This window comes from Thiosulfatihalobacter marinus (assembly GCF_016019955.1).
Lineage (GTDB): Bacteria > Pseudomonadota > Alphaproteobacteria > Rhodobacterales > Rhodobacteraceae > Shimia > Shimia marinus_A.
The window spans coordinates 1-55677 of record NZ_JAECRZ010000004.1 but is presented as its reverse complement, the minus strand read 5'-3'; the positions used below and the strand labels follow the sequence as shown (position 1 = coordinate 55677).

56 protein-coding genes (1 of these 56 only partly in view) are annotated in these 55677 nt (G+C 63.7%); 20 read left to right on the top strand and 36 right to left on the bottom strand.

The genetic code is table 11. The features are described from left to right. A protein-coding gene (locus I3253_RS07410; protein ID WP_197917022.1) for a serine hydroxymethyltransferase crosses the window boundary here: on the bottom strand, positions 1-232 show its 5' end (the start). Its footprint begins 1109 nt before the window's first position; 232 of the gene's 1341 nt are visible here — the first part of the coding sequence; the start codon lies at positions 230-232; its stop codon lies beyond the left edge, outside the window. A 140-nt stretch (positions 233-372) separates the two neighbouring features. Here I3253_RS07410 and I3253_RS07405 point away from each other — a divergent pair, with 140 nt between their 5' ends. Then, a complete protein-coding gene (locus I3253_RS07405) occupies positions 373-1206 on the top strand; it encodes a LysR family transcriptional regulator (protein ID WP_232236861.1) in 834 nt (277 codons plus the stop codon). Here I3253_RS07405 and deoD read toward each other — a convergent pair. The 5 genes from deoD to I3253_RS07380 all read right to left on the bottom strand — a co-directional run bounded on the left by deoD (position 1180) and on the right by I3253_RS07380 (position 5536). Then, on the bottom strand, positions 1180-1890 hold the full coding sequence (gene deoD / locus I3253_RS07400; RefSeq protein ID WP_197917020.1) for a purine-nucleoside phosphorylase: 711 nt from the start codon (positions 1888-1890) through the stop codon (positions 1180-1182). The two genes, I3253_RS07405 and deoD, sit on opposite strands and share 27 nt — an antisense overlap. Positions 1891-1970: 80 nt before the next feature. Continuing rightward, the gene (locus I3253_RS07395) at positions 1971-2249 is read right to left on the bottom strand and encodes an acylphosphatase (RefSeq protein ID WP_197917019.1); all 279 of its coding nucleotides are present in this window, start codon (positions 2247-2249) and stop codon (positions 1971-1973) included. Positions 2250-2303: 54 nt separating this feature from the next. Then, entirely contained in the window at positions 2304-2618 is a 315-nt protein-coding gene (locus I3253_RS07390) for an H-NS histone family protein (protein ID WP_197917018.1), read from the bottom strand. A 164-nt stretch (positions 2619-2782) separates the two neighbouring features. Next, the gene (locus tag I3253_RS07385) at positions 2783-4849 is read right to left on the bottom strand and encodes a protein meaA (RefSeq protein ID WP_197917017.1); all 2067 of its coding nucleotides are present in this window, start codon (positions 4847-4849) and stop codon (positions 2783-2785) included. A gap of 72 nt (positions 4850-4921) precedes the next feature. Further along, positions 4922-5536, bottom strand: a complete 615-nt coding sequence (locus I3253_RS07380) for a GNAT family N-acetyltransferase (RefSeq protein ID WP_197917016.1) — start codon at positions 5534-5536, stop codon at positions 4922-4924. A 62-nt stretch (positions 5537-5598) separates the two neighbouring features. On the opposite strand from I3253_RS07380, the gene I3253_RS07375 reads away from it, so the two are divergent. The 7 genes from I3253_RS07375 to I3253_RS07345 all read left to right on the top strand — a co-directional run bounded on the left by I3253_RS07375 (position 5599) and on the right by I3253_RS07345 (position 12532). Continuing rightward, positions 5599-6957, top strand: a complete 1359-nt coding sequence (locus tag I3253_RS07375; RefSeq protein ID WP_197917015.1) for a 1-acyl-sn-glycerol-3-phosphate acyltransferase — start codon at positions 5599-5601, stop codon at positions 6955-6957. 157 nt (positions 6958-7114) lie between these two features. Then, on the top strand, positions 7115-8401 hold the full coding sequence (gene ccrA / locus I3253_RS07370; protein ID WP_197917014.1) for a crotonyl-CoA carboxylase/reductase: 1287 nt from the start codon (positions 7115-7117) through the stop codon (positions 8399-8401). 226 nt (positions 8402-8627) lie between these two features. Beyond that, a complete protein-coding gene (locus tag I3253_RS07365) occupies positions 8628-8843 on the top strand; it encodes a hypothetical protein (protein WP_197917013.1) in 216 nt (71 codons plus the stop codon). After that, positions 8782-9501: a helix-turn-helix transcriptional regulator gene (locus tag I3253_RS07360; RefSeq protein ID WP_408647783.1), complete on the top strand. Its 720-nt coding sequence runs from the start codon at positions 8782-8784 to the stop codon at positions 9499-9501. The genes I3253_RS07365 and I3253_RS07360 overlap by 62 nt, the downstream gene beginning before the upstream one ends. A 90-nt stretch (positions 9502-9591) precedes the next feature. Then, entirely contained in the window at positions 9592-10230 is a 639-nt protein-coding gene (locus I3253_RS07355; RefSeq protein ID WP_197917012.1) for an acyl-homoserine-lactone synthase, read from the top strand. Positions 10231-10280: 50 nt separating this feature from the next. Further along, positions 10281-11807 (top strand): ATP-dependent DNA helicase, encoded by a 1527-nt coding sequence (locus tag I3253_RS07350; protein WP_197917011.1) that lies wholly within the window; start codon positions 10281-10283, stop codon positions 11805-11807. Continuing rightward, positions 11804-12532: an SDR family oxidoreductase gene (locus tag I3253_RS07345; RefSeq protein ID WP_197917010.1), complete on the top strand. Its 729-nt coding sequence runs from the start codon at positions 11804-11806 to the stop codon at positions 12530-12532. The genes I3253_RS07350 and I3253_RS07345 overlap by 4 nt, the downstream gene beginning before the upstream one ends. A 39-nt stretch (positions 12533-12571) precedes the next feature. Here I3253_RS07345 and I3253_RS07340 read toward each other — a convergent pair whose 3' ends face one another. The 10 genes from I3253_RS07340 to I3253_RS07295 form a co-directional block, all read right to left on the bottom strand. Further along, a complete protein-coding gene (locus I3253_RS07340) occupies positions 12572-13330 on the bottom strand; it encodes a TIGR02186 family protein (RefSeq protein WP_197917009.1) in 759 nt (252 codons plus the stop codon). A 3-nt stretch (positions 13331-13333) separates the two neighbouring features. Further along, complete coding sequence (locus I3253_RS07335; protein ID WP_197917008.1) at positions 13334-14251, bottom strand: sulfite exporter TauE/SafE family protein; 918 nt, start codon at positions 14249-14251, stop codon at positions 13334-13336. Positions 14252-14347: 96 nt separating this feature from the next. Next, positions 14348-15313 (bottom strand): ABC transporter permease, encoded by a 966-nt coding sequence (locus tag I3253_RS07330; protein ID WP_197917007.1) that lies wholly within the window; start codon positions 15311-15313, stop codon positions 14348-14350. Further along, on the bottom strand, positions 15313-16407 hold the full coding sequence (locus I3253_RS07325) for an ABC transporter permease (protein ID WP_197917006.1): 1095 nt from the start codon (positions 16405-16407) through the stop codon (positions 15313-15315). Before I3253_RS07325 ends, I3253_RS07330 begins: the two co-directional genes overlap by 1 nt. Then, positions 16400-18001: an ABC transporter ATP-binding protein gene (locus I3253_RS07320; RefSeq protein ID WP_197917005.1), complete on the bottom strand. Its 1602-nt coding sequence runs from the start codon at positions 17999-18001 to the stop codon at positions 16400-16402. Before I3253_RS07320 ends, I3253_RS07325 begins: the two co-directional genes overlap by 8 nt. Continuing rightward, complete coding sequence (locus tag I3253_RS07315) at positions 17998-18354, bottom strand: hypothetical protein (protein WP_197917004.1); 357 nt, start codon at positions 18352-18354, stop codon at positions 17998-18000. Before I3253_RS07315 ends, I3253_RS07320 begins: the two co-directional genes overlap by 4 nt. Before the next feature lie 70 nt (positions 18355-18424). Further along, entirely contained in the window at positions 18425-19429 is a 1005-nt protein-coding gene (locus tag I3253_RS07310) for a BMP family lipoprotein (protein WP_197917003.1), read from the bottom strand. Between the two features lie 158 nt (positions 19430-19587). Continuing rightward, the gene (gene rimI / locus I3253_RS07305; RefSeq protein ID WP_197917002.1) at positions 19588-20001 is read right to left on the bottom strand and encodes a ribosomal protein S18-alanine N-acetyltransferase; all 414 of its coding nucleotides are present in this window, start codon (positions 19999-20001) and stop codon (positions 19588-19590) included. Further along, entirely contained in the window at positions 19998-20588 is a 591-nt protein-coding gene (gene tsaB / locus I3253_RS07300; protein ID WP_197917001.1) for a tRNA (adenosine(37)-N6)-threonylcarbamoyltransferase complex dimerization subunit type 1 TsaB, read from the bottom strand. Before tsaB ends, rimI begins: the two co-directional genes overlap by 4 nt. 21 nt (positions 20589-20609) lie before the next feature. Then, positions 20610-21173 carry a NifU family protein gene (locus tag I3253_RS07295; RefSeq protein ID WP_197917000.1) on the bottom strand — a complete coding sequence of 188 codons (564 nt, stop codon included), beginning with the start codon at positions 21171-21173 and terminating at the stop codon, positions 20610-20612. A gap of 484 nt (positions 21174-21657) precedes the next feature. On the opposite strand from I3253_RS07295, the gene I3253_RS07290 reads away from it, so the two are divergent. Next, positions 21658-22455 carry an alpha/beta fold hydrolase gene (locus I3253_RS07290; RefSeq protein ID WP_197916999.1) on the top strand — a complete coding sequence of 266 codons (798 nt, stop codon included), beginning with the start codon at positions 21658-21660 and terminating at the stop codon, positions 22453-22455. A gap of 147 nt (positions 22456-22602) precedes the next feature. Here the strand turns inward: I3253_RS07290 and I3253_RS07285 are convergent, their stop codons facing one another. From I3253_RS07285 to trpS, 3 genes are all read right to left on the bottom strand, one after another. Further along, complete coding sequence (locus I3253_RS07285; protein ID WP_197916998.1) at positions 22603-23058, bottom strand: universal stress protein; 456 nt, start codon at positions 23056-23058, stop codon at positions 22603-22605. Between the two features lie 65 nt (positions 23059-23123). Next, complete coding sequence (locus I3253_RS07280; protein WP_197916997.1) at positions 23124-23987, bottom strand: branched-chain amino acid aminotransferase; 864 nt, start codon at positions 23985-23987, stop codon at positions 23124-23126. 355 nt (positions 23988-24342) lie between these two features. After that, entirely contained in the window at positions 24343-25383 is a 1041-nt protein-coding gene (gene trpS / locus I3253_RS07275; protein ID WP_197916996.1) for a tryptophan--tRNA ligase, read from the bottom strand. Between the two features lie 74 nt (positions 25384-25457). Here trpS and I3253_RS07270 point away from each other — a divergent pair, with 74 nt between their 5' ends. Then, positions 25458-26144 (top strand): rhomboid family intramembrane serine protease, encoded by a 687-nt coding sequence (locus tag I3253_RS07270; RefSeq protein WP_197916995.1) that lies wholly within the window; start codon positions 25458-25460, stop codon positions 26142-26144. 3 nt (positions 26145-26147) lie between these two features. On the opposite strand, the gene I3253_RS07265 is transcribed toward I3253_RS07270, so the two are convergent. The 4 genes from I3253_RS07265 to I3253_RS07250 form a co-directional block, all read right to left on the bottom strand. Beyond that, the gene (locus I3253_RS07265; protein ID WP_197916994.1) at positions 26148-26666 is read right to left on the bottom strand and encodes an HdeD family acid-resistance protein; all 519 of its coding nucleotides are present in this window, start codon (positions 26664-26666) and stop codon (positions 26148-26150) included. Positions 26667-26740: 74 nt separating this feature from the next. Further along, positions 26741-28285, bottom strand: a complete 1545-nt coding sequence (gene murJ / locus I3253_RS07260) for a murein biosynthesis integral membrane protein MurJ (protein WP_197916993.1) — start codon at positions 28283-28285, stop codon at positions 26741-26743. Further along, a complete protein-coding gene (locus tag I3253_RS07255) occupies positions 28282-31092 on the bottom strand; it encodes a [protein-PII] uridylyltransferase (RefSeq protein ID WP_197916992.1) in 2811 nt (936 codons plus the stop codon). Before I3253_RS07255 ends, murJ begins: the two co-directional genes overlap by 4 nt. Next, entirely contained in the window at positions 31052-32224 is a 1173-nt protein-coding gene (locus I3253_RS07250) for a penicillin-binding protein activator (protein WP_197916991.1), read from the bottom strand. The genes I3253_RS07255 and I3253_RS07250 overlap by 41 nt, the downstream gene beginning before the upstream one ends. Before the next feature lie 96 nt (positions 32225-32320). Here I3253_RS07250 and rsmI point away from each other — a divergent pair, with 96 nt between their 5' ends. From rsmI to gshB, 3 genes are all read left to right on the top strand, one after another. Continuing rightward, the gene (gene rsmI / locus I3253_RS07245) at positions 32321-33181 is read left to right on the top strand and encodes a 16S rRNA (cytidine(1402)-2'-O)-methyltransferase (RefSeq protein WP_332255671.1); all 861 of its coding nucleotides are present in this window, start codon (positions 32321-32323) and stop codon (positions 33179-33181) included. Between the two features lie 12 nt (positions 33182-33193). Then, positions 33194-33568, top strand: a complete 375-nt coding sequence (locus I3253_RS07240) for a YraN family protein (RefSeq protein ID WP_197916990.1) — start codon at positions 33194-33196, stop codon at positions 33566-33568. 64 nt (positions 33569-33632) lie between these two features. Then, complete coding sequence (gene gshB, locus I3253_RS07235) at positions 33633-34568, top strand: glutathione synthase (RefSeq protein WP_197916989.1); 936 nt, start codon at positions 33633-33635, stop codon at positions 34566-34568. Here gshB and I3253_RS07230 read toward each other — a convergent pair whose 3' ends face one another. The 4 genes from I3253_RS07230 to cobU all read right to left on the bottom strand — a co-directional run bounded on the left by I3253_RS07230 (position 34569) and on the right by cobU (position 38174). After that, positions 34569-36083, bottom strand: coding sequence for a YifB family Mg chelatase-like AAA ATPase (locus I3253_RS07230; RefSeq protein ID WP_197916988.1), 1515 nt, complete (start codon positions 36081-36083; stop codon positions 34569-34571). A gap of 69 nt (positions 36084-36152) precedes the next feature. Next, positions 36153-37019 (bottom strand): glutathione S-transferase, encoded by an 867-nt coding sequence (locus tag I3253_RS07225; RefSeq protein ID WP_197916987.1) that lies wholly within the window; start codon positions 37017-37019, stop codon positions 36153-36155. A 58-nt stretch (positions 37020-37077) separates the two neighbouring features. Beyond that, on the bottom strand, positions 37078-37656 hold the full coding sequence (locus I3253_RS07220; RefSeq protein WP_197916986.1) for a histidine phosphatase family protein: 579 nt from the start codon (positions 37654-37656) through the stop codon (positions 37078-37080). Continuing rightward, positions 37653-38174, bottom strand: coding sequence for a bifunctional adenosylcobinamide kinase/adenosylcobinamide-phosphate guanylyltransferase (gene cobU / locus I3253_RS07215; protein WP_197916985.1), 522 nt, complete (start codon positions 38172-38174; stop codon positions 37653-37655). Before cobU ends, I3253_RS07220 begins: the two co-directional genes overlap by 4 nt. Before the next feature lie 104 nt (positions 38175-38278). Here cobU and I3253_RS07210 point away from each other — a divergent pair, with 104 nt between their 5' ends. From I3253_RS07210 to I3253_RS07195, 4 genes are all read left to right on the top strand, one after another. Continuing rightward, on the top strand, positions 38279-39082 hold the full coding sequence (locus I3253_RS07210; protein WP_197916984.1) for a ChaN family lipoprotein: 804 nt from the start codon (positions 38279-38281) through the stop codon (positions 39080-39082). Between the two features lie 70 nt (positions 39083-39152). Further along, the gene (gene coaBC, locus I3253_RS07205) at positions 39153-40349 is read left to right on the top strand and encodes a bifunctional phosphopantothenoylcysteine decarboxylase/phosphopantothenate--cysteine ligase CoaBC (RefSeq protein ID WP_197916983.1); all 1197 of its coding nucleotides are present in this window, start codon (positions 39153-39155) and stop codon (positions 40347-40349) included. Beyond that, positions 40346-40816, top strand: coding sequence for a dUTP diphosphatase (gene dut / locus I3253_RS07200; RefSeq protein ID WP_197916982.1), 471 nt, complete (start codon positions 40346-40348; stop codon positions 40814-40816). Before coaBC ends, dut begins: the two co-directional genes overlap by 4 nt. Further along, positions 40816-41868, top strand: a complete 1053-nt coding sequence (locus tag I3253_RS07195; RefSeq protein ID WP_197916981.1) for a HesA/MoeB/ThiF family protein — start codon at positions 40816-40818, stop codon at positions 41866-41868. Before dut ends, I3253_RS07195 begins: the two co-directional genes overlap by 1 nt. Here I3253_RS07195 and I3253_RS07190 read toward each other — a convergent pair. Then, entirely contained in the window at positions 41865-43073 is a 1209-nt protein-coding gene (locus I3253_RS07190) for a trans-sulfuration enzyme family protein (protein WP_197916980.1), read from the bottom strand. The two genes, I3253_RS07195 and I3253_RS07190, sit on opposite strands and share 4 nt — an antisense overlap. Positions 43074-43183: 110 nt before the next feature. On the opposite strand from I3253_RS07190, the gene I3253_RS07185 reads away from it, so the two are divergent. Beyond that, complete coding sequence (locus I3253_RS07185; protein WP_197916979.1) at positions 43184-45196, top strand: M3 family metallopeptidase; 2013 nt, start codon at positions 43184-43186, stop codon at positions 45194-45196. Positions 45197-45436: 240 nt separating this feature from the next. Here the strand turns inward: I3253_RS07185 and I3253_RS07180 are convergent, their stop codons facing one another. The 7 genes from I3253_RS07180 to I3253_RS07150 form a co-directional block, all read right to left on the bottom strand. Then, positions 45437-46933, bottom strand: coding sequence for a phosphomannomutase/phosphoglucomutase (locus I3253_RS07180; protein ID WP_197916978.1), 1497 nt, complete (start codon positions 46931-46933; stop codon positions 45437-45439). Positions 46934-46956: 23 nt separating this feature from the next. Then, positions 46957-47790, bottom strand: coding sequence for a 3-deoxy-8-phosphooctulonate synthase (gene kdsA, locus I3253_RS07175; protein WP_197916977.1), 834 nt, complete (start codon positions 47788-47790; stop codon positions 46957-46959). Then, the gene (locus tag I3253_RS07170) at positions 47791-49446 is read right to left on the bottom strand and encodes a capsule biosynthesis protein (RefSeq protein WP_197916976.1); all 1656 of its coding nucleotides are present in this window, start codon (positions 49444-49446) and stop codon (positions 47791-47793) included. Next, positions 49424-50083, bottom strand: a complete 660-nt coding sequence (locus I3253_RS07165) for an ABC transporter ATP-binding protein (RefSeq protein WP_197916975.1) — start codon at positions 50081-50083, stop codon at positions 49424-49426. The genes I3253_RS07170 and I3253_RS07165 overlap by 23 nt, the downstream gene beginning before the upstream one ends. A gap of 185 nt (positions 50084-50268) precedes the next feature. Continuing rightward, positions 50269-51516 carry a Na+/H+ antiporter NhaA gene (locus I3253_RS07160; protein ID WP_197917311.1) on the bottom strand — a complete coding sequence of 416 codons (1248 nt, stop codon included), beginning with the start codon at positions 51514-51516 and terminating at the stop codon, positions 50269-50271. Between the two features lie 141 nt (positions 51517-51657). Then, positions 51658-52692: a permease gene (locus I3253_RS07155; RefSeq protein ID WP_197916974.1), complete on the bottom strand. Its 1035-nt coding sequence runs from the start codon at positions 52690-52692 to the stop codon at positions 51658-51660. Positions 52693-52694: 2 nt separating this feature from the next. After that, on the bottom strand, positions 52695-53024 hold the full coding sequence (locus I3253_RS07150; protein ID WP_197916973.1) for an ArsR/SmtB family transcription factor: 330 nt from the start codon (positions 53022-53024) through the stop codon (positions 52695-52697). 85 nt (positions 53025-53109) lie between these two features. Between I3253_RS07150 and I3253_RS07145 the strand changes: the two genes are divergently transcribed. After that, on the top strand, positions 53110-53691 hold the full coding sequence (locus I3253_RS07145) for a uracil-DNA glycosylase family protein (RefSeq protein ID WP_197916972.1): 582 nt from the start codon (positions 53110-53112) through the stop codon (positions 53689-53691). Further along, positions 53688-54479: an SseB family protein gene (locus I3253_RS07140; protein WP_197916971.1), complete on the top strand. Its 792-nt coding sequence runs from the start codon at positions 53688-53690 to the stop codon at positions 54477-54479. Before I3253_RS07145 ends, I3253_RS07140 begins: the two co-directional genes overlap by 4 nt. Before the next feature lie 73 nt (positions 54480-54552). On the opposite strand, the gene I3253_RS07135 is transcribed toward I3253_RS07140, so the two are convergent. Then, on the bottom strand, positions 54553-55482 hold the full coding sequence (locus I3253_RS07135) for a 2-hydroxyacid dehydrogenase (RefSeq protein ID WP_197916970.1): 930 nt from the start codon (positions 55480-55482) through the stop codon (positions 54553-54555). Between the last annotated feature and the right edge of the window lie 195 nt (positions 55483-55677).

Genomic DNA, 55677 nt, shown 5'->3' with positions numbered 1-55677 from the left:
GGCGTGACCCGAGACCAGAGGCCAGCAGCGCCTCGGCGGCCGGATTCATCACATTGGTCGCCGGGTTGAGATTGAAACAGTCGCGTTCATGGATCTGGCGGTTTTGCGCTGTCAGGTCGGTGATCCGGGCCGCGATGGCACCGCTCTGGTCGCGGGCGGTCTGCTTCGCGACGCTCTGGATCAGGGTTTCGCTGGGTGCGGGCACCCAGGGACGGGGGGCGAGGTGGGGCATTTCGATCTCCGTTGAGGCATTCGCGTGCATTGGACCCGAGAATGGATCCGGGACGCAAACCAGAATAGGTGATATACAGGCATAGAATTACTGGGGGTATTCCGATGGCGATACATCCTCCCCGGCCCAAGGGGCCGCCGATGACGGCCTTGCGCGCCTTTGAAGCGGCGGCGCGGCTGGGTGGTTTTGCGCGCGCGGCTGACGAGCTTTGCGTCACACCCGGGGCGGTTGCGCAACAGGTCAAGGCGCTGGAGGAATGGTGTGGTGCCGCCTTGTTTGAGAGGCGCGCGCAGGGCGTGGTGCTGAGCTGGGTCGGGGTCCGGGTACTTCCGGGGCTGACCGGGGCGTTTGACGCGCTTGGCGCCGCGGTGGGCGAGTTGCGCCAGGCTGCGCTGCCCGGGCGGCTGCACGTGGCGGCGTTGCCGGCGGTGGCGCAATTGTGGCTCTCCCCCAGACTGCCGGCCATTCGCGCCGCGCTGCCGGATTTGGAAATATCGGTTTCGGCCCTGGAGCAGCCTCCGAACATGGCGCGCGAGCCGTTTGACATGACGGTTTTTTATGGGGATGGGGCGGGGCTTGGGATCGCACGGGACGTGATTTTCCCGGTCTGTGCGCCACAACTGGCCGGGCAGCTTGAGACAGTGGAGGATCTGGCGGCGGTCCCGTGCCTGTCGGATGCGGTCTGGGCGCAGGACTGGCCGATCTGGCTTGCAGAGGCAGGCGCGGAGGTTCAGGTGTCCGGGCCGGTCTATTCGCTATACGCGTTGGCCGTGGAAGAGGCTTTGCACGGCGCGGGCGTGTTGATCGGGCATGGCGCGCTTGTGTCGCGGCATCTGGACAGCGGAGCGTTGGTCGCGCCTTTTGGCACGCGCGCCGAATTGCCACGTTGGCTGGAGATCGGCGTGAGGGACGGCGCGCTGTCGCCGCCCCTGAGAGCGCTGTCGCGGCTACTGGCCGGAAAAAGCAGCCTCTAGGGCGATTTCGACCATGTCGCCAAAGGTTTTCTCGCGATCTTCGGCTGGCAGGGCCTCGTGCGTGATCAGGTGGTCGGAGACCGTGAGCACCGCCAATGCGCGCCGGCCATGGCGGGCGGCGAGATTGTAAAGCTCGGCCGCCTCCATTTCCACGCCCAGGATACCGTGGCGGATCATCTGTTCGTTCAGGTCCGGGCGTTCGTCATAGAACACGTCCGAGGAATAGATGCCGCCCACATGGGTAGGGGTGCCGCGCGCGGTGGCGGCATCGGCGGCGGCGCGCAAGAGGTTGTAATCGGCGCAGGGCGCAAAGTTGATGTCCCTGAAGATACCGCGCGACGGGGTTGACAGCGACGTGGCGGTCATGGCGATGATCACGTCGCGCACGTTCACGCTGGTCTGCATTCCGCCGCAGGATCCGATGCGGATCAGGGTCTGGGCGTTATATGAGGTAATCAACTCGTTTACGTAGATCGACAGCGACGGCATGCCCATGCCCGAGCCATGGATGGTGACGCGGTGGCCGTTCCAGGTGCCGGTAAAACCCAGCATCCCGCGCACCTTGTTGACGCATTCCACGTCCTTGAGAAAAGTTTGCGCGGCCCATTTCGCCCGGTAGGGATCGCCGGGCAAGAGGACGGTTTCGGCGATCTGGCCCGGTTCGGCCCCGATATGGATGGTCATGGCTATTCCCTCGTGCAACAGGCTGTGAATTGGCGGTTAGATGACGCCAATGGGGGGCGGGGCGCAAGGGGGTAGCGGCGTCAGGGACGGATTTCGAAGGATGTGAGGGCCGGATCCGGCGCGGCCTTGCGGGCCTGTACATCGCGCACCGAGGCGGCAGCAGGGCCGGACCACAGATCGCCCAGCATGGTTTCCACCTGCGCCTGTTCGCCCTGCACATGGGCCGAGACAGAGCCGGTGGCGTCGTTCTGCACCCAGCCGGTCAGGCCGAGCGTGCGGGCGCGCGACCGTGTCCAGGCGCGAAAGGCCACGCCCTGGACGCGGCCGGTGATCTTGGCGGTAAAGGCGGTTTGGGGCATCGGATGTGTCTCCTGCCCCAACTGTGACGCAAGCCCCGAGTCGGGGCAAGCGGATCAGATTTCCATCTGGTCGGGGGCGATTCCGGCGGCCAGAGCCTCGTCAAACCATTTCGGTTTGCGCCCTTTGCCCGTCCAGGTTTTGGAGGCATCGTCCGGATGGGCGTATTTGGGCAAACCCTTGACCAGCGCACCGCGGCGTTTGCCGGCAACCTGTGCAATCTCGTCAATCGAAAAGCCGAATTTCCCGGCGGCTTCTTTTACCGCCTTCAGCGCGTTTTCCCTGCGCTCTGTTTCCAGCTTGGCCAGTTGCACATCAATCCTGGCTTTCAATTCGACCAATTCCTTTTCGGTCAATCCTTTCAGGTCCATCGTCTATTCCTTTTGTCGCGCCTTCAATTCAATAGGTGTTTTCAATAATTGCGGGCTGCAAAACAAGGTTGATTTTGTGTCAGCTTTATTCCGGGCGGCGCAAAAAAACCCCTCTTGCAGGCAAGAGAGGCTTTTTGCGGGTGTTGCGATGCCAGTTGGCGTTTTTATTGGGCGGCGACGGCGCGTGGATCGGCAAGGGCAACGATATCGCGCATGATGGTATTCAGTTCGAAATCCTTGGGTGTATAAACGCGGGCCACGCCCATGGCGCGCAGGCGTTCGGCATCGTCGTCGGGGATAATGCCGCCGACGATGACGGGTGTGTCGGTCAGGCCCGCCGCCCGCATGCGCTGCATCAGGTCTTCGATCAGGGGAATGTGGCTGCCTGACAGGATCGACAGGCCGACCACATGCGCCTGGTCCCGGATGGCCTTGGCGACGATTTCCTCGGGGGTGAGGCGGATGCCGTCATAGGTGATGTCCATGCCGCAATCGCGCGCGCGAAAGGCGATCTGTTCGGCGCCGTTGGAATGGCCGTCAAGACCGGGCTTGCCGATCACGAATTTCAGGCGGCGGCCCAGCGTATCGGACACCGCATCCACCGCGTCGCGGATGTCGTCCAGCCCTTCGGTCTTGTTGGAGGGCGCTGCGGATACGCCGGTGGGACCACGGTATTCGCCATGCACGGCGCGCATCTGTGCGGCCCATTCGCCGGTGGTGACGCCCGCCCTTGCGGCGGCTATCGAGGCGGGCATGACGTTTTGCCCCGACTGGGCGGCGGCGCGCAGATCGGCCAGGGCCTTTTGCACGGCGGCGTTGTCGCGTGCGGCGCGCCAGGCGTTCAGGCGATCGATCTGTTCCTGTTCCACGGCCGGGTCCACCACCATGATGCCGCCATCACCGGTCATCAGTGGCGAAACCTCGCCCTGTTGGTATTTGTTCACCCCCACCACCACGGTTTCCCCGGCTTCGATCCGGTTGAGCCGCGCGGCGTTGGATTCCACAAGACGGGATTTCATATAGTCGATGGCCGAAATGGCGCCCCCCATGCTGTCAAGATTGGCCAGTTCGTGGCGCGCGCCCTCTTTCAGTTCGGCCACTTTGCGGTCAACGGCGGGATTGCCGTCAAACAGGTCGTCATATTCCAGAAGATCGGTTTCATAGGCCATGATCTGTTGCATCCGCATCGACCATTGCTGGTCCCAGGGGCGGGGCAGGCCAAGCGCCTCGTTCCAGGCGGGCAATTGCACGGCGCGGGCGCGGGCCTTTTTCGAAAGGGTCACGGCCAGCATTTCGATCAGGATGCGGTAGACGTTGTTTTCGGGCTGCTGTTCGGTCAGGCCCAGCGAATTGACCTGAACGCCATAGCGGAAGCGGCGGTATTTCGGATTGTCCACGCCATAGCGGGTTTCCAGGATTTCATCCCAGAGATCGACAAAGGCGCGCATCTTGCACATTTCGGTGACGAAACGGATGCCGGCGTTGACGAAAAAGGAAATGCGCCCCGCAAGGGCGGGGAAATCCTCGGCCGGGACGCGGGGTTTGAGCGCATCGAGCACGGCAACCGCGGTGGCCAGCGCAAAGGCAAGCTCTTGTTCGGGTGTCGCGCCGGCCTCTTGCAGGTGATAGGAACACACATTCATCGGGTTCCATTTGGGCACGTTGGTATAGCAATACTCGGCCACGTCCGCGATCATCCGGAGCGAGGGGGCGGGCGGACAGATATAGGTGCCGCGCGACAGATATTCCTTGATCAGGTCGTTCTGGACGGTGCCCTGCAATCTGGAGACATCGGCGCCCTGTTCTTCGGCGGTGGCGATATAAAGCGCCAGAAGCCAGGGGGCGGTGGCGTTGATCGTCATCGAGGTGTTCATCTGTTCCAGCGGGATCTGGTCGAACAGGGTGCGCATGTCGCCCAGGTGGCAGACCGGCACGCCAACCTTGCCGACCTCGCCACGCGAAAGCACGTGATCGCTGTCATAACCGGTTTGGGTGGGCAGGTCGAAGGCCACGGAAAGCCCGGTTTGCCCCTTGTCCAGATTCGACCGGTACAACGCGTTGGATGCCTTGGCGGTGGAATGGCCGGCATAGGTTCGGATCAGCCACGGACGATCGGCCTGGCGATCGGACTTTTGATCATGTCGATCGGCCTGGCGATCGGACTTTTGATCATGCCGATCGGCCTGGCGATCGGACTTTTGAGCCTGGCGGTCTTTCTGCGTGTGCGACATGGGGCGACCTCGTGAATCGTTTGGGCAATATTATTGCGTCAGAGCGTAGATATGCGAAATATCATGTGCAAGTCAATTCGCTGCGTTGCGGCAATCACAGCCTGACGGGCATACCATCTTTGTTGCGCTTGAGAAGCCGAAGATGTGACGCAGGGGGCCAAGATGTTCGGTTTCGCCCGCGACAAAGCCTTCACGCTCATATAATGCGCGTGCGCGCGGGTTGGTGTCGATCACATCAAGCCGGACACCGGACAGGCCCAGATCGACCGCCTCCCGTTTGATGGCGCGCAACAGCATCGTGCCCACGCCAAGCCCGCGCGCGGCGGGCGCGACAAAAATACCGTCCATCAGAAGCGTATCGGTGACGGTGTCGCGTTCAAGAAGCGACAGGGCCGTGCCGCGCCACAGGGCCCCCGCCCAGCCATAGATGTGCGCCATGTCGCGCAGGCCACCGTCAACGAGCGCGCCCGAGGCGGTCTTGAACCCGGCGACCCCCAGCAGGGTGCCGTCAGCGTCGCGGGCGCAAAGCGCAAATTGGGGGTCGAGCACTGAGGCAATGAACGTCAGCGCGTGGTGTTCGGGGCGCATGACCGGGCCAAGCTTGCCGGAAAAAGCCTGCCAGTACAGCCCGGCGACCTGTGGGCGTTCGGCCTCGGTAAAGCCCGGAGAGATGGTCACGGTGCGCATCAATGATCCTTTGCGGTGCAGTTTGATATTTACCTTGCGCGCGCGCATTGCAAGAGTTGGCCATGGGCAGCACCATCGAACTTCCCCTCTGGCTTTTTATCCTGATCCTGCTGTTCGCGGCGGTGACGGCGGCCAGCCATCTGTTGTTCCCGTCGGTGCGCTGGTTCTTCCGGCGCCGGATGGAAAAGGCGGTGGCGCAGCTGAACATGCGGCTGGAGCGCCCGATCGAACCGTTCAGGCTGGCCCGGCGCTATGACATGATCCAGCGGCTGATCTATCAGCCGGACGTGGCGCAGGCGGTGGCGGATCGCGCGGCGGAACAGGGCATTCCGGAAAACGTCGCCTTTGAAGAGGCCAAACGCTATGCCCGCGAGATCGTGCCGTCCTTTTCCGCTTCGGCTTATTTCGGGGTCGCGATCCGGGTTGCCAGGCTGTTGAGCACCGCGCTGTACCGGGTGCGGCTGGCGCATTTCGACGAATCGGGCATCAGCAATATTCCGAAGGATGCGACGGTGGTCTTCGTGATGAACCACCGATCCAACATGGACTACGTGCTGGTGACCTATCTGGCGGCGGAACGTTCGGCGCTGGCCTATGCGGTGGGCGAATGGGCGCGGGTCTGGCCGCTGAGCCGGCTGATCAAGGCGATGGGGGCCTATTTCATCCGGCGCAAATCGCGCAATGCGCTGTACCGCAAGGTTCTGGCGGCCTATGTGCGGCTGGCCACGCAGGGCGGGGTGACGCAGGCGATGTTCCTCGAAGGCCGGCTGAGCCTGGACGGGGCGCCGCAGGAGCCCAGGAAAGGGTTGCTGAAATACATCACCGACGGGTTCGATCCAGAGGCGCGCGACGTGGTGTTCGTGCCGGTGGCGCTGAATTACGACCGGGTGCTGGAGGACCGCATCCTGCTGGAGGCGCTGGCACGGGGCGGCAAGGGGTTCCGGGCGCGCATCAGCGTGATCGGGGGGTTCTTTCTGAAACAACTGTGGTTGCGGCTGCGGGGCAGGTTTCACCGGTTCGGCTATGCGGCGGTGAGTTTCGGGCGCCCGCTGTCGCTGAAGGCGTTCGGCGCGCATCACGCGGGCGAGGTGGCCGGACCGCTGGCCGAAGAGCTGATGCATCGGATCAACGCGGTGGTGCCGGTGCTGCCGGTGCCTTTGGTGGCGGCGATCATCGAAGACGCCGCCGAGCCGCTGTCGCGCGCATCTATCGAGGCGCAATTCGCCACCTGGGCCGTCAAGCTGGATGCCACCCATGTGCACATGCCGCGCGACGATCTGAGCTATGCGGTGGAGGTCGGGCTGCGCATGTTGGCGCAGCGACGTATCGTCACCAAGGCGGAGGGCTGTTTCTCGGTCAATCCCCAGGAAAGGCCCGCGCTGGCCTTCTATGCAAATTCGATCCGGCATCTGCTGATGTGACCGTGCAGGCGCAGCGGAAATTTCTGCGCCTGCTGGGTCATAAAATTACAAAAATGACTTGATTGAGGTTGCAATATTACAAAGCCACCGATATTCCATCCTCAGACCCCGCGATTCTGCGTCGCGGCAAACAGGACGTTAACAGGAGGCAAAACACATGGCTCTGGATACTGAAAGCGCCATCGCAGCGTATGAGGCACCTGAAAAGGATCTTTATGAAGTTGGGGAAATGCCCCCGCTGGGCTATGTGCCCAAGAAAATGTACGCTTGGGCGATCCGCCGGGAACGCCATGGCGAGCCCGATACCTCGTTCCAGAAGGAAGTGGTCGATACCTGGGAAATCGACAGCCACGAGGTGCTGGTGCTGGTGATGGCCGCGGGCGTGAATTACAACGGTGTCTGGGCCGGTCTGGGCCAGCCGATCTCGCCCTTCGACGTGCATGGTCAGGATTACCATATCGCCGGGTCGGACGCGTCGGGGATCGTCTGGAAAGTGGGCGACAAGGTGAAGAACTGGAAGGTGGGTGACGAGGTTGTCATTCACTGCAATCAGGATGATGGCGACGACGAGGAATGCAACGGCGGCGATCCGATGTTCTCGCCCACCCAGCGGATCTGGGGCTATGAAACGGGCGACGGTTCGTTCGCGCAGTTCACCAAGGTGCAGGCGCAGCAGCTGATGCCGCGTCCCAGGCACCTGACATGGGAAGAGAGCGCCTGTTACACGCTGACGCTGGCCACCGCCTATCGGATGCTGTTCGGCCACCACCCGCACGAGCTGCGGCCCGGTCAGAACGTGCTGGTCTGGGGCGCGTCGGGCGGTCTGGGATCCTATGCGATCCAGCTGGCCAACACTGCGGGCGCCAACGCGATCGGCGTGATCTCGGACGAGAGCAAGCGCCAGTTCGTGCTGGACCAGGGCGCCAAAGGGGTGATCAACCGCAAGGATTTCGATTGCTGGGGGCAGTTGCCCACGGTGAACAGCCCCGAATACAATGCGTGGCTGAAAGAGGCGCGCAAATTCGGCAAGGCGATCTGGGACATTACCGGCAAGGGCGTGAACGTGGACATGGTGTTCGAACACCCCGGCGAGGCGACTTTTCCGGTCTCGACGCTGGTGGTGAAGAAGGGCGGCATGGTGGTGATCTGTGCCGGGACCAGCGGGTTCAACACAACGTTTGATGTGCGGTACATGTGGATGCACCAGAAACGGCTTCAGGGATCGCATTTCGCCAACCTGAAACAGGCCGCCAGCGCCAACCGCCTGATGTGCGAGCGCCGTCTGGACCCGTGCATGTCGGAAGTGTTCGCCTGGAACGAGATCCCGGACGCGCATATGAAGATGCTGCGCAACGAGCACAAGCCCGGAAATATGGCGGTTCTGGTGCAGGCGCCCAGGACGGGCCTGCGCACCGTCGAGGATGTGCTGGAAGCCGGGAAATAGGCGCGCGCCCCGGAAGGTGCGCCACAGGATCACGAATCACCCCCGAATCGCGACGCCGGTTCGGGGGTGATTTACGTTTTGGTAAGGCGTCTTTTTGCTTTCAGAGGGTTGCCGGATCGCCCCCTCACCATTTCTGGGGAGAGAAAATCAGCGAATATCTTAACGGGAACGGCTCGTGCTATGCTTGTGTTAACGTTTCATTAACCCCTGATAACGAGAGTCAATCATGAAATACGACTGGATACTCGACGTGCTTGCGGACCTTCGGACTTTTGCGCAGGCGAATGGCCTGGATGGGCTGGCCGATCAGCTGGATGATACAAGGCTGGTGGCTGCGACGGAGATCGTGTCGTTGGCGCATAACACAGGGGCGGCGCGGCATGGGGATGACGCAACGGCGGGAAACGATACTGGAGGAGCTGACGCACGCGCAAGAGCTTGATGCGCTGCAACATGCAACCGAGGCATTGCGCGATCATTTTGGGATAGACCATATGGTCTATCACTGGGTCAATTCGGCGGGCGAACAATATGGCTGTGGCACCTATTCCGACGCCTGGCGCGACCGCTATATCGAACAGGATTACATCCGCATTGATCCGGTAATTATCGGGTGTTATCAAAGGTTTCACCCGGTTGATTGGAAGCGGCTGGACTGGTCCGGCAAGGCGGCGCGCGCCTTTCAGCGCGAGGCGATCGAATATGGGGTGGGCAATCAGGGATTCTCGATCCCGATCCGGGGGCCAAACGGGCAGTTCGCGCTGTTCACTGTCAGCCATCACTGTGACGACGATACCTGGGCGGTCTTTACCGACGCCAACCGGCGCGACCTGATCCTGATCGCGCATGAGTTCAATCAGAAGGCGCTGGATTTCGAGCCGGAGCGCGCACCGGAACAGGCCCGCGCCCTGTCGCCCCGCGAAGTGGATGCGATGACACTTTTGGCAATGGGGTACAGCCGGGCACAGGTGGCCGAAACCCTGTCAATCTCGGAGCATACGTTGCGGGTTTATATCGAAAGCGCCCGGTTCAAGCTGGGCGCGCTTAACACAACCCACGCGGTAGCTCAGGCGATGACGCGCGGGTTGATTGTTGTCTGAAAAGGTTAACGGACCGACATGCAGGTTAGGCCAGCATTAAGCATGTCCCGCTAGGGCTGTTCCCGCTCGAATTGTCGGAGGGATGCCCACATGATCCGTTATATCTACGCCAGTGACCTGCACATGTTTCCCAAGCTCAAGCGCGGCATGTTCCGCGACCGGGCCGACCAGTTTCGCACCCGGCTGAACTGGGATGTCACGGTGGATGAAAACGGCGAGGAGCGCGATGAATATGACGCGCTGAACCCGCTTTATGTGATCTGGGAGAAACCTGACGGCAGCCATGGTGGTTCGATGCGGTTGTTGCCAACAACCGGCCCATGCATGGTGAACGACCATTTTCTGCACCTGACGGACGGGGTTCGGATCCAAAGCCCGGTAATCTGGGAATGCACCCGGTTCTGTCTGGCGCGCGACGCCGAGCCGCGCACGGCGGCCGCGCTGATGCTAGGCGGGGGCGAGGTGATGACCGGTTTCGGGGTAGAGCATTACGTGGGCGTTTTCGATGCGCGCATGGTGCGGATCTATCGGCTGATCGGCTCGTCCCCCGAGGTGCTGGGCGCGCAGGGCGAGGGGCGGGAGCGGATCAGCGTGGGCCTGTGGAGCTTTACGCAAGAGGCCCGCAGCGCGGTGGCGGCGCGCGCCGGTCTGGACCCGGAGTTGTCGCGTGCCTGGTTCGATGCGGCGTTTGGCGGCGGCGCGGCGGCGCGCCTGGCGCAAAGCGCCTGAGGCGGTGTTCTGCGCTGGCACCCGCCGGGGCGCGGCTGTAGGGTCGCGCCATGGACAAGACCGCGCTGACCCTGAGCCCCGACCAGGCCGATGCCTATGACAGCCTTGCCGAGTTGCTGCGCGGCGCGGGGGTGGATATTGACGATGGCGCGCTGACCCCGCCGCGCGAGGGACAGCAGGCCGTGGCAGCGGTATTGGGCAAGGCCGGTTCGGGCAAGACGCTGTTGTTGGCCGAGATGGTCAAGGCGCTGGAGGAGGCCGGGGTCGATATCGTTTCGGGCGATTACGAGGGGCGCAGGCGCAAGGATCGCCGCACCCTGGCGATTCTTGCACCCACCAACAAGGCGGCCAGCGTGTTGCGGATGCGCGGTGTACCGGCGACGACGATTCACCGGATCATCTATACACCGGTCTATGACCCGGAATACGAAAAGATCGCCGAGTGGCTGGCGGGGACTGGCGAACGCCCGGAGATCGAGGGATTGACCGATCTGGCGCTGGACCGGGCGGCGGAGTTCTACAAGCTGCACAAGTCCATCCCCGGCGCGCTGGCGGCGGCCGGGCTGCGGGGATCGGACTTCATCACCGGCTGGAAACGGCGCGACGAGCCGCTGGATATCGGATTCGTGGACGAAGGCTCGATGCTGGATGACCGCCAGTTCGATGATCTCAAGGAGATTTTCTCGACGCTGGTTCTGTTTGGCGATCCGGCGCAGCTGGCGCCGGTGAACCAGTCCGGGGCGATGGTGTTCGACAAGTTGCCGGCAGCGGCCAGGCACGAATTGCACCGCGTTCACCGGCAGGATGCGGACAACCCGATCCTGGACCTGGCCCATGCACTGGGCGATCCGCAGCTGGAATTTCAGGATTTCGAGCGCATGGTCGAGGAAACCGCGCAAAAGGATGACCGGGTGGTCTGGGCCCAGCGGGTGGAAGTGGACCTGATGGCGCGGTCGCCGGTGCTGGTGTGGCGCAACGCGACGCGCATCCGCCTGATCCAGGCGTTTCGGCAGGTGCATGGCGCGCCCGAGGACGATCTGCTGGAAGGCGAGCCGCTGATTTGCGACGGCATCGAGCTGCCGCTGAAGCATCGCAAGAAACGGCTGGATCTGGAGGCGCGCGGGCTGATCAAGGGCGCGCAGGTGATCTATCTGGGCCGGGGCCGCAAGCCGGGGTTTTCGCGTCTGCATGTGATCGGCGCTGAAGATCCCCGCGTGTCGGCGGCCTCGATCGTGAAGATCGAAAAGCCGGATGAGGAAGAGCCGTTCATTCCCTTTGCCGCGCGAATGGGCGCGGCTTTTCTGCATGGCGCGGCGGTGACGATCCACAAGGCGCAAGGGTCTCAGTGGGAGAACGTGCAGGTGTTCGCGCCCGATCTGTTCGTGGCGGCGCGCATGGGGCGGGTCGAGGCGGGGCACCCGTTGTGGAAGCGGCTGGCCTATGTGGCGATCACGCGGGCATCCGACCGGCTTTATTGGGTGGTGCGCAATCGGCTGGCCAAGCCGACGGGGCCGCTGCGGGTGGATGATTTGCAGGTGGCGCCGGTGCCGCTGATCCTGGAGGAGGAAACACAATGAAGAGTATTCTGATCACCGGGGCGAGCCAGGGGATTGGCCGCGCCACCGCCGATTTGTTTCTGGAGGCGGGCTGGCGCGTGGGGTTGCTGGCGCGCGGGGCGCAAAAGCTGCAAGGCATCGCGGCGCGGTATGAAAACGCGGTGGCGCTGCCGGCGGACGTGACCGACGCGGCGGCGATGCAGGCGGCCTTTGATGCGTTTGTTGAACGGGCCGGTCGGCTGGACGTATTGTTCAACAATGCCGGCATGTTCGGCAAGCCCGGCGCGATCGACGCGCTGGAGGTTGAGGATTTCGACGCGGTGGTGAATGTGAACCTGCGCGGCATGTTCATAGCGGCCCGGCTGGCGTTTCAACAGATGCGGCGGCAGGATCCGGCGGGCGGGCGGATCATCAACAACGGGTCGATTTCGGCCCATGTGCCGCGCGAAGGGTCGGTCAGCTATACCACCACGAAACACGCGATCACCGGGCTGACAAAAAGCCTGTCGCTGGATGGGCGGGCGTTGGGCATTGCCTGTGGGCAGATCGATATCGGCAATGCCGAAACCGATATGGTGGCGGCGCTGAACGCGCGGCTGGCGGCAGAGGGCAAGGCGCCCAACCCGGTAATGGACGTGGGGGACGCGGCGCGGTCGGTGCTGCACATGGCAGAGCTGCCGCTGGAGGCCAATGTACAATTCATGACGGTGATGGCGACCCGGATGGCCTATATTGGGCGCGGGTAGGGCGTTTGCATTCGTCCTGGTCCCGGTCGGGCGCCGCGCCTAGCCCTGCCGAATAAGGCGGAAAGCGGCCGAGGCGCCCCAACCCGCCGCGATGGCGATGGCCAGCGACATCAGGCCGTAAAGCAGAGGTTGCTGGCGCGACATGTCGTAAAGCCAGCGTTCCAGCCCTACCTTGTTGACATCGATCACGGTTTCGAATTTCGACACCACCTTGCCGCCGCGCGTCAGGAAGATGCGCGTGGGATGCGCGCCTTCGGTCAGGTTGGCGGGCATGGTGATCGAAGTGCGGAACAGGGTTTGCTGATCCACCTGAACGCCGCCTTCGAGCAGCTGATATAGCCCCTGTTGGGTGCGGATGCGGATCACGGCCTCGGAAAAGCTCTGGGCATCGGCCACCTCCATGGGCGCCCCGACAGAGCGGATGGCGCGGGGGATCGAGACGCCGTAACGCTGATCCTCGACATTGGACAGGACCTGGTTGAAAGGCGCAGAGGTGGCGACGGCGTAGAACGCGGGTGCGGCGTCTACTTCGACCGAATCGGTATTGATCCAGATGCCGAATTTCCGTTCCTTGCGGCGCACGGTTACGGGGTTGGAGGGGCCGGACACGGTGATGACCACATGGAGTGGCGGGTCGGCGACGATGGGCGCCTCGCGCTTGACGGCCCCGAATATCAGGATCTCGGAGCCGTCGAATGTGGCGGTGATTGCAACTTTGTCCTGGCTGAGACCCAGCACCACTTCTTCGGCCCGCAGCGGCAGCGCGGTCAGCAGGAGGAGGGCAAGCAGGCGCAGCATTGCTCAGTGTCCCCCCGGGGGCCCAAGAGAGTAAAGCTCGCCTGGTTCCAGAAGCAGGTCCAGCGCCAGCTTGGCGCAGACCAGGATGACCATGAGGGCCAGCAGGATGCGCAGTTGTTCGGCCTTGAGATAGGTGCCGATCCGTGTGCCGATCTGGGCGCCGATCACGCCCCCCACCAGCAGCAGAACCGCAAGCGCGATATCCACCGTATAGTTGGTGGTGGCGTGCAAAAGCGTGGTGAACCCGGTGACAAAGATGATCTGGAACAGCGATGTGCCCACCACAACCTTGGTGGGCATCCCCAGCAGGTAGATCATGGCGGGCACCATGATAAAGCCGCCGCCAACCCCCATGATCGCTGCCAGGATGCCAACGCAGATCCCGACGATGATCGGCGGGATGACCGAGATATACAGCCCGGAGACCCGGAACCGCATCTTGAAGGGCAGGCCGTGAATCCAGTTGTGTTTCTTGCGTTTGACGGGGCCTGTATTGCGCCGCGACTTGCGGATCGCGTTCAGGCTTTCGACGAACATCAGACTGCCGATGATGCCCAGAAAGACCACGTAGGACAGGCGCACAAGCAGATCGACCTGCCCCATCGACTTGAGATAGTTGAAGACCAACACGCCCAGGGCCGCGCCGAAGAGGCCCCCGACCAGAAGCACGCAGCCCATCCTGAGATCGACGGTCCTACGCTTGAAATGTGCCAGAACGCCCGAGAAGGACGAGGCCACGATCTGGTTGGCCTCGGTCGCGACGGCGACGGCGGGGGGGATGCCGATGAAAAACAAAAGCGGCGTCATCAGGAAACCGCCGCCAACGCCGAACATGCCGGACAGAACCCCAACCATGCCGCCCAACCCGAGAAGCAGAAACGCGTTCACGGAGACTTCGGCAATGGGAAGATAAATCTGCATGTATTTTAGTACAGTTTGCGTTTGCAGAAAATCAACCTGCCAGCACTCACAAATACCGGCAGGTCTGAAATAATCTCTATTCGGGCCGTCCAGGCGTCAGCGTTCCTTGACATATGGCTCGCCGCCCGCGCGCGGCGGAATGGCGCGTCCGACAAAACCGGCCAGAATGACGACGGTCAGGATATAGGGCAGCACGTCCATGAACTGAACGGGAATCACAAAATTGCCCAGCTCGATATTCTGGTAGCGCAGCGCAATGGCTTGCAGAAAACCGAACAGCAAGGTGGACCAAAGCGCATACCACGGGCGCCATTTGGCAAAGATCAGCGCAGCCAACGCGATGAAGCCGCGCCCGGCGGTCATGTCCTTGACGAACCCGGCCTGAAGCGCTGTGGCAAGATAGGCCCCGGCGATGCCGCACAATACGCCGCAGATCATCACCGCCGCATAGCGCAGGCCGATGACGGATACGCCGGCCGTGTCAACCGCGGCCGGGTTTTCGCCCACCGCGCGCAGGCGCAGCCCGAAGCGGGTGCGATACAGCACCCACCATGTCAGCGGAACCGCAAGTACGGCGATATAGACAAGGATGGAATGCCCCGAGATCAGCTCGGAATAGATCGGGCCAAGAATGGGCACATCCGCGACCGTTTCGGACAGGGGCAGGTCGATCGGGTTGAAGCGGGCCTCGCGCGGGAGCGACGGGGTGCGCCCGCCCTGTTGGAACCAGTCCTGCGCCACGAGCACGGTGATCCCGGCAGCCAGAAAATTGATCGCCACGCCGGAAATCAGCTGATTGCCCCGGAACGTGATCGAGGCCAGCCCGTGAATGATCGACAGAACCAGCGAACTGGCGATCCCCGCCAGCAGGCCAAGCCAGACAGAACCGGTGGCATAGGCCACGGCGGCCGAGAAAAAGGCGGCGGCCAGCATCTTGCCTTCGAGACCGATATCGAAGATCCCGGCGCGTTCCGAATACAGACCGGCAAGGCACGCCAGCAAGAGCGGTGTGGCCAGGCGAACGGTGCTGTCAAGAACCTGGATAATTGTCAGGAAATCCATCACACATTCCTCCTGCGCAGAGCCAGGAACAGCTTTTCAAGCGGCATGCGCACCATGTTGTCCAGCGCCCCGGTGAACAGGATCACCAGCGCCTGGATCACCACGATCAGTTCGCGCGGGATATTCGTCCAGAGCGCCAGCTCGGCGCCGCCCTGATAGAGAAAGCCGAACAGGATGGCGGCAAGAAACACGCCAAACGGATGGGAGCGGCCCATCAGGGCCACGGCGATGCCGATGAACCCGGCACCCTCGGTCGAGTTCATCACCAGACGTTCGCTTTCGCCCATGGTGGTGTTGACGCTCATCAGCCCGGCCAGCGCGCCCGAGATCAGCATGGCGATTACCGTGATGCGCACCGGGCTGATACCGGCATATCTGGCCGCCGATTCCGAAAACCCGAAGGCGCGGATTTCATAGCCCAGCCTTGTGCGCCAGATCAGGTACCAGACCAGCACGCAGGCGGCGATGGCGAGGAAGAAGGTGACATTGGCCGGCGCGCCCCGGAACATGATGTTGTCGGCGGTCGAGAACATGTCGCGGAAGGTGGGCAGCTTGGTGGCGTCGGGGAAATTGGCGCTGGCCGGATCCATCGATCCCTTGGGGCGCAGGACATTGACCAGAACATAGTTCAGCAACCCGGCGGCGATGAAATTGAACATGATCGTTGTGATCACGATATGGCTGCCGCGTTTGGCCTGAAGCAGCGCCGGGATATAGGCCCAGGCGGCGCCGAACAACGCCGCCCCTGCAGTGGCGCCAAGGATGGCAAGCGACCAGTGCGGCCAGGGGATGTAGAGCGCGACCAGCGCGACCCCCAACCCCCCCAGCATGGCCTGGCCCTCGCCGCCGATATTGAACATGCGGGCGTGAAAGGCGACGGCCACGGCCAGGCCGGTGAACATGAAATTGGTGGCATAGTAGAGCGTATAGCCCCACCCGGCAGACCGCATCAGCGCGCCTTCGACCATCAGCTTGAACGCGGCAACCGGGTTTTCCCCGATGGCCAGGATCACCAGCGCCGACAGGACCGCCGCAAGGATCAGGGATATCAAAGGGATCAGGACGATATCGGCCCATTGCGGCATCTTATCCATTCTGCTCGCCCTCGCGCTCTTTCTGTTGGTGGTCAAATTGCTCGTCGATGGCCTGGATGATGGGCTTGTCCGGCATTTCGGTGATGCCCGCCATCAAAAGGCCCAGTTCGGTTTCATCGGTCTGGTCGGGCGCGCGTTCGCCCATGATATGGCCGTCAAACATCACCGCGACGCGATCGGCCAGCGACAGGATCTCTTCCAGTTCGACCGACACCAGAAGGATCGCCTTGCCCTGATCGCGCAGGTTCACGATCTGCTGGTGGATGAATTCGATGGCGCCGATATCCACGCCGCGCGTGGGCTGACCGACCAGCAGCAGGTCGGGGTTGCGTTCGATTTCGCGGGCCAGAACGATCTTTTGCTGGTTGCCGCCAGAGAAATTCTTGGCCGCCAGTTTCGGGTGCGGTGGGCGTACGTCGAACCGGTCCATCTTTTCCTGGGCCAGGGTCTGGATGCCGGTATTGTCCATCAACAGACCGGATTGGTATTCCGGATCAAGGTGATAGCCGAAGACGATGTTTTCCCAGGCGGTATAGTCCATGATCAGGCCTTCGCGCTGGCGGTCTTCGGGTACATGGGCGATGCCGGCATGACGGCGTGCCTGCCCGTCGGCGCCCTTGCCCGACAGCGGCAGGGCCACGCCGTTCACCCGGATCGAGCCGGTGCCCTCGGCAAAGCCGCCCAGCACTTCGAGCAGTTCGGACTGGCCATTGCCCGCAACCCCGGCGATGCCCAGGATCTCGCCGGCGCGCACGGTCAGGTCGATGCCCTTGACACGTTCGACACCCTTGTCGTCGATCACGCGCAACCCCTTGATTTCCAGAACGGTTTTGCCCGGCGTGGCGGGAACCTTGTCAACCCGCAGCAGCACCTTGCGCCCCACCATCAGTTCGGCCAGCGCCTCGGGGCTGGTTTCAGAGGTCTTGACGGTGGCCGTCATCTCGCCGCGCCGCATGACCGACACCGTATCGGTGATGTCCATGATCTCGCGCAGCTTGTGGGTGATCAGGATGATCGTCTTGCCCTCGTCGCGCAGGCGATCAAGGATGCGGAACAGCTGATCGGCCTCGGCGGGGGTCAGCACGCCGGTGGGCTCGTCGAGAATGAGGATATCGGCCCGCCGGTAGAGCGCCTTGAGGATTTCCACCCGCTGCTGGTGGCCGACCGAGAGGTTTTCGATAAGTGCGTCGGGATCGATGTTGAGTTCGTATTCCTTCGCCAGGTGGGCCAGTTCCTTGCGGGCCTTGGCCAGCGAGGGACGCAAAAGGACGCCTTCCTCGGCTCCGAGAATGATGTTTTCCAGAACCGAGAAATTCTCGACCAGCTTGAAATGCTGAAACACCATGCCGATGCCGACGGCAATCGCGGCCTGGCTGTCGGGGATCTGGGTTTTGGTGCCCTTGATGAATATCTCGCCCTTGTCGGCCTTGTAGAAACCGTAAAGGATGGACATCAGCGTGGATTTCCCGGCGCCGTTTTCGCCGATGATGCCGTGGATCGTGCCCGGCATGACGGAGATCGAAATGTCCTTGTTGGCCTGCACGGGGCCAAAGGCCTTGGAGATGCCTTTGAGTTCGATTGCGGGGGCTGTCATTCAGGCTCTCCCAGACCGGCGAAACCGGTCAGGCGCGCCAGCCGTCCGGTTTTGTCGAGTTCAATGAAATACTGACCGTGCTGGCCTGCGCCGTCGGCCATGACAAAGGTCACGGTGGCGCGATGGCTGGTCCCGGTCGTGGATAGCGCCGCCACATGCGCTGTCGCGCCGGGGCTGTGCTGGCTGTACATGCCGATATAGTGGTTCAGCGCCGCCGTGTCGGTGATCGGTTCGGGCGTGCGCGGATCGGCGTAGACAACATCCTCACCAACGCAGTCGCGCAAGGATCGGGCGCGGGTTTCCGGGTTCGGGTCGCCCCAAGCGGAAAAGAAGGCTGCGATGCTGTCTGACATTGGGTGTTTCCTGGCAGGAAGGGCCGCGCCGCGATGGTGCGGCCCTTTGCCGTTTCAACCGGTCACTGACTTAGAAGTCGTAGGCCGGGCAGCTGTCGTTGGCGTAGTAGGACACAACTTCCAGCTCGCCGCTGATGATCTTGGCGCGCGCGTCGTCCACGGCGGCCTTCATCTCGTCGGTGATGAGGGGGGCGTTGTATTCGTCATAGGCCCAACCCACACCTTCTTCGGCCAGGCCGAGCGTGGTGAACCCACCGGTTTCCAGATCGGCGCCGGCCATCATCGAGTTATAGACAGCCACGTCGACACGCTTGAGCATCGAGGTAAGAACCTTGCCCGGGTGCAGATAGTTCTGGTTGCTGTCCACGCCGATCGACAGGATATCTTCGTCGGCGGCGGTTTGCAGCACGCCCACGCCGGTGCCGCCCGCAGCGGCATAGATCACGTCAGCGCCCTGCGAGATCTGCGCCTTGGTCAGCTCAGAGCCTTTCACCGGGTCGTTCCATGCGGCGGGGGTGGTGCCGGTCATGTTGGCGACGATCTTCATGTCGGGGTTCACCGCCTTGACGCCCTGCGCGTAGCCGCAGCCGAAATGGCGGATCAGCGGAATGTCCATGCCGCCGATAAAGCCGACCGTGCCGGATTTCGAAGCCATCGCAGCCAGCATTCCGACGAGATACGAGCCCTGGTGTTCCTGAAAGCCGATCAGTTGAACGTTGGGCGGGACTTCGGGCATCCAGCCGTCGATGTTGACGAATTTGGTATCCGGGTAATCCGGGGCCACGGCCTCGACCGGGGTGGCAAAGGCAAAGCCGGTGGTGATCACCGGGTTGGCGCCTGCCTCGGCAAAGCGGCGCAGCGCCTGCTCGCGCTGGGCTTCGGACTGAAGTTCGATCTCCAGAAACTTGCCACCGGTTTCTTCGGCCCAGCGTTTCGCGCCGTTGAAGGCCGCTTCGTTGAAGGATTTGTCGAACTTGCCGCCCAGGTCAAAGATCAGCGCCGGTTCGGCCAGGGACGCGCCCGCCGACAGGGCAATCGCGGCGGCGGCCCCAAGGAATTTTTGCATCAGGGTCATGAATATCTCCCATGTGTTGAGCGGGCCGGTCGTTGGTTTGCCAGCCCTTCAGATGTGACGATCCGATTGATCATCCACAAGTTAGGCCGCAGAGCAACGGGGTGGTCAACCGGTTTTTGACCAATTGGCCGAAAATCTGTCATGGATGGAGGGTGCCGTCAGGGAAGCGGCTTTCCCATCACCACGGCCGCCACGGGGTTGGCACCGGGGCGGGTATAATAGGCGGGGCGTGTGCCGATGCGGACATAGCCGGCCGATTCGTACAAGGCCTGCGCCGGGCTGTTGTCGGCGGCGACTTCGAGAAAGACGCGCCGCGCGCCGCGCGCTTCGGCCGCTGCCTCGAAACGGGCCAGCAGGATGCGGCCCAGGCCCTGGCGGCGGGCCGTTGGCGCCACGGCGATCGTCAGCAATTCGGCCTCGTCCGCCACCGCGCGCCCGATGGCGAAACCGTCGTCGCAATCGACCAGAAAGACATGAGGCGAGGCAAGCAGGTCGGAGAATTCCTCGGTCGTCCAGCCGCGCGCGTCGGGAAAAGCGGCATCGTGCAGGGCTGCAAGAGCGGCCGGGGTCATTTCAGGATCAGCGGCGCCGGATCGCGGGGCGGCGCGGCGTCGGCGGGTTTGACATAAAGCGGCGCCGGGCGGTGGCGCGGGCCCTGGTGGCCGTCCAGGGCACACAGGGCGATGTTGTGCACCAGCCGGGGCGTGGCGGGGGGCAGGTGGCGGGGCAGGGCCGAGGGTTCGTCCGCCGGGGCCAGCCGGGGCGTGGCATCGCCGGAATCCAGCAGGTAAAGCTGATCGCGCGGCGCGGGCACGGCGGCCTGATGCGGTTCGTCATGGTCCCGGGACAGGGCCTGGAAGGTGGATACCCCGACCGCCGGGATGCCCAGCCCGAGCGCCAGGCCGCGCGCGGCGCCGACGGAGATTCGGATGCCGGTAAAGTTGCCTGGCCCGATCCCGACGCCAAGCGCGGTCAGATCCCGCCAGGTGGCATCATGGGTGGCGAGCAGGTCATGCAGCAGCGGCATCAGCGCTTCGGCCTGTCCGCGTTTCATGTCGGCCACCTGTGCGCCCAGCAGCATGTCGCCACGCAGCAGCGCCGCGGCGCAATAGGGGCCGGACGTGTCAAAGCCGAGAATCAGCGGGGCGGGATGGGCCATGCGGGTGCCGGGCGGGGCGCCCTAGACGGCGACCGGGCGCACTTCGGTCACTTCGGGAATGTAGTGGCGCAGCAGGTTCTCGATCCCCATCTTGAGGGTCAGCGTCGAGGAGGGGCAACCGGCGCAGGCGCCCTGCATATGCAGGTAGACAACGCCGCGATCAAAGCCGTGAAAGGTGATGTCGCCGCCGTCCTGCGCCACGGCGGGGCGCACGCGGGTGTCCAGCAACTCTTTGATCTGACCGACGATTTCCCCATCGGGCCCGTCATGCTCGGCATGGCCGGAGGGCTGCGCGGCATCGCCCGCCATGACCGGCTGCCCGGACTGGAAATGCTCCATGATGGCACCCAGAATGGCCGGTTTGATGTGGTCCCATTCGACCGCGTCTTCCTTGGTCACGGTGACGAAATCGGTGCCGAAAAACACACCAGACACACCCTTGACGGAAAAGATGCGCGTGGCCAGCGGTGAGGCCGAGGCGCCGTCGGGCGTGGGGAAATCGGCGGTGCCCATGTCCAGCACGGTCTGGCCGGGCAGGAATTTCAGCGTGGCCGGGTTCGGGGTGGATTCGGTTTGAATGAACATCTGGGATTCACCTTATTTCGCTTGGGTAAAGATATGCGCCTCTGTTGCGGAAGTGTCAAGGTTTAGAACCATTCTAACAGAAGCCTGACCGGGGGTGCTGGCATTGTGAGAGAATCATGGTTAATGCCTTTGTTTTGCGGGTTTTCGGCGGTCTGCGCCACGTCGGTATCACGTCGGTATTGCGGCGGTGGGGGAGTGCCGGGAGGTGGGGGTTAAGGGGGCGTGCGGTGGATTGGGATTTGGGTCGTAATTGTTGGAGTTGGGACATGGCGCGAGAGGATTTGCAAAACAGGGCAGGTAAAAGAAATTCGCCGTGCTGGCTTCCAAGGTCTGCGCAGCGGGACGAAGTGACCATTCGCTGCGGTTTCGCCAATGACGGCTCTCGTTATCGGAACGTGCTCAATCGATTTGCACGTAAACTTTTTCCTTGTGGGTTAACGAGGTGTAAACTGCATTCGTGAACGCAGCGGAATGGGGCGGGAAAATGTTGCACTACAAGATCCTAGGAGAAGGCAAACCGGTCGTGATGCTTCACGGCGTCACCCTGGATCATCGTCATATGGTCGAAATTTTAGAGCCCGCTTTTGAGCAGTCTGACGGTTGGCAACGCATCTATCTGGATTTGCCTGGACACGGGAAGAGCCCGCCGCAGGAAAAAATCGACAGCCAGGATGGCATTCTGAATTCAGTAGAAGAGTTCATTGTAGATCAATTGGGCGACAAACCATTTGCCTTGGTGGGTCTTTCGCGAGGCAGCTACATTTCGCGGGGCATCATCCACCGGCAAACCGACCGGGTCCGAGGTGCCGCTTTGATCGTTCCGGGTGGTAATCCGGACTCACCTAATCCGCTTCCCAAGCATGAAATTCTTGAACCCGATCCTACAATTCGGTCCGAGTTGCCGGAAGACGAAATCTGGTCTTTTGAGAATTTTTCGGTCGTTCAAAGCCGCGCGATTATGGAGAAGCGGCGAAATATACTCAAACCTGCAATACAACTTCACGACAAGGTTCAAGAGGCACGCGTAAAGGAACGTTTCTTCTTCAGCTTTGCCTCGGCGGAAGAAGCCATGGTTTTTGGGAAACCGAGCCTGCTTGTCGCTGGGCGTCAGGACTGGATAAGCGGTTATCTGGATTCAGTTGACCTGATGCGACGGTATCCTCGCGCCACCCTTGCGATTCTGGATGCCGCAGGACACGGGCTGGCGTTCGAACGCCCAGAATTGTTCACAGCACTCATAAAGGACTGGCTACATCGCCTTGCGGTGGATTGGGTAGACTGACCCAAAACAAGCAAGACTTTCATCCATCGTCGTTTCTGCATGCGAAGCGCGATGGCTGTCACTCGTCGGATCTGCAATATCCGTCAAATTGGGCTCATCCCCGCCATTCGCTGCGCCTTGCACGCAAGGCCGCTTCTGGCTGCCTCGTCAGGTCACCGCTTCCAGCTGCTCCTTGGACAGGTCGCCGGGCACGATGGTGATCGGCACCGGCAGGCTACCCGAGTTGCGCGACAGCTGCGAGACCAGCGGGCCGGGGCCCTTGCGGTCGGTGCCGGCGCCCAGCACAAGCACGCCGATGGTGGGGTCTTCGCGGATCTCGGCCAGGATTTCGGACACTGCCTCGCCTTCGCGGATCACCAGTTCGGGATCGACATTCTGACGGTCGCGCATCCATTTGGCGAACACTTCGAAATGCACCTCGATGCGTTCGCGGGTTTCTTCGCGCATGATGTCCCCGACGCCGATCCAGTGATTGAACTCCTCGGGCGGGATGACCGACAGGATCTTGACGCCGCCGCCGGTATTGGCGGCGCGCATCGCGGCAAAGCGCATGGCGTTCAGGCATTCGCGGCTGTCATCCAGCACCACCAGGAACTTACGCATCAAATCCTCCGTTTGGGCGGATCATGGCGGCAAGCGCGCCGTTTCGCAACTGTTGCGTCGCCGGTTCAGGCGGTGGACCGTGCCCAGTCCCAATACATGTCGCGCACAAGGCGCGTGACCGGGCCAACCTGATACTGGCGGTCGTCAAAGGCGGTGACGGGCGTGACCTTGTTCATGTTGCCGGACATGAACACCTCGTCCGCGTTCTCGAAATCGGCAAAGCCCAGCACGGTTTCATGCACGATCACACCATCGGCGCGCAGGTTTTCGATGTGGCGGGCACGGGTGATTCCGGCCAGAAAGGTGCCATTGGGAATTGGCGTGAACACCTCGCCGTCGCGCACCATGAAGATATTGGCGGTGGCGGTTTCGGCGACGTTGCCCATGGCGTCGGCCACCAGCGCGTTGGCAAAGCCCCTGGCGCGTGCCTCGGCCAGCATCCTTGCGTTGTTGGGATAGAGGCAGCCCGCCTTGGCGTTGACCACCGCGTCTTCGAGCACGGGGCGGCGAAAGCGGGTGCGGGTGAGGGTGGCGCCTGCCTCGGGCGGGGCCATGGGGATCTGTTCGAGACAGATGGCAAAGCCGGTTTCTTCCTGATTGGGGACGATGGCGGTCACGTCGCCACCAATGCCCCAATACATGGGGCGGATATAGACGGCCGCGTCCTTGTCATAGGCTTTCACGCCTTCGTGCACGATGTCGACCATTTCTGCGGTCGACATGGTCGGCTTGAGCATCAGCGCCTCGGCGGAGCGGTTGGCGCGCGCGCAGTGTTTGTCCAGATCGGGCATCAACCCGCCGACGAAACGCGCGCCGTCGAACACGCCAGAACCCAGCCAGGCGCCGTGATCTGCCGCCCGCATGACCGGTACGTCGCCGTCATGCCACGCGCCGTTGAAATAGGTGCGGATATTGGTGCCGACTGCCATGATGCTCTCCCTCGCTGATGCGGCGCGAGAGTAGGGCGGCGCGCGGTGGAGGTCCATACGGAAAACCCCCGGCCGGGGAGGGCCGGGGGCGAAAGATCAGGTGATGAAAAGGAATTTTGAAATGACTTGTTTCATTTGGGAGGGCGACGGGAATGTCGCCGGTGATGTCTGAAGACATTAGACCCGGGATGCGACAGATTCGTGACGAAAATGCCGCGTTGCGGCAAGGATGGGTGTCTTTCCTGCTTGCGTGCCGCGGTTGGGGCTGAATTGCCCGCGAAACAGGCAGATAAAAAAGGCGCGTGCCCTGCGGCCGCGCCTTTTTCGGGAGCAAGTTGATCTGCCGAGCGTGAGGTCAGCGCGCGGAAATCATCCCAACGATATCGTAGGTTTTTTGCAGGATCGGCGCGGCGAGGGCGCGGGCCTGCCGGGCGCCGTGGCCCAGGATGCGGTCGATCTCCGCCGGATCCTGCATCAGGCGGGCCATCTCGGTGGAAATCGGCGACAGTTTGTCAACCGCGAGATCGGACAGGATCGGCTTGAACTGCGAGAATTGTTTGCCGCCCATGTCGCGCAGCACCTGATCGACCGGTTGTTCGGACAGGGCGGCGTAGATATTGACCAGGTTGCGCGCCTCGGGGCGGTCCTGGAGCCCGTCGGCCTCGGACGGGAGAGCATCGGGATCGGTTTTCGCTTTGCGGATCTTTTTGGCGATGGTGTCGGCATCATCCGTCATGTTGATGCGGGAGGCGTCGGACGGATCGGATTTCGACATCTTCCTGGAGCCGTCGCGCAGCGACATCACGCGCGTGGCGGCGCCTTCGATCACCGGTTCGGTGATGGGGAAGAAATCAACGCCATAATCGTGGTTGAACTTGATCGCCACGTCGCGGGTGAGTTCCAGGTGCTGTTTCTGGTCCTCGCCCACGGGCACGTGGGTGGCGCGGTAGACCAGGATGTCGGCAGCCATCAGCGCGGGATAGGCAAACAGGCCCAGCGAGGCGTTCTGCTGGTTCTTGCCGGCCTTGTCCTTCCACTGGGTCATGCGCTGCATCCAGCCCATGCGGGCGACGCAGTTGAAGATCCAGGCCAGCTGCGCATGTTCCGCCACCTGGCTTTGGTTGAACAGGATCGATTTGTCCGGGTCGATTCCGGCGGCGATGAATCCGGCGCACAACTCGCGCGTGGCATGGCGCAGCTTTTCGGGATCCTGCCAGACGGTGATGGCGTGCAGATCGACCATGCAGTAGACGGTCTGGAACGCGCCCTGGTTCTGCATGTCGACAAAACGCTTCATGGCGCCAAGATAGTTGCCCAGGGTCAGGCCGCCCGAGGGTTGGATGCCCGAGAAGACCCGCGGGGTGAAGGATGAGGACGTTTGGACCGCCTCGTTCATGGGAAATACTCCGTCTGGATTTACGCGTGCGCTTGCCTTACCCATGGGGAAAATTGCCGTCAAGGAGCGCAGGCATGAGCAGTTCTCAATCCCCCAAGGCGATCAACCCGCTGCCGCCCGTCGTGGCGGCGCTTTTTCTGGTGGTCATGGGGGTCGAAGTGGCGTTCTGGGCCGGGTCCAAGGGCATGATCGGCGGGCCGGGGGCCATTGGCTGGCGGTTGGCGGCGGTGCAGAAATACGCGTTTTCGGCGGAGATATTCCAATGGATGCTGGACAATAACCGCTGGGTGCCCGAGCACCTGCTCCGGTTTGTGAGCTATCTGTTCATCCATGCCAATATGACCCATGCGTTGTTTGGCGGTGTGCTGCTTCTGGCGATGGGCAAGATGGTGGGCGAGGTGTTTTCGGGGCTGGCGACGCTGTTGATCTTTGTGCTGTCGGGCGTGTCCGGCGCGCTGGGATTCGCGCTGATCACCGGCAGCCCGGTGCCGCTGGTGGGGTCGTATCCCGGTGTTTACGGGCTGATCGGCGCGTTCACGTTCCTGTTGTGGGTCCGGCTGGGCGCGGTGGGGGCACCGCAGGCGCGGGCGTTTTCGCTGATCGGAATCCTGGTGACGATCCAGCTGGTGTTCAGCCTGGTGTTTGGCGGCACGCCGGACTGGGTGGCCGATGTGGCCGGGTTCGTGGCCGGGTTTCTGTTGTCCTTCCTGCTGGTGCCCGGCGGGTGGCGGCGGATCAGGGAAATGATCCGCCACGATTGACCCTCAGGGTCTGGCGCGCCGTGTCAGCAGGGCCAGCGCTATGGCGCTGACACCGTTGGACAGCAGTTCGACCGCAAGCAGGATGCCAAGCACAACCGCCGCCGATTGCGGGAAATTGGCCAGCACCATGACGCCAAGTATGATCGACACCAGGCCCGAGATCATCAGGGCGCTGCGCAACGGCCCCTGAGCGCCGGAAAAACCGATCCAGGCCTTGAAGATGCCCGAGGCAAGAAACATGATCCCCGCCACCATTGTCAGGGTGACAACGCCGCGGAGCGGCTCGGCCACGAGGTTGATGCCGATGATCAGGGCAACGAGGCCCAGCAGCACGCCGACCACCTTGGCGCCGGCGCCGTCGGCGCGCAGGGCGGCGACGATCTGGATGATGCCGAGGATGAAAAAGGACCACCCCGCCAGCAATGTGGCCGTTATCGAGGCGGCAAACGGATTGGCCAATGCGACGATGCCCGCCACAAGTGACAGGATGCCGACGATCAGCATGATGATCCAGTTGGACATTTCAGGGTGCTCCCATTCTGCGCAAAATATCCGGCGATGAAACGGCAGTTGAGTGGCGCGGGCAACCGTTTTCTTCAGCCGCCGCGTCGGGCGGCGCTGCGCAGATCGGAAAACCGGAAGGCGCGGGTGATATGGGCGAACAGGAAATACACCGCCGCGCCAATGGAAATCAGCGCCAGCAAAGCGCCATAGCGCCAGCCGGGCATCCCGAGCCATGGCGACAGGATCAGGGTGGCACCCCACAGGGCGGCGGCCATGATGCCGGAACACAGGCAAATCCGCCAGATGCGGGTGCGCAGGCGATCATCGAACCTGGCCACGCTGCCATAGCGCCGCGCGCCCAGCCCAAGCTGGGCCACCATGACCCAGGCCGATACCGAGGCGGCAATGGCCGGGGCCATCCAGGAAAGAAACGGCGAGAGCCCAAAAGCCAGTCCGGCGTTCACCACCATGGACCAGAGGGCAAAATGAAACGGGCGGCGCGTGTCCTCGCGCGCAAAGTAAAGCGGCTGCAACAGCTTTTGCAGCACGAAGGCGGGCAGGCCCAGCCCGTAGATCGCCACGGCAACGGCGATGGCGGCGCTGTCATCGGCCGAGGTGGCGCCGCGCTCGAACAGGACCGAGACCAGCGGCAGCGGGATCACCAGAAAGGCGACGGCGCAGGGGATGGTGAGGAACAGGGCAAATTCACCGGCGCGCGAAAACGCATGGCGCGCGCCGTCGTCATCCCCGGCCTTGAGCCTGCGGGACAGGTCGGGCAGCAGAACGATGCCCACGGCGATGCCCACGACCCCGAGGGGCAGCTGATACAGCCGGTCCGCGGCGAACAGCCAGCTGACGGCGCCGGGCGTGGCCGAGGCAACGATCTGGCCGACAACCAGATTGATCTGCATGACCCCCGAGGCCAGCGCGGCGGGCACCGCGATCCTGACCATGCGCCGCGTGTCCGGGGTCAGCCGGGGCAGGCCGGGGCGGATCGAGATGCCCGCCCGCGCCGCCGCGACCCAGACCAGCACAAGCTGGGCCACCCCGGCCACGGGGATTGTCCAGACCAGCCACATCACCACGTCCCCGCCGATGGCCGCCCCGACGATCAGCGCCGGGACCACCAGCACGTTGAGCAGCACCGGCGCGGCAGCGGCGGCGGCGAAACGCCCGGTGGCATTCAGCACGCCGGAAAACAGCGCCGCCAGCGACATGAAGAAGATATAGGGAAAGACAATGCGCCCGAAGCCGATCGTCAGATCGAACCTTTCGTCGCCGTAAAACCCTTCGGCGGTGGCCCAGACCAGCGCCGGCATGAAGATCATCGCCAGCGCCGTCAGCGCCAGCACCGCACAGGCCAGCAGGTTGAAGGCATCGCGCCCAAAGGCCTGAGCGTCTTCACCGGCTTCGTATTTCTTGGAAAACATCGGCACGAAGGCGGCATTGAACGCGCCTTCGGCAAAGAAGCGGCGGAACATGTTGGGCAGACGGAAGGCGGCGACAAACGCGTCCAGCGCGCTGCCCGGCCCGATATAGGCCAGGATCAGGATTTCGCGCGCAAAGCCCAGCACGCGGCTCATCAGGGTCCAGAAACCGACCGTCAGAAATCCGCGGATCAGGCGGACGGGTTTCACGCCGACGCCCTTTCAACGCCTTTTTCGATGGCCTCGCGCAGTTTCTTTTCCAGCGTGCGCTGCTTGGCGGCAGAGTGGAATTTCAGGCCGAACATGTCCTTGACATAGAAGCTGTCGACCACCTGTTCGCCAAAGGTCGCGATCACCGCCGAGGCGATGTAGACATTGTTGTTGGCCAGGGTGCGGGTCAGATCGTGCAGCAGGCCGGGGCGGTCGCGGGTATCGACCTCGATGATGGTATAGATTTCAGAGCCGTCATTGTCGAAGGTGATGGTGGTGGGCACGCGGAAGGCGCGTTCGCGTTTCTTGATCACGTCGCGCGATCGGATCGCCTCGCTGGCGACAACCTCGCCCTTGAGGGTCTTGTGGATCATCTGTTCCAGCCGCTTGAGGCGGCTGGCCTCGTAGGGGTGGCCGTCGGCGTCCTGAATCCAGAAGGCGGCGGTGGCATAGCCGTCCTTTGACGTGAAGGTGCGGGCATCCACGATATTGGCCCCCACCAGCGCCAGCGCGCCGCACATGCGCGAGAAGATACCGGGGTGATCGGCCATGGCGAAACAGGCGCGCGTGGCGTCGCGATCTTCGTCCGGGTGCAGATCGATGCGGATCTCGTCATCCGCGATTTCGCGCAGCAGCTGGGCAAAGACCTTGTGCGCGGTGATATGCAGGCCCTGCCAATAGGGTTCGTAGTGACGCGCGGTTTCGCGCTTGATGTCCTTTGGCGTCCAGTCGGCGAGTTCCTGGCGCAGCAGTTTCTTGGCCTCTGCACCGCGGTTTTCGCGAGTGATCGCCTCCAAGCCGTTTTCCAGAACCAGCCGGGTCTGGCGATAGAGCGCGCGCAGCAGCACCGCCTTCCAGTTGTTCCAGGTGTCCGGTCCGACGCCGCGAATGTCGCAAACGGTGAGGACGGTAAGCAGGTTCAGCCGGTCCACGGTCTGAACCGCCTTGGCGAAATCACGCACGGTGCGCGGATCGGCAATGTCGCGTTTCTGGGCCATGTCGGACATCAGGAGGTGATACCGCACCAGCCATTCCACGGTTTCGCATTCCGCCTTGGGCAGCCCGAGATTGGGCGCCACACGTCGGGCGATCTGGGCGCCGAGCACGGAATGGTCGATGTCGCGCCCCTTGCCGATATCGTGCAGCAGCATGGCCACTATAAGGGCGCGGCGGTTGATGCCGGATTTCAGGATGTCCGAGGAGAGCGGCAGTTCGTTGCGCAGTTCTTCGTTTTCGATCTGTTCGAGATTGGCGATCACCTGGATCGTGTGTTCGTCCACGGTATAGGAATGGTACATGTTGAACTGCATCATTGCCACGATCGGTTCGAAATCGGGAATGAAGGCGGCCAGCACGTTCAGTTCGTTCATGCGGCGCAGGGCGCGTTCGGGGTTGCCGTGTTTCAGCAGCAGTCCGAGAAAGATGCGCTGGGCCTCCTTGTCGGCCCGCATGTCGTCGTCGATCAGGTGCAGGTTGGCCCTGATCAGGCGCATTGCGTCGGGGTGGATCAGCAGCCCGGTGCGCAGCGCCTCTTCAAAGATCCGCAGCAGATTGACCTTGTCCGAGAGAAACTCTGTGTCATCGACAATGGCCAGACGGTTGTTGATGACCTTGTATTGAGACTTGACCCGACGGCGGCGGCGGAAGATGCGCTCCAGCAGGGGCGCGCCCTTGGTATGGTCGTCTTCCAGCTTGGTCAGCAGGATGCGGGTGAGATCGCCGACATTGGTGGCGTGGCGGAAATAATCCTGCATGAAATGTTCCACCGCGCGGCGCCCGCCCTTGTCGGAATAGCCCAGTCGCTCGGCCACTTCGACCTGCACGTCAAAGCTGAGCTGTTCGGAGGGGCGACCGGCGATCAGGTGCATGTGGCCGCGCACCGCCCACAGGAATTCCTCGGCGGCGACAAAGCTCTTGAGTTCGTCCCGGCGCAGCACGTCGTGGTCCAGAAGATCAGACACGTCGCTGACGTGGTAGACATATTTGGCGATCCAGAAGAGCGATTGCAGGTCGCGCAGGCCGCCCTTGCCCTCTTTCACGTTGGGCTCGACCATATAGCGCTGACCCTGCTTGAGGTGGCGCGCCTCGCGTTCCGAGAGCTTGGCCTCGACGAATTCCCGCTCGGTCCCGGCAAACAGATCGGATTGGAGGCGGTCATCAAGCCGCCGGGCCAGCGCCGCGTCGCCTTGCAGGTAGCGGTGTTCCAGCAAGGCGGTGCGGATGGTGAAATCCTCGCGCCCCAGACGCAGGCAATCCTTGATCGTGCGGCTGGAATGGCCGACCTTGAGCCGCAGATCCCACAGGATGTAGAGCATGGATTCAATCACGCTCTCGGCCCAGGCGGTGATCTTGTAAGGGGTCAGGAACAGCAGATCGACATCGGATTCCGGCGCCATTTCGCCCCGTCCGTAGCCGCCCACGGCCAGCAATGTCAGCCGTTCGCCCTCGGTCGGGTTGGGCAGCGGGTGCAAGTGGCCGGTGGCCACGTGAAAGGCAATGCCCACCAGGCAATCGGTCAGCCAGGAATAGGAGCGCGTCATCTCGCGCGCGTTGAACGGCTTTTCGCCGAAGGCAAGGGCAATGCGGGCCATGCCGGTTTTGCGCCGGGCGGCCAGCACCCTGACGATCTCGCTGCGCGCGGGCGCCCCGCTGGCCGGATCGCTGAACAACCCGTCGATCTCGGCCAGCGCCGCGGCGCTGTCGAAGATCTCCTGTGGGTCGCAGATCAGGTTGCCCCGGGGCAGGGTGGGAAACGTGTCGGGCGCCTCAGAATCCGGCGCCGCCGAAGCGTGTTGGGGCAGGGTCAATGATTACCACCTTCTTGTCGCGGATCGTGGCCACGGCCAGCCCGCGTTCGTTCGTACCATCGGCGCGCAGGCGGAAGATGCCGTTCACGCCCTGAAATCCGGCCCCCTGGGTGAGGGCGCCCGTGGTCAATGCATTGCTTTTGCCCGCCTTGACCAGTGCGCCGATCGCCGCAACACCGTCATAGGCCAGACCGCCGATCGGATGGGGCAGGCCGCCATAGGCCTGGGCATAACGGGTCTGGAACTGCTGCGTCAGCGCCGGGTCGGGCATGGCGAACCAGCCGCCCTGTACACCGGGCAGTTCCAGAGTCTGGGCCGGAATGTCCCAGCGGGTCAGGCCGATATATTGCATCACCGCCGGGCTGAGACCGGCCTCGGGCAGCAACTGGCTGAGCAGGGGCAGCGCGCCCGATGTATCCGATGTCAGAAAGACCGCGTTTGCCTGATTGGTGTCTGCCGTCAGCTTGATCTGCGATGTCGCCGCGATCACACCTTCCTGCGAGAAGCTGTAGGACACCGTGCCCGCCTCGGTCGCCCGCTGGCGGGTGATGGCCGAAAGGATCGCATTGCGCCCGACCTGACCCGAGACATTGTCGGCATGGACGATCAGGATGCGATCCTTGCCGTTGCGCCTGGAAAAGCCCACCAGCCGGTCGGCGGTATTGTCGAATGTCGGCCCCAGCACGAACAGGTTGCCACCGGCAATCGTGGTATTGTTGGAGAAGGCCAGCACGTTGATCGAGCGATTGGCCACGGCCTTGGCCACGGCATTGGCGGATTCGGCGAAGACCGGGCCAAGGATGATCTTGGCACCTTCGTTGACGGCCTGGATGGCGGCGGCCTGGGCCGTGTCGGCGCGCCCGGCCGTGGCGTAGACCCGCAAGTCGATCTGCACACCGCCAAGATCGGCAATCGCCAGCCTGGCCGCGTTTTCAAGGCTTTGGGCCAGAAGCGCGTCGCCCGAATTGGCCGATCCCTTGGGCACCAGCAGCGCCACCGGCACCGGTGCGCTGGTCGAGATCGTGGGTCCGGTACTGAGCCCGGTGGTTTCGCAGCCAGCGAGTACGAGACCGACGAGGCCGAGCATTGCCCCTTTCAGATAGTTGCGAGCGGGTTTAAGAAAGGCAAACATCGAAAAAATTCTCCAGTCCCAATGGTCGGGTCACAAACGGCGATCCGGCCGCCCGATTGGAATGGATAATAAACGTACCGGGGGGCGGGTCCAGTGGTGAATCACCTGACCACGAAATTGCAGACGGGTTTGTATTTTGTCGCCACGCCGATCGGGTCTGCCCGCGACATCACGCTGCGGGCGCTGGATGTGCTGGCTTCGGCCGATGTGATCGCCGCCGAAGACACGCGCTCGATGCGGCGGTTGCTGGAGATCCACGGCGTTGCGCTGGGCGAGCGGCCGCTGATCGCGTATCACGATCATTCCGGAGCGGGCGCGCGCGACAAGCTGATGGCGCATCTGGCGGCGGGGCGGTCAGTTGCCTATGCCTCGGAGGCGGGCACGCCGCTGATCGCGGATCCGGGCTATGATCTGTCGCGCGCGGCAAGCGAGGCCGGGCATCTGGTGACATCGGCGCCGGGGCCGTCGGCGGTGGCGACGGCGCTGACCCTGGCGGGGCTGCCGACGGATGCGTTTTTCTTTGCCGGGTTCCTGCCCAATGCACGCAAGGCGCGCGTTTCGGCGCTGGAGGCGCTGCGCGACGTGCCCGGAACGCTGGTATTCTACGAATCGCCGCGCCGCGTGGCCGCGATGCTGGGCGATGCGGCGCAGGCGCTGGGCGCGGGGCGGGCGGCGGCGATGTGCCGGGAACTGACCAAGAAATTCGAGGAAGTGCGGCGCGGCAGCCTGGGGGAACTGGCCGGGGCGCTGGACGGCCAGACCGTCAAGGGCGAGGTGGTGGTGCTGATCGACCGGGCGCGCGGCGACGGCGCGAGCGAGGCCGATATCGAAGCCGCGCTGCGCCAGGCGCTGGACAGCATGAGCGTGCGCGACGCCTCGGAAACGGTGGCGAAGGCCTTTGGCGGGCATAAACGAAAAATTTATCAAATGGCCTTAGCGTTGAAGACGGAGAATTGAACAGGGGCCGCCATGAGACGCCAGACAGGAACCCATCGGGCACGGGCAAATTACCACGCCGGGCAGGCCGCCGAGGACAGCGTTGCCCGCGACTACGAGCGTCGCGGCCTGTGCGTGGCGCACCGGCGCTGGCGCGGAAAGGGTGGCGAAGTGGATCTGGTTGTGCGGCGCGGCGATGCGGTGATCTTTGTCGAGGTCAAGAAAAGCCGAAGCTTTGCCGCGGCGGCGCTGCGTCTGGGTCCGCGCCAGATTGCCCGGCTGATGACGGCGGGCGAGGAATTTCTGGGCGGTGAACCGCGGGGCTTGCTGACCGAGGCCCGGTTCGACGTGGCGCTGGTGGACGGCGCAGGCAAAGTGGACATCATCGAAAACGCGTTGGCGGCCTGAGCGGGCATTGCACACGGGCGGGGCTTGGGCCATGTAGTGGGGAGATCACAAGAGGTTGCCCCGCATGAAGATTGCCTTTCAGATGGACCCGATCGAGTCGGTCGATATCAATGCCGACAGCTCTTTCAGGCTGGCCGAGGAAGCGCAGGCGCGTGGCCATAGGCTGTTTTTCTATTCGCCGGACAAGCTGGCCTATGAAGAGGGGCAGATCACGGCGCGCGGGCATGACATGACGGTGCGCCGCGTGCTGGGTGATCATGTGGACCTTGGGGCGGAGCGCCAGGTGGACCTTTCGGAATTCGACGTGGTGTGGCTGCGCCAGGATCCGCCTTTCGACATGCATTACATCACGTCGACCCACCTGCTGGACCGGCTGGCGCCGGGCACGTTGGTGGTGAACGATCCGTTCTGGGTGCGCAACTATCCGGAAAAGCTTTTGGTGCTGGAGTTTCATGACCTGACGCCACCCACGACGATCGCGCGCGACCTGGACACGATCAAGGCGTTCAAGCACAAGCATGGCGACGTGATCCTCAAGCCGCTTTACGGGAATGGCGGTGCCGGGGTGTTCCGGCTGGACGCCAATGACCGCAACCTGACCTCGTTGCACGAACTGTTCACCGGGTTCAGCCGCGAGCCGTTGATCGTTCAGAAATTCCTGCCCGATGTCAGCAATGGCGACAAACGCGTGATCCTGGTGGACGGGGTGCCGGTGGGCGCGATCAACCGGGTGCCGGCGGCGGGCGAGACCCGGTCGAACATGCATGTGGGCGGGCGACCCGAGAAGATCGGGTTGTCCGAACGTGACCTGGAGATTTGCGCGAAGATCGGCCCGCTGCTGAAGGAAAAGGGTCAGGTGTTTGTCGGGATCGATGTGATTGGCGATTACCTGACCGAAATCAACGTGACGTCGCCCACCGGAATCCAGGAACTGGAGCGGTTTGACGGGATCAACGTAGCCGAAAGAATCTGGCAGGCGATCGAGGCGAAACGGGCCTGATCACAGGCCCTGGCTGGAGGTCAGCCGAAAGCTGACCGCCTCGGCCACATGCGGTTTGCGCACCATCTCGCTTTCGCCAAGATCGGCGATGGTGCGCGCCACCCGCAGAACCCGGTGATAACCGCGCGCGGAGAGGCCGAATTTTTCGGCCACCTTGCCCAGGAACGCGCGTCCCTCGGCATCCGGGGTGGCGATCTCTTCCAGCCGGGCGCCCTGTAAATCGGCATTCGCATGCTGGGCGTCCTGTGTCGCAAAGCGCGCCAGCTGCCGGTCGCGCGCGGCGCAGACGCGGGCGCGGATGATGTCCGAGCTTTCGCCCGATGCGGGCAGGTCGAGATCGGTGAAGCTGACCGGGGGCACTTCGATGCGCAGATCAAGCCGGTCGAGCAGCGGGCCGGAAAGGCGGCCAAGATAGTCCTCGCCGCAGGCTGGCACCCGGGCGCAGGCGCGTGCCGGATCGAACATATGGCCGCAGCGGCAGGGATTGGCGGCGGCCACCAGCATGAAGCGGCAGGGATAGGTCACATGCGCATTGGCGCGCGCGATCATCACCTGCCCGGTTTCGATGGGCTGGCGCAGGGTTTCCAGCACCGGGCGGGAAAACTCGGGCAATTCGTCCAAGAACAACACCCCGTTATGGGCCAGCGAGATCTCGCCCGGCGCGGCCCGACGCCCGCCCCCGACAATGGCGGCCATCGAGGCGGTGTGATGCGGTTCGCGGAACGGCCGGGCGCGGGAAATGCCGCCCTGGTCCAGCAAGCCGGCAACGGAATGGATCATCGAGGTTTCCAGCGCCTCGATGGGCGAGAGCGGTGGCAGGATCGAGGGCAGACGCGCGGCCAGCATGGATTTTCCCGACCCCGGCGCGCCGACCATGAACAGGTGATGGCGCCCGGCGGCGGCGATTTCCAGGGCGCGTTTGGCGCGTTCCTGGCCCTTGACATCGCGCAGGTCGCGGGCGTGCGGCTCGGGCTGCACCTCGCCGGGATCGGAGGGCGACAGGGGCGACTGGCCGGTATAGTGGCGCACCACATCGGCCAGCGAGCCCGCGCCGATGACCTGCGTGGCCGCGACCCAGGCGGCCTCGGGGCCGCTGGCGCGCGGGCAGAGCAGGGCGCGGTCATCCTGGGCGGCGGACATGGCGGCGGGCAGCGCGCCGGTGACGGGGACCAGCGAGCCGTCCAGGGAAAGTTCGCCCAGCGACACGGTGCTTTCCGATGCGTCCTCGGGGATGATGCCCAGCGCGGCCAGCAGGGCGACGGCGATCGGCAGGTCGAAATGGCTGCCCTCCTTGGGCAGGTCGGCGGGAGAGAGATTGATGGTGATGCGTTTGGAGGGCAGGGCGATGGCCATGGAAGACAGGGCCGAGCGCACCCGGTCGCGTGCCTCGGACACGGCCTTGTCGGGCAGGCCGACGATGGAAAAGGCCGGCAGGCCGGGTGTGACGGCGCATTGCACTTCGACCGAATGCGCCTCGACGCCTTCGAATGCCACCGTATATGCGCGCGCCACCATCGCCGCCCTTTCCGCATTCCCTGTTAAGATTGGTAAACGCGGCTTGGTTAGCGAAGGGTTAACGCCGCCCTACAAAAGCGCCATGAAGGCGGGCCAGGCGGCGGGATCGGCGATGGTCTTGTCGCGGCAGAACCGGTTGCAAAACCCGATGCGGCGCCCGTCGATTTCCAGCACGTGCCGCACGGGACGCCCCGAATAGGGGCAGGTGGCATTTTCCGCGCCGGTTCCGTCCACGGCTTGCGCCGCAAGCGGTTCCGGGCCGGGCCAGGGGCGGGTTTCAGAGGGTTTGGCGTACCAGGGCAGGGTTTTGCCGTGCACAAGGCCCATCGCGCGCCAGCGGCGGAAGGCCGGATCGGCCAGGTGGGCGTTGACATAGGTCTGCGCGGCGTCGCCCACCGGCAGGTTATACCCGGCGATACGGGCGGCCACCGGTGCAAAAAAGGCATCCGCCGCCGAATAGGCGCCGCAAAGCCAGGGACCGTCGCCGCCACAGGCGGTCCGGGCGTGGGACCAGATCGTTTCCAGCCGGCCGAGATCGGCCAGAACCGCGTCGGAGGGCGCGGCGTCGGCATAGCTGAGGCGTAGGTTCATCGGGCAGTCACCGCGCAACGCGCCAAATCCCGCATGCATTTCCGCCGCCAGTGTCCGGGCGGTGGCGCGGGCGCGCGGATCGGCAGGCCACAGACCGGCCCTGGGGTGGCGGCTGGCCAGTTCTTCGGCAATGGCGAGGCTTTCGGAGATCACCGCGCCTTCGGGGGTGATCGCGGTGGGCACGGTGCGCGCGGGGGCAAATTCGGCCAGCTGCGCAGCCACGGAGATTTCCGAGAAATCCAACATGCGCGTGGTCCGGTCGATGCCGAATTTTTCAAACAACAGCCAGCCGCGCAGCGACCAGGAGGAATAGGCGTAATCGCCAAGGAAAAGCTGATAGGTCATGATCCCAGCCTAGCGATGGTTGATGTATTGCCAAAACGAAAGCTTTTGACGGGGCCCATCACGGATTGTGATTGACATGGCCCAGCGCCCAGCCGTCGGGGCGGATGGCAATGGTTGTGACCGAGAGATTGTCGATCCGGTGGGAAAAGGCCTGGGCGGCGGTAAGATTGTCGGCCCGCTGGATCTGGGTGAGGATCATGCCGAAATGTGCCACGACAACGATGTTGCGCCCGCAATGGGCCGCGATCAGCCGGTCGATGGCGCGGTTGACGCGCGCGGCCGTGTCATGCCAGCTTTCGCCGCCGGGGGGGCGGACATCGCCGGGGGTTTCCCAATAGGCGCGGATGCGTTCGGGATCCGTGGCCTCGATTTCGCGAAAGGATCTCAGTTCCCAGTCGCCGAAATGGATTTCGCGCAACGCCGGATCGTGCGGCAGGCGGGGGCGGTGGGCCTGAATGGCATCCGCGGTGGCCGTTGCGCGGCTGAGATCGGAACTGATGACAAGCGCGTCTGCGGGCAGGAACGCGGACAGGCGCCCAAGCGCCCCGGTGTCGGACAGATCAGCGGGCAGATCGGACCAGCCGACCATGGATTTGGCATGGGTGGGGCCATGGCGCACCAGAAAAAGATTGGTCATGGCAGTTCCCCGCTGAGCAGCATCGGCAGCCCCGCCACCACCAGCACGGCCAGATCGGCGCGCGCGGCGATCTGTTGGTTGAGCCTGCCCTGCGCGTCGCGAAACCGGCGTGCGAGCGCGTTGTCGGGCACCACGTCAAGGCCGACTTCGTTGGACACCACCACAACACGTCCACGGCAATTGTCCAGCGCCAGCAACAGGTTCCGGACCTCCAGTTCCAAATCGGATTCGGCCAGGAGGTGATTGGACAGCCACATGGTGGCGCAATCCAGCAGCGCCACCTCGGTCGGGGCGACCGTGTCCAGCGCCTCGGCGGCGGCGAGCGCGGTTTCCACCGTGCGCCATCGCGCGCCGCGCTGTGCGCGATGGGCGGCGATCTTGTCGTGCATTTCGGCGTCGAAGGCCTGAGCCGTGGCAATATAGACGCGTGGCGCGCCGGTCCGCACGACAAGCGACTCGGCAAAGGCGGATTTGCCCGAGGCCGCGCCGCCAAGGATCACGGACAGTTTTGCAAGCATGGATTCCCCCTGGCCGGTTGCGGGCGGCAAATGTGCGCAAATCCGGGCACAAGCGCAAGGTGGGCAGGTTGAATCCGAGGCGCGTTGGTGCCATTTCATGACCCATGAAGCATCATTTGTCCCTTGCCGTGATCGCCACGCTGATCGCAGCGCCGCTGGTGGCGCAGGAAATCTCCGCCGGGGCGCTGGCCTCTTTTGGCGACCGGGATGTGATCGTGCTGGGGGAATTGCATGACAATGGCTTTCAGCACGCCAACCAGGCCGCGGCGGTGCGGGCGCTTGCCCCCAAGGCCGTGGTGTTTGAGATGCTGACGCCCGAAAAGGCAGGTTTGATCACGCCGGACCTTTTGGCGGATGCGGACGCACTGGGTTTGGCGCTGGACTGGGCCAATAGCGGCTGGCCGGATTTTTCGATGTATTACCCGATATTTGCCGCCAGCGGCGGGGCGGCGATCTATGGCGGGCTGGTGCCGCGCGCGGTGGCGCGGGAGGTTGTGCAGAGCGGCGCGGTGGCCGAGCGTTTCGGCCCGGATGCGGCGCGGTTCGGGCTGGTGGGCGATTTGCCCGGCGCCCAACAGGCAGAGCGGGAAGCCTTGCAGATGGCGGCGCATTGCGATGCGTTGCCCGAAGACATGCTGCCGGGCATGGTGATGATCCAGAGGCTGCGGGACGCGACCCTGGCGCGCACGGTGGTGCAGGCGCTGGAAGACACGGGCGGGCCGGTGGTGGTGATCACCGGCAACGGCCATGCGCGCACCGATTGGGGGATGCCGGCGCTGTTGCCGGAGGGGCTGAATGTTGTGTCCGTGGCACAGCTGGAGGCGGCGCCAGAGGGTCCACAGCCCCATGATGCCTGGATCGTGACACCCCCTGTCGCGCGCGAAGACCCCTGCGCCGCCTTTCGCTGACGCTTGCTTGCTTGTGTCGCGCGCCCGTGCGGCCTAAGTTTGGGGCGGTTCGGCTGCGGAGGGCGCCAAATTGCTGACAGACAAGCGGATTTTGCTGATCATTGGGGGCGGAATCGCCGCGTATAAATCGCTGGAAATGATCCGGCGCCTGCGCGAGCGGGGCGCCTGGGTGACGCCGGTGCTGACCCGTGCCGGAGAGGAATTCGTGACACCGCTGGCGGTGTCGTCGCTGGCGGGCGAAAAGGTGTATCGCGATCTGTTCGACCTGACGGATGAGGCCGAGATGGGCCATATCCAGCTGTCGCGCTCGGCCGATCTGATCGTGGTCGCGCCGGCGACGGCGGATTTGATGGCCAAGATGGCGCACGGGCTGGCCAATGATCTGGCCTCGACGCTGTTGTTGGCGACCGACACGCCGGTTCTGATCGCGCCGGCGATGAATGTGCGCATGTGGGAGCATCCGGCAACGCGGCGCAACGTGGCAACGCTGCGCGGCGACGGCATCGCGGTGGTTGGCCCGAACGAGGGCGACATGGCCTGCGGTGAATTCGGGCCGGGGCGGATGTCGGAACCGCTGGAGATCGTGGCGGCGATTGAAACCGCGCTGGCCGAAGGGCCGCTGACCGGGCGGCGGGTGTTGGTGACATCGGGCCCGACGCACGAGCCGATCGACCCGGTCCGCTATATCGCCAACCGCTCGTCCGGGGCGCAGGGCACGGCGATCGCGCGGGCGCTGGCGGTGATGGGGGCGGATGTGGTGTTTGTCACCGGGCCGGCGGAGGCGGACCGCCCCGAGGGGGTACATGTGGTGGAGGTGCAGACCGCAGCCGAGATGCTGGCGGCGGTGCAGGGCGTTTTGCCGGTGGATGCGGCGGTGTTCGCGGCGGCGGTGGCGGATTGGCGCGTGGCCAGCGCGTCCGGCAGCAAGATCAAGAAAGACAAGGGAAAAATGCCCGTGCTGGAATTTGCGGAGAACCCCGACATTCTGGCGATGGTAAGCCGGATGGGCGACGGGCGGCCGCAATTGGTGGTGGGGTTTGCCGCCGAAACCGACGATGTGATCGCCCACGCCACGGCCAAGCGGCTGCGCAAGGGCTGTGACTGGATCGTGGCAAATGATGTCAGCCCGGAAACCGGGATCATGGGCGGGACAGAGAACGCGGTGACGCTGATTTCCGATGCGGGGGCCGAAAGCTGGCCGCGCATGGGCAAGGACGAGGTGGCGCATCACCTGGCCAGCCGGATCGCGGCGGCGTTGGAAACATGACAGAGCCGGTAACGATCAGGGCGCGCTGGGTGGAAGGGGCAGACCGCGATGTGCCGCTGCCCGACTATGCGACACCGGGCGCTGCGGGGGCGGATGTGCGTGCCAATTTCCCGCCCGATCGGCGCGGCGGCGTGGTGTTGGAGCCGGGTGCGCGGGTGTTGGTGCCGACCGGGATTTGTGTTGAAATTCCTGAAGGTTACGAAGTTCAGGTGCGGCCCCGGTCGGGGCTGGCGCTGAAACATGGCATCACGTTGCCCAACGCGCCGGGCACCATCGACAGCGATTATCGCGGGCCGCTGGGGCTGATCGTGATGAATGCCGGACGGGATCCGTTCGAGATCGCTCATGGGATGCGTATGGCGCAGCTGGTGGTCGCGCCGGTGGTGCGGGGCCGGTTCGAGATCGCCGGGGCGCTGGGCGATACCGGGCGCGGTGTGGGCGGATTTGGATCGACCGGGGTGAAATGATGGGTCTTGTTCTGGCGCTGGCCGGTCTGTTGTGGGGCATTGGTGCGATGATGAAGGCCCCGTATTCGGCGCGCTGGTCGATGATCGGTGTGCTTTATGTGGCGGTGTTGGGGATGCAGCTTGTGCTGCCCGAGGCCAACCCGTTGCGACAGGGTACGGGCGGCAGTCTGGCGATGTGGCTGATGATCGGTGGCGCCGTGGCGCTGGTGCTGAGCTATCGGCAGGGTTTGCGATGGCTGCGCAAGCGGGTGCCCGCGCCGGACCAATCGCCGGGACAGCCGGGCGATGCCCCCTTCTCTGACACCGAACTGAACCGCTATGCGCGCCATATCGTGCTGCGCGAGATTGGCGGGCTGGGGCAGAAAAGGCTCAAGGACGCCAGGGTTCTGGTGATCGGCGCGGGGGGGCTTGGATCGCCCGCCTTGTTGTATCTGGCAGCCGCCGGGGTGGGCAGGATCGGCATCGTGGATGACGACGTGGTGGACAATTCCAACCTGCAACGGCAGGTGATTCACCGCGACGACGCGATCGGCACGCCCAAGGTGTTTTCGGCGCGCGATGCGATGGTGGCGCAAAACCCGTTTGTCCAGGTCAGGCCCTATCAGCGGCGTCTGGGCGAGGAAGACGCCGTCACGTTGATCGCGGATTATGATCTGGTGCTGGATGGCACGGACAATTTCGAAACCCGCTATCTGGTCAATCGCGCCTGCGTGGCGCTGCGAAAGCCGTTGATCTCGGGCGCGTTGTCCCAGTGGGAGGGGCAACTGAGCGTCTTTGACCCGGCCAGTGGAACGCCCTGTTATCAGTGCATTTTTCCCGAGGCCCCGGCGGCCGGTCTGGCACCCGGATGCGCCGAGGCGGGCGTGATCGGCCCGTTGCCGGGCGTGGTGGGTACAATGATGGCGGCGGAGGCGATCAAGGTGATCACCGGCGCCGGAGCGGCGCTGCGCGGCGACATGATGATCTATGACGCGCTGTGGAGCGAAACCCGCAAGATCGCCCTGAAACGGCGCGGGGACTGTCCGGTATGCGGGGAGGACACCCGCGCCTAAAGCACGCGCCCCAGATCCGCGATCAGATCCTCGGCATCCTCAAGCCCCACCGACAGGCGGAAAATCCCGTCCCCGGCATAGGCGCGGTAATCGGCAAGTTGAGCGCCGTCCAGCCGGAAGGACGTGTCCATCAGCGCCCGGGTGCCCATCCAGAAAATCAGGCTGCGGTGATGGCCCAGAGACACCGCGTAGTGAATGGTTTCCAGCCGTTCGATCATCGCCTGGGCCAGGGCTTCGCCCTGATCGGCGCTGCCCACCTGGAACGAGATCATGGCGGACATGTTGCGCATCTGGCGTTGGGCCAGATCGTGCTGGGGGTGGCTGGGCAGGCCGGGATAGATGACGCGGGTCACGGCGGGGCGGGTTTCGAGCCAGCCCGCCACGGCGCTGGCCCCGGCCTCGTGCGCTTTCATGCGCAGCGGCAGCGTGGCCAGCCCGCGCGCGATCAGCCACGCGTTGAACGGTGACATCACGCCGCCATGGTGGATGGCGGCCTCGCCGCGCATCCGGGCGATCAGTTCATTGCTGCCGGCCACCGCGCCGCCCACGGCATCGCCATGCCCGCCGATATACTTGGTCACGGAATGCAGGATCAGATCGACCCCAAGCGCGCGGCAATCCTGTCCGAGCGGTGAGGCAAAGGTGGCATCGCACGACAGCAGCGCCCCGGCGCCATGGGCCAGGGCGGCGATGGCGGCAAGATCGGTCAGCCGCCCGATCGGATTGACCGGGGTTTCGGTGTGGATCAGCCGGGTATCGGGCCGAAGCGCGGCGGCCACGGCGGCGGGATCGGACATGTTCACGGTGGACACCCGGATCCCGAGACGCGGCAGCGTATCGCGGGCCAGCTCGGCAACCCCCGCATAAGACACGTCCGAGACAATGACGTGATCGCCCGCCGACAGGAAAGTGAGGAAAATCGCGGTGGCCGCGGCCATGCCCGAAGCAAGACAGAGACAATCCGCCGTGCCTTCCAGCGCGGCGATTTTCTGTTCCAGCATCCGAACGGTGGGATTGCCCCAGCGCGCATAAAGATAGGCGCTGTTGTCTTGCAGGTCATGAGCGGAAAACCCGGCCACCTGATCGGTGACGAAGGTCGAGGACATGTGCAGCGGCGGGGCCGAGGCCCCGGTGGCCGCATCGGGGCCTTCCCCGGCATGTATGGCGGTGGTCATCACACCCCTGGGGCTGTTGCGGTGGGTCATGGTTTCCTCCGTTTGTCGCGCCAAAGGGTGCGGGCGGCAAAGATAGATTGCAAGCCCGATTGCGGCGCGAGCGTGCGGTGCTTAGGTTGGCGCCAAAGGAGACACGCCCCATGACCAACCCGCTTTTGTCCGAGTGGACAACGCCGTTTCATCTTGCCCCGTTCGACGCGATTTCGGATGCGGATTTTGCCCCGGCCTTCGAAGAGGCGCTGAGCGCGCACGAGGCCGAGATCGCGGCGATTGCCGGGGCTGGCGCGCCGCCGACATTCGCCAACACGATCGAGGCGCTGGAGAGGGCGGGGGCGCAGCTGGACAAGGTGTTGTCGGTGTTTTTTACTGTTGCCGGAGCCGACAGCAATCCGGATCGCGAGGCATTGCAGCGCGCGTTCTCGCCCAGATTGGCGCAGCATTCGGCCGGGATTTCCTCCAACAAGGCGTTGTTTGCCCGCGTGGCGGCAGTCTGGGCGGCGCGCGACGGGCTGGATCTGAGCGACGAGCAACGCCGCGTGCTGATGCTGACCCATCGCGGGTTCGTGCGCGCGGGCGCGGCGCTGACGGGGGCAGAGGATGCCCGGATGCAGGAGATCAAGGGGCGGCTGGCGGTGCTGGGCACGGCGTTCACGCAGAACCTTCTGGCGGATGAGCGCGACTGGTTCATGGAACTGTCTGAGACTGATCTGGAAGGTCTGCCCGATTTCGTCGTGCAGGCGGCACGGACAGCGGGGCAGGACAAGGGCGCCATGGGTCCGGTCGTGACGTTGTCACGCTCGCTGATCGTGCCCTTCTTGCAGTTTTCCCCGCGCCGGGATCTGCGCGAGCGGGCGTTTCGGGCCTGGGCGGCGCGTGGTGCGAACGGGGGGGAAACCGACAACCGGGAGATCGCTGCGGAAATCCTGGCGCTGCGGCAGGAGCGGGCCGCGCTGCTTGGGTATGAGAGTTTCGCGGCCTACAAGCTGGAAACCGAAATGGCCAGGACACCGGGCGCCGTGCGCGACCTGTTGATGGCGGTATGGCAGCCGGCGCGCGCGCGGGCCGAGGCGGATGCCGCGGTGCTGACGCAGATGCTGCAAGATGATGGGGTGAACGGGCCGCTGGAGCCGTGGGACTGGCGCTATTATGCGGAGAAACGGCGCAAGGCCGAGCATGATCTGGATGAGGCGGCGTTGAAACCATATCTTCAACTGGACCGCATGATCGAGGCGGCCTTTGACTGTGCCAACCGGCTGTTCGGGCTTGAGTTCGCGCCGCTGGATGTTGCGTTGTATCACCCCGATTGCCGCGCCTGGGAGGTGACGCGGGACGGGCGGCACGTGGCGGTGTTCATCGGGGATTATTTCGCGCGCGGCTCCAAACGATCGGGTGCGTGGTGCTCGGCGATGCGGGGGCAGGCGAAATTTCCCGAATCACAGGCGCCGGTGGTGATCAATATCTGCAATTTTGCAAAGGGCGATCCTGCGCTTCTGAGCTATGACGATGCGCGCACGCTGTTTCACGAATTTGGCCATGCGCTGCATCAGATGCTGTCGGACGTGACCTATGAAAGTGTGTCGGGAACATCCGTGGCGCGCGATTTCGTGGAACTGCCCAGCCAGCTATATGAACATTGGCTGGAGGTGCCCGAGGTGTTGGCAAAATTCGCCACTCATGTGGATACAGGCGCGCCGATGCCCAGGGCGATGCTGGACAAGGTGTTGGGCGCGGCCAATTTTGACATGGGCTTTCAGACGGTGGAATATGTGGCCTCGGCGTTGGTGGATCTGGCGTTTCATGATCGCGCGGCCCCCGCTGATCCGATGGCACGGCAGGACGAGGTTCTGACGGCGCTGGACATGCCCCACGCGATCACCATGCGCCATGCCACGCCGCATTTCGCGCATGTCTTCGCCGGCGACGGGTATTCGTCGGGCTATTACAGCTATATGTGGTCCGAAGTGATGGACGCCGACGCGTTTGCGGCTTTTGAAGAGGCTGGGAGCGCGTTCGATTCTGACACTGCCCGCGCCTTGGAAGGACATATCCTGTCAAAGGGGGGAACCGTCGAAGCAGATGACTTGTACTTGAGGTTTCGAGGGCGTTTGCCCGGTATCGAGGCGCTGCTCAAGGGGCGTGGATTGGTCGCGTGACCAAGTGAAGGGGGCGCTGCCCCCTCTTGGCCTTTCAGGCCAATTCACCCCCGGGATATTTGGGGCCAAAAGAAGGCTCAGGGCGCTTCATCACTTCTTTTGGCCTGAAATATCCCGGGGAGTCGCGGGCTTGCCCGCGGCGGGGCGGAGCCCCAAGGCTCGCGTGCAGCGCGAGCCACGCCCAACCATCGGGTGGCATCCACGATGCCATGCCGGTGGGCGGGAGAGCTTTGAACGGCTTCAGATTGTCTGGTCGTATTCACCGACGCCAGGCTCGGTACGGATCACGTCGTTGAGGGCGTCGAAAATGGCGCGCATTTCGGCCTCGCTTTCCGCGCTTTCGCAGACCACGACCAGATTTGGGGTGTTGGATGAGGCCCGCACAAGACCCCAACTGCCATTGTCCAGGATCACGCGCGCGCCGTTGACTGTCACTACGTCCTTGATGGTGCGCCCGGCAAAGCCTTTGCCAGCTTCGTGCATGCCGACCAGCTTACCCACCAGACGTTCAAGGATGTCGTATTTCTCGGTATCGGCGGCATAGGGTGACATGGTTGGTGTTGACCATGTCTTGGGCAGAGCCTTGCGCAGGTCCGACATGGATTTGTCGGGGTTTCGGTCCATCAGCTTGCAGATCTCAACCGCCACACGCATTCCGCAGTCATAGCCGCGCCCGATTGGTTCGGCCAGGAAATAGTGGCCGGATTTTTCGAACCCCGCCAGGGCGCCGATTTCCTTGACGCGGCGTTTCATGTGGCTGTGTCCGGTCTTCCAGTAATCGGCGGTCACACCATTGGCCTGCAATACCGGGTCGGCGGCAAAAAGGCCGGTTGATTTTACGTCGGCCACGAAAGTTGCGTTGGGATAGATCCTGGACAGGTCGCGGGCCATGATCACGCCCACCTTGTCGGCAAAGATTTCTTCGCCTTCATCGTCCACCACGCCGCAGCGATCGCCGTCGCCGTCAAAGCCCAGCGCAAGATCGGCGCCGGTGGCACGAAGCGTATCGGCCATGTCATGCAGCATGTGCATGTCTTCGGGGTTGGGATTGTAGTTGGGGAACGTGTAATCGAGTTCGGTGTGGGAATGCACAACCTCGACTCCGATGCGCTCGAAAATCTCGGGTGCAAAGGCGGCGGCGGTTCCGTTGCCTGTGGCGCACACCACCTTGAGCGGGCGCGACATGCGGAAATCGCCCACCAGATCGTCGATATAGGCCTCTTTCACGCCTGGCGCGAATTCATAGGCGCCGCCGGGCGCTTCGTCGAAGTCGCCATTGAGCACGATATCGCGCAGCTCGGCCATTTCGTCGGGGCCATGGGTAAGCGGGCGTTCAAAGCCCATTTTCACCCCGGTCCAACCATTCGGATTGTGGCTGGCGGTGACCATGGCGACGGCTGGTACGTCCAGGTGAAACTGTGAGAAATAGGCCATGGGCGAGAGGGCCGGGCCGATATCCTTGACGGTGATACCGGCACGCATCAGGCCCAGGATCAGCGCCTGTTTGATGGCCACGGAGTAATCGCGGTAATCGTTGCCCACGGCGATGACCGGGTCGATGCCGCGACGCCGGATCTGGGTGCCCAGGCCAAGACCGAGGGCTGTCATGCCGGGCAGGTTGATCTCGTCCGGAAATTTCCAGCGCGCGTCATATTCGCGAAAGCCGGTAGGCTTGATCATCGGGTCGCGCAGGAATTCCCAGGTGTTCGGGGATACCTCAAAAATGGGGCGGGTCATGGAAATGTCTCTCTTCTGGGCGTTCAAAGGGTAATGGGATGGGCCTTGGCCAGGCGATCAAAAGCCATCAGCGTTTCGATCAGGTCAGGCATTTGGTGCAAATGAATCATGTTTGGCCCGTCAGACGGGGCTTTGTCCGGGTCTTGATGGGACTCGATAAAAACAGCCGCGATGCCCAGCGACACGGCGGCGCGGGCCATCACGGGGGCAAATTCGCGCTGTCCGCCCGAACTGCCTCCCTGGCCGCCGGGTTGCTGCACGGAATGGGTGGCGTCCATGACCACCGGATATCCGGTTTGCGCCATGCGGGGCAGGGCACGCATGTCGGCGACCAGCGTGTTATAGCCAAAAGACGTGCCGCGCTCTGTCAGAAGGATGCGCCGGTTGCCGGTGCTTTCGACCTTGGCCACCACGTTGTCCATGTCCCAGGGGGCCAGGAATTGCCCCTTCTTGACGTTGATGGCCGCGCCGGTCTTGCCGGCGGCGAGCAACAGATCGGTCTGGCGGCACAGGAAGGCCGGGATTTGCAGCACGTCCACGGCATCGGCAACGGGTGCGCATTGCGCCTCGGTATGCACGTCGGTCAACACCGGGACGCCAATCGCGTCACGCACGCCCGACAGCACCTTGAGGCCCCCGTCGATCCCCAAACCGCGCCTGCCCGAGACCGAGGTGCGGTTGGCCTTGTCATAGCTGGCCTTGAAGATGTACTGCGCCCCGGCGGCGTCGCAGGCCTCTTTCAGGCGGCCCGCGATCATCTGGGCGTGATCGGCGCTTTCAAGCTGGCAGGGGCCGGCAATTACCGTCAGCGGGCAATCGTTTCCAACGGACAATCCGCCAATGTCGACATGGTTCATCTACGAAGACACCTGTTCTCTGAGGATCGATGCGGTGAGCGAGATCATCAGATAAATGCCCGAAAAGATGAGAAAGGCCAAGACGGTGTTTTCGAAACTGCGCGGATATGACGGATCCTGGCTGGCCACCGGTTCGACACTGGTGGTGAGGTAGCGCACCTGGCGGTTGGCCTCCAGCTCGGTCTGTTTCAGGGTTTGCAGCGCGGATTGCATCAGCAGGTCGGCGGTGGCCAGATCGGCCTGTGCCATCTGGATCTGCGCGGTTTGCTGGGCCAGCGAGCTTCCCCCGGCATGGGCCTCGGTCATCTTGTCGCGCAGCCGATTCAGCAGCTCCTGGAGGCGGCGCACGTCGCCCTCGACCCCGGCCATACGGGCCCTGTTGGGGCGCGGATTGTCCTGGAGCGCGGCGAGTTGCAGCTCTTTTTCCTGGAGTTGGATTTCCACGTTGGAAATCTGGTTGCGCAGTGACACGATCACGCCTTCGGGATCAAGCACCGAGTTTTCCTGAAGGCCGACAAGGGCGGCCTGGGCGGCGCGCCGTTCGGCGGTGGCCTTTTCCAGACTGGCGCGGGCATCGCGCATCTGGTCTTCACGCTTGCGTTGCGACAGGTCATCCACACGGGTTTCGGCATAGCCGATCAGGGCCTGGGAAAACCGCGCGGAAACGGCCGGATCCGGGGTGGACACCTCCATTCGGATCACGCCTTCGGTCGGGTCATAGCCGATTTTCACGTATTTCTTGTAAAGTTTGTAGGCGGATTCGTGCGAGGCATTTTCGGGCAGGCGCTGAATCGGGTCGATTGCGGGATTCGAAAATACCGCCTTGAAGCCTTCGTCCCGGTCCAGGCGCACCATGGCGTCCTTGGATGCAAGATAGCTTTGGGTCGCGATACTGTCCTGGTTGGTGGCGAATTGCGTGCCCGACAGCAACGAGCCAAGCCCGGAACCGCCGGCATTGTCTGCCTGAAGGATCAGGAATTCCGCCTTGCTGGAATACATGGGTGTGGCGACCGAATAGAAATACCAGCCCGCGAAAAGAGTGGGCAGGAAGACAAAGGCCGAAAGGCGCGCCAGCATGAGCAGCAACCGGCGGCGCCGACGGCGGGCGATATCGCGCTGGATCTGACCGATTTCCATCGCGCGCATGTCCGCAGGCGAGCGGGATTCGGTGGAGGGCAGGGTGTTCTTGTCCACCGGCATGGTCTGGGGCAATTGCACCTTGTTTTCGGCCAGCCTGGCAGGGAGCTGATCCTGACCCTGTTTCTGGTCTGCCGGAACCAGTTCAAGCATGTTGGTGTTCTGGAACGGGTCGATCCCGGCGGCGCGCAACAGGCGCACCGCGTCATAGTCGGAGGTTGCGGCCAGCCCGTTTTTCTGCGCCATGCGGCGGGCCAGACGCAGCTGGCGCCCGGTCAGACCCTCGCGCTTGATGTCGTCGATTTCCTGTTCGGGCGTCTTGCTGCGCCCGGGGGCAGGCGGTTTGCCGGTTGTGGCGTCGCGCGTTGGCAGGCTTGTGACCGGGGCGGCGGATTGCGCGGCCTGTGCCGGGGCCGCCGCGGTGGCGGCGACCGATGCCGGAGCCGCGCCCGGCGCCTCTGTTGCGCCCGGTCCGGTCCGGCGGATGCGGAACTTCTTAGCCTTGGGTTTGGTAGTCATAAAGCTGCTTTGCCTCTTCCAAGGTGTCGAACATATAAAGCTTGCCGTTCAGCAGCACGGCTGCCGAGCGGGCGAATTTTTCCAGAACCTGCGGCTGGTGCGACACGATCACGATGGTTGTTGTGCGCAGACGTTCGCGCAGGATCTCGCCGGCCTTGCGGTTGAAATCGACATCCGTCGAAGAGGGCATCCCCTCGTCGATCAGGTAGATATCGAAGTCCAGCGCCAGCAACAGCGCAAAAGTGAAACGGGCGCGCATCCCGGATGAATAGGTGCCCAGCGGCTGTTCGAAATATTCGCCAAGGCCACAAAGCCAGCGGCAGAACGCCTCGACGTAATCCGGGTCCAGCCCGTAAAGCCGCGCGATGTAGCGGCTGTTTTCGACCGCGGTATGCTTGTTCACCACGCCGCCCATGAAACCCAGCGGAAAGGAGATGCGGCAGTCGCGCCGGATCACGCCTTCGTCCGGCTTCTCCAGCCCGGCCATCATGTTGATCAGCGTGGTCTTGCCAGTGCCGTTGGGGGCCAGGATGCCCAGGGAATTGCCCAGTTCAACGCGAAAGGACACGCGGTCAAGGATCACCTTGCGCTGCGTACCGGTCCAGAAGGACTTACTCACATTTTCGAACTCGAGCATCGACTGCTCCCGGGCTGCTCTGCCGTTACCCTACACCAAGAACCCTTAACGCTCTGTCGGCGTCTTGGGGGTAATATGTCGGATTGCATGGCGGTTTAGCAACTGTCTGAGGCAAGATTAGGGCGAGAAACGCGAAAAACCGGCGCGCGGGCACCGGTTTTTGCGAGTTGCATGGGGTGTCGGGTTCAGAAGTGTTGTTTTTGAACCCGGAGCAGCTTGCCCGCGATGATCGCGACAATTGCCGCGGCAAAGGAGAAAAGCGCGCCCATCTTGGCCGCGTCCTGAACGGGTCCGGCCTCGAAAGCGACCGAAGCGACAAACAGCGCCACGGTAAAGCCGATCGCCGCGACAAAGCCGATCACCACCAGATCGATGATGCGCATCCCTTCGGGTATGCCAAGGCGCAGGGGAACGGCGGCGATCCACCCCATCAGCAGGATGCCTACGGGTTTGCCGATCAGCAGGCCCGCCAGCACCAGCCAGGTGGCATCGCCCATCGACGAAAACTGTACCCCGGCATTGAGCAGGCCAAAGAAGAACAGGATAATTTCCACCGGGCGCTTGAGCGCGTGTTCCATCACATTGAGCAAATCGTGCAGATAGGTTTCGGCCTCGGCAAAGAAGCCAAAGGCGCGGTCGGCGTGCGGAATGGTCGGCACGATCGGCAGCAGGCCCAGGGCCGGGTGCAGGCCGGAACGCATGAAGCCGTACCAGCTGAACCCGGCGGCGATGAAATAGGGCACGAAATGCAGGTTCTTGCGTACCCAGGTCGAATTGGGCCGCGCCTGATTGCCGCGGTCCAGATAACGCGGCAGCCAGTTGGCCAGCAGGAACACCGTTACCGCCGCCGCCGCCGACATCAGCAGCCATTGTGGCGCCAGTTCACCGGACGGATAGAAAATCGCCAGAATGATCAGCCCCATCGCGTCGTCGGCAATCGCCAGAAGCAGCAGAAAACGCACCGCCGGGTGGCCCGCGCCGAACACGACGCGCCCGACCAGATAGGAAAACGCGATGTCCGTGGCGGTGGGAATGGCCCAGCCATTTGCCACGGCGTCATAGGTATCCGACCCCAGGATCATCGCCAGGCCCAGATAGACGGTAATTGGCCCCAACATGCCACCCGCCGTCGCAAACAGGGGCGTCGCCGCCTTCTTGCCGCGCAGCGAGCCGTTTTTCAGGATCACGGCTTCCCAGACTTCCTTGGCCGCGATGGCAAAGAACAGCGCCATCAACAGGTCGTTCACAAGATAGTGAAGCGTAAGCGTGCGGTAGTCGCCATGAACAGCCCCGATGGGCGCCTTGTCCCAGATCTTGAATTCAACGAATTCATAGTAGCTGGCATAATCCAGGTTCGCCCAGATCAGTGCAATCACTGCACCAATGATCAGCAATAGCGAATATTCGTTCAGAAAATTCCAGACACGATACATCACGTTTCCACCCTTGTGTCAGTTTGCGCGCGGGCTTAGCGGAATTCCGACGCAGGGGCAACGGCTGCATGGCAAGAGAGTGTTTCTGTCGCGGGCGATAATCCGTCCGCGCCCGTTTTTTGAGCGCTCTGCGGCGCGGGGTCAGGTGACGGCCTGCCAGGCCAAGCCGGCCATCAGTGCGCCCAGCATGGCATAACCGATATAGGCCGCGAACACGCGCGGCTTGACCAGCGCCCATACCGCGATTGCGGCGGGAATGCTGCTGACTCCGCCGGCAATGACAAAACTCATCGCCGCGCCATTGGACATGCCCTGTTCCAGAAGCCCGGCCACCAGCGGCACGGCGGCATAGCCGTTCAGATAGGCCGGCGCCCCGACCAGCGCCCCAAGCAGGATCGGCATCAGGCCAGTGCCGCCCAGAATTCCCGCAATCAGTTCGGCCGGCACATAATAAATCATCAGAGCTTCGATCGTATAGGCCAGGGCCAGCCACTTGAGCAGGAACAGCATGTTGTCCAGAGCCACGTCGCGAAAGGTCGCGCGCCGCATCGGCTCGGTCCAGAAAGCCCAGACAGGGCGGCCGGAAAACGGCTGTTTGACACCACAGCACCCGCCGATATGCGGCTTTTCACGCAGCGGATCAGCAAAGACCGGCGAATTCTTCAGCACCATGGTGCCAAATCCGCCCAACAGGCCAAGGCTGACCGCGGCCGCCGTCTTGGCCAGCGCAAATTCGATCCCCAGCGTGCCGGATGTGATCGCGAACATGGCCGGGTCCATCAGCGGCGAGGCCAGCCAGAAGGCCATGACCGCCGAAAGCGGCGCGCCCATTGCCAGCAGGGCGGCGATGAACGGAATGACCTCGCAGGAACAGAACGGGGATAAGCCACCCAGCAATGCGGCAAACAGAATCATGCGCAGTTCGTGCCCCATGAAGGCGCGCGCCAGCAGGTTTTCCGCGCCGGTTGCCTTGAGAAAGCCGATCGCGGCGACGGCAAACAGAATGAAGGGCGCGGTCCCCAAAAGCGCGCCTGAGGCAAATGTCACCACGGGCAGGAAGCGGGCGCTGTCCATCACGGCCACCGCCAACAGGATCAGGACCAGCGCGGTCCAGGCCTTGTCGATTCGGGCCAGGCGCGCGCCAAGCGTGGCAGGGGATTGGGTTGTGTCTGTCATGTTCAGGATCCTTGCGGGGCGCCGTCGGCGCAGCATTCTTTCATCAGGAAGTCCGAGAGCGCGCGCACGGCGTCATAGGCGACCGCCGCACAGATGATCGACCGCCCCTGTCTTTCCTGGGTCACAAGCCCCGCCTGGGCGAGGATCTTCATGTGGTGGGTCAGGGTCGAGCCGGTCACGCCGCTGCGTCTGCCCAGTTCGCCGATCGAAAGCCCGGCATGGCCCGCGCGCACCAGGCAGCGCAGCACGGACAGGCGTTGTTCGGACCCGAGCGCGGCAAAGCTGGACGCGGCGAGGGTCAGCGAGAGGTCGGTGGGGTTATCATGTTTCATATTTCTAGAAATATCGAAATGAATGAGTCGCGCAAGTGTTATTTCGATAATTGCCGAAATAATTGACGCGCGCTATAGGAGGTGAATGGACCTTACCTCGGAAATCCGGGCCTGCCGCCTGTGCGCAAACCGGTTCGCCGCGACGCCCACGGCCCATGCGCCGCGCCCGGTGGCCTGGTTTCGCCCCGGCGTGCGCATTCTGATCGCCGGTCAGGCCCCCGGCGCACGGGTCCATGCCAGCGGGCGGCCCTTCAGTGACCCGTCCGGCGCGCGCCTGCGCGACTGGATGGCGGTGGACGCGGATACGTTTTATGACCGCAACAAGGTTGCCATCCTGCCAATGGCGTTCTGTTTTCCCGGCACCAATGCAAGCGGCAGCGATCTACCACCGCCCGCGATTTGCGCCCGAACCTGGCATGACCGGGTGATGGCCGATCTGGGCGAGGTGCCGCTGACCCTGCTTGTGGGCGGTTACGCGCAAAAATGGCACCTGGGCTCCGGCACCGGCGTTACGGACACCGTGCGCCGCTGGCGCGACCATGCGCCCGCCCGCTTTCCCTTGCCTCATCCGTCCTGGCGCAATACGGCATGGCTGAAGAAACACACGTGGTTCGCGGCAGACCTTCTGCCCGACCTGCGCGCGCGCATCAAGGAGGTGCTGTCATGACCACGCCAACTCCGCTGGACCTGGCCCATGAAGCGATGGAAGCCGCCCCCGGGGACGCCGCCGCGCGGCTGCGCTTTTACGAACGCCTGGCGGATGCGGAACTGTTCCTGCTGCTGGAAAAGGAAGCCGGGGACGACAGTATCGCGCCCGAGATCTTCGACACGTCGGATGCGCGGTTCGTACTGGTCTTCGATACCGAGGCACGCCTGTCGCATTTCGTCAACCGTATCGCGCCCTACGCGGCCCTGTCGGGACGCGCCATCGCCGCCATGCTGTCTGGCCAGAACATCGGCCTGGCCGTCAACCCCGAGGTCGCCCCAAGCGCAATCCTGATCCCGCCCCAGGCGGTGGGGTGGCTGGCCGATACGCTGACCCATGCCCCCGATCAGGTCGAGGCCAGGATCACCGGGATGACCGCGCCCGCCGGCCTGCCCGAATCCCTGATCACGGCGCTGGATGCCAAGCTGTCCACGGCGGCGGGTCTGGCGGACTGGGCCGGCCTTGTGGGGGTGACATATGACAATGGTGCCCGGTCGCACCTGTTGGGCTTTGTCAATGCCGTGCCCGCCGCCCGCGCCGCGCTGGCCGGGGCCGTCAACGAGGCGCTCACCTTTTCCGGGCTGGAAGCCGCCGCCCTGGATGTCGGCTTCTTTTCAGCGGATGATCCCGTCACCACCCGGCTGGGCCGCGCCGGACTGCGCTTTGATCTGCCAGAACCAGCCCAACCGGCGGATTACGTGCCCGCCCCACCGGGCAGCGACCCGGCCAAACCGCCAAAACTGCGCTGATCCGTCTTCATTTTGCCGGAAATACTCCGGGGTGAATTGGCCGAAGGCCAAGAGGGGCTGGCCCCTTGTCGCCTCAATACCCGGCGTCGCGGTCCACGAGATGCACAAACGGTTCGCCCGCCGCGCCGCGCCGGATATTTTCGGCGATCACCTGCGCCGACGTGCGCGGGCGGGTTTCCGAGGCGATATGCGGTGTGACCGTGACCCGCGGATGCGCCCAAAAGGGGTGGCCCGCGGGCAACGGCTCCACCCGGAACACATCCAGCGTGGCATGGGCAATGCGCCCGGTATCCAGCGCCGCCAACAGCGCTTCGTCATCGATCAGCTGCCCGCGCCCGGGATTGATCAGACAGGCGCCTGCCGGCATCAGCGCGAGGTTTTGCGCATCCATCAGGTTCTCTGTCGCCGTGGTCAACGGCACCAGCAGGATCAGGATATCCGCCCGTGAAAGCGCGTCCCGCAACCCGTCCGCACCGGACAGGCAGGTCACACCCGGGATGGCCTTGGGCCGACGGCTCCAACCCGTCACCGCAAAGCCCAGCCCTGCCAGCGCCTCCGCACAGGCCGACCCCAGCGCGCCCAGCCCAAGAACGCTCACCCGGCGGTCCGCGGCCAGCGGCGGCACATGCGGCCGCCAGTCCCCGTTCTGGCCCAGAATCTGCGCGTCCATGCCAAGGTGATGACGCAGCGTGTGCCCCGCGACCCACTCCACCATGCCACGCGTCATGCCCGGATCGACCATGCGGGCCAATGGCTGTGTCAGGGTCGGATTGCCAACCACGTTTTCCACCCCAGCCCACAGGTTCAGCACCGCCTTGCAACGGGTATAGGGGGTGAAATCCTGCACCGAACCATTGGGCGCATAGATGATGTAATCCACCGCCTCGGGCTGAAAATCCATGCGCAGATCCACGGCCAGTCCGGCTTCGGCAAAGGCGGCCTTCAGCGGCGCCTCATATTTGTCCCAGCGGTCGGCCCTGGCGGCGAAAAGGGCGTTTATCATGCGAATTCTCCCGGTGGTCCCATGCGGCAGTCAGGCCATATTTCGCGACGCGGGGCAAGGGGGGCCGCCGGGGGCACGCCCCCGCGGCCCCGGCCCACCCGCCCACCAGCCCCCCGCAGCGGGCGGCGGTGACGGGGGGGGGCCCCCTCGCAGCGCGGCCGGGGCCCATGGGCGCGTTGCGCCACGCCCAAAGCC

Excerpts from the sequence above, each read along its gene's own strand:
- I3253_RS07405 (WP_232236861.1), top strand. The coding sequence starts at position 373 with ATGACGGCCTTGCGCGCCTTTGAAGCGGCGGCGCGGCTGGGTGGTTTT.
- deoD (WP_197917020.1), bottom strand. The coding sequence starts at position 1,890 with ATGACCATCCATATCGGGGCCGAACCGGGCCAGATCGCCGAAACCGTC.
- I3253_RS07395 (WP_197917019.1), bottom strand. The coding sequence starts at position 2,249 with ATGCCCCAAACCGCCTTTACCGCCAAGATCACCGGCCGCGTCCAGGGC.
- I3253_RS07390 (WP_197917018.1), bottom strand. The coding sequence starts at position 2,618 with ATGGACCTGAAAGGATTGACCGAAAAGGAATTGGTCGAATTGAAAGCC.
- I3253_RS07385 (WP_197917017.1), bottom strand. The coding sequence starts at position 4,849 with ATGTCGCACACGCAGAAAGACCGCCAGGCTCAAAAGTCCGATCGCCAG.
- I3253_RS07380 (WP_197917016.1), bottom strand. The coding sequence starts at position 5,536 with ATGCGCACCGTGACCATCTCTCCGGGCTTTACCGAGGCCGAACGCCCA.
- I3253_RS07375 (WP_197917015.1), top strand. The coding sequence starts at position 5,599 with ATGGGCAGCACCATCGAACTTCCCCTCTGGCTTTTTATCCTGATCCTG.
- ccrA (WP_197917014.1), top strand. The coding sequence starts at position 7,115 with ATGGCTCTGGATACTGAAAGCGCCATCGCAGCGTATGAGGCACCTGAA.
- I3253_RS07365 (WP_197917013.1), top strand. The coding sequence starts at position 8,628 with ATGAAATACGACTGGATACTCGACGTGCTTGCGGACCTTCGGACTTTT.
- I3253_RS07360 (WP_408647783.1), top strand. The coding sequence starts at position 8,782 with ATGGGGATGACGCAACGGCGGGAAACGATACTGGAGGAGCTGACGCAC.
- I3253_RS07355 (WP_197917012.1), top strand. The coding sequence starts at position 9,592 with ATGATCCGTTATATCTACGCCAGTGACCTGCACATGTTTCCCAAGCTC.
- I3253_RS07350 (WP_197917011.1), top strand. The coding sequence starts at position 10,281 with ATGGACAAGACCGCGCTGACCCTGAGCCCCGACCAGGCCGATGCCTAT.
- I3253_RS07345 (WP_197917010.1), top strand. The coding sequence starts at position 11,804 with ATGAAGAGTATTCTGATCACCGGGGCGAGCCAGGGGATTGGCCGCGCC.
- I3253_RS07340 (WP_197917009.1), bottom strand. The coding sequence starts at position 13,330 with ATGCTGCGCCTGCTTGCCCTCCTCCTGCTGACCGCGCTGCCGCTGCGG.
- I3253_RS07335 (WP_197917008.1), bottom strand. The coding sequence starts at position 14,251 with ATGCAGATTTATCTTCCCATTGCCGAAGTCTCCGTGAACGCGTTTCTG.
- I3253_RS07330 (WP_197917007.1), bottom strand. The coding sequence starts at position 15,313 with ATGGATTTCCTGACAATTATCCAGGTTCTTGACAGCACCGTTCGCCTG.
- I3253_RS07325 (WP_197917006.1), bottom strand. The coding sequence starts at position 16,407 with ATGGATAAGATGCCGCAATGGGCCGATATCGTCCTGATCCCTTTGATA.
- I3253_RS07320 (WP_197917005.1), bottom strand. The coding sequence starts at position 18,001 with ATGACAGCCCCCGCAATCGAACTCAAAGGCATCTCCAAGGCCTTTGGC.
- I3253_RS07315 (WP_197917004.1), bottom strand. The coding sequence starts at position 18,354 with ATGTCAGACAGCATCGCAGCCTTCTTTTCCGCTTGGGGCGACCCGAAC.
- I3253_RS07310 (WP_197917003.1), bottom strand. The coding sequence starts at position 19,429 with ATGACCCTGATGCAAAAATTCCTTGGGGCCGCCGCCGCGATTGCCCTG.
- rimI (WP_197917002.1), bottom strand. The coding sequence starts at position 20,001 with ATGACCCCGGCCGCTCTTGCAGCCCTGCACGATGCCGCTTTTCCCGAC.
- tsaB (WP_197917001.1), bottom strand. The coding sequence starts at position 20,588 with ATGGCCCATCCCGCCCCGCTGATTCTCGGCTTTGACACGTCCGGCCCC.
- I3253_RS07295 (WP_197917000.1), bottom strand. The coding sequence starts at position 21,173 with ATGTTCATTCAAACCGAATCCACCCCGAACCCGGCCACGCTGAAATTC.
- I3253_RS07290 (WP_197916999.1), top strand. The coding sequence starts at position 21,658 with ATGTTGCACTACAAGATCCTAGGAGAAGGCAAACCGGTCGTGATGCTT.
- I3253_RS07285 (WP_197916998.1), bottom strand. The coding sequence starts at position 23,058 with ATGCGTAAGTTCCTGGTGGTGCTGGATGACAGCCGCGAATGCCTGAAC.
- I3253_RS07280 (WP_197916997.1), bottom strand. The coding sequence starts at position 23,987 with ATGGCAGTCGGCACCAATATCCGCACCTATTTCAACGGCGCGTGGCAT.
- trpS (WP_197916996.1), bottom strand. The coding sequence starts at position 25,383 with ATGAACGAGGCGGTCCAAACGTCCTCATCCTTCACCCCGCGGGTCTTC.
- I3253_RS07270 (WP_197916995.1), top strand. The coding sequence starts at position 25,458 with ATGAGCAGTTCTCAATCCCCCAAGGCGATCAACCCGCTGCCGCCCGTC.
- I3253_RS07265 (WP_197916994.1), bottom strand. The coding sequence starts at position 26,666 with ATGTCCAACTGGATCATCATGCTGATCGTCGGCATCCTGTCACTTGTG.
- I3253_RS07250 (WP_197916991.1), bottom strand. The coding sequence starts at position 32,224 with ATGTTTGCCTTTCTTAAACCCGCTCGCAACTATCTGAAAGGGGCAATG.
- I3253_RS07240 (WP_197916990.1), top strand. The coding sequence starts at position 33,194 with ATGAGACGCCAGACAGGAACCCATCGGGCACGGGCAAATTACCACGCC.
- gshB (WP_197916989.1), top strand. The coding sequence starts at position 33,633 with ATGAAGATTGCCTTTCAGATGGACCCGATCGAGTCGGTCGATATCAAT.
- I3253_RS07230 (WP_197916988.1), bottom strand. The coding sequence starts at position 36,083 with ATGGTGGCGCGCGCATATACGGTGGCATTCGAAGGCGTCGAGGCGCAT.
- I3253_RS07225 (WP_197916987.1), bottom strand. The coding sequence starts at position 37,019 with ATGACCTATCAGCTTTTCCTTGGCGATTACGCCTATTCCTCCTGGTCG.
- I3253_RS07220 (WP_197916986.1), bottom strand. The coding sequence starts at position 37,656 with ATGACCAATCTTTTTCTGGTGCGCCATGGCCCCACCCATGCCAAATCC.
- cobU (WP_197916985.1), bottom strand. The coding sequence starts at position 38,174 with ATGCTTGCAAAACTGTCCGTGATCCTTGGCGGCGCGGCCTCGGGCAAA.
- I3253_RS07210 (WP_197916984.1), top strand. The coding sequence starts at position 38,279 with ATGAAGCATCATTTGTCCCTTGCCGTGATCGCCACGCTGATCGCAGCG.
- dut (WP_197916982.1), top strand. The coding sequence starts at position 40,346 with ATGACAGAGCCGGTAACGATCAGGGCGCGCTGGGTGGAAGGGGCAGAC.
- I3253_RS07195 (WP_197916981.1), top strand. The coding sequence starts at position 40,816 with ATGGGTCTTGTTCTGGCGCTGGCCGGTCTGTTGTGGGGCATTGGTGCG.
- I3253_RS07190 (WP_197916980.1), bottom strand. The coding sequence starts at position 43,073 with ATGACCCACCGCAACAGCCCCAGGGGTGTGATGACCACCGCCATACAT.
- I3253_RS07185 (WP_197916979.1), top strand. The coding sequence starts at position 43,184 with ATGACCAACCCGCTTTTGTCCGAGTGGACAACGCCGTTTCATCTTGCC.
- I3253_RS07180 (WP_197916978.1), bottom strand. The coding sequence starts at position 46,933 with ATGACCCGCCCCATTTTTGAGGTATCCCCGAACACCTGGGAATTCCTG.
- kdsA (WP_197916977.1), bottom strand. The coding sequence starts at position 47,790 with ATGAACCATGTCGACATTGGCGGATTGTCCGTTGGAAACGATTGCCCG.
- I3253_RS07170 (WP_197916976.1), bottom strand. The coding sequence starts at position 49,446 with ATGACTACCAAACCCAAGGCTAAGAAGTTCCGCATCCGCCGGACCGGA.
- I3253_RS07165 (WP_197916975.1), bottom strand. The coding sequence starts at position 50,083 with ATGCTCGAGTTCGAAAATGTGAGTAAGTCCTTCTGGACCGGTACGCAG.
- I3253_RS07160 (WP_197917311.1), bottom strand. The coding sequence starts at position 51,516 with ATGTATCGTGTCTGGAATTTTCTGAACGAATATTCGCTATTGCTGATC.
- I3253_RS07155 (WP_197916974.1), bottom strand. The coding sequence starts at position 52,692 with ATGACAGACACAACCCAATCCCCTGCCACGCTTGGCGCGCGCCTGGCC.
- I3253_RS07150 (WP_197916973.1), bottom strand. The coding sequence starts at position 53,024 with ATGAAACATGATAACCCCACCGACCTCTCGCTGACCCTCGCCGCGTCC.
- I3253_RS07145 (WP_197916972.1), top strand. The coding sequence starts at position 53,110 with ATGGACCTTACCTCGGAAATCCGGGCCTGCCGCCTGTGCGCAAACCGG.
- I3253_RS07140 (WP_197916971.1), top strand. The coding sequence starts at position 53,688 with ATGACCACGCCAACTCCGCTGGACCTGGCCCATGAAGCGATGGAAGCC.
- I3253_RS07135 (WP_197916970.1), bottom strand. The coding sequence starts at position 55,482 with ATGATAAACGCCCTTTTCGCCGCCAGGGCCGACCGCTGGGACAAATAT.